The organism is Streptomyces carminius (assembly GCF_002794255.1).
In the GTDB taxonomy this organism is placed as follows: domain Bacteria; phylum Actinomycetota; class Actinomycetes; order Streptomycetales; family Streptomycetaceae; genus Streptomyces; species Streptomyces carminius.
Genome location: NZ_PGGW01000058.1, coordinates 219,373 through 274,058, shown reverse-complemented (window position 1 = coordinate 274,058; position 54,686 = coordinate 219,373). Strand labels below are relative to the sequence as shown.

Here is a 54,686-nt window from a genome sequence, read left to right as displayed (position 1 = left end):
TTGTTCCCGCAACGACGACCGGCCCACAGAACGGCCGGGAGGTCAAGCGCTCGTAGCTTAACGGATAGAGCATCTGACTACGGATCAGAAGGTTGCAGGTTCGAATCCTGCCGAGCGCGCAGCAGCTCAGAGCCCCTGTCGGGAGACCGGCAGGGGCTCTTGCGTGTGCTCCAGCAGCCTGTTCGCGTCTACCGGAGGTCGGAGGCGGCGGCCTCCTCGGCGGAGGTGTCCGGGAACGAGTGGTGTTCGTGCGCCACGGTCCAGCGGTCCCCCTCCTTGCGCAGCCCGAGGGTGAGCCGGAGGCGGTTCTCCGGCCGTCCGGCCAGGTCCTGCGGGGTTCCGCAGCGGAGCAGGGCGTGGGCGAAGGCGACGTCATCGCCGGCGGTGACGTCGAGGGAGTCGATCTCGAAGAGGGCGCCCTGGGCCTGCCAGGCGAAGAAGGGCGGCCAGCTCTCGCGGTAGGCGTCGATTCCGCGGACGCCCCGGTACGGCGGCGGTACGTCGAACATCACGATGTCGTCGGCGTGGTCCGCCAGGACCGCCGCCAGGTCGCCCCGGTGTACCGCCGCGGCCCATCGCTCGACCAAGGCGCGGATCTGTGCTTCGTCATCGGACATGGCCCGGCTCCCCGTCGTCTCGGCGGCACCGTCGCGCGGCGCCGCTTCCCTGGACGAACCTCCGTACAGGCAGACTCCCGCCGGAGCCGGAACTCATCGCCGGCGGGGCAGGGCCGGGCTCACCCCCGGGCCTCCCCGGCCGGCCGCCGGCCCCGTGCCGTGCGGAGGGCGTGGCGGAGGGCGCGGCCGTCGCCGAAGAGGGGCAGTAGGAACGCGGCGTGCGCGAGGTACCACCAGGCCAGGGACCGGTCCAGGTCCGGGAGCCAGAGGAGGGCGCCGACCGCGACGCAGGAGAGGGGCCCGGCGAGGGCCACCCCTGCCGTCTGGCGTGCCGTCATGGTGCCCTCGGGGACCACCGACGTACGCCACGCCGTGCGCTCGAGCGCGATACGGGTCACCGTGCGGACGCGTCTGAGGGCGACCACGTGTGCCGACTCGTGCAGGGCGAACGAGGCCACCAGCCCCAGGGCCGCCGCTTCGAAGACCCCCCACGCCATCTCGGCCGGCACCCGGTCGCCCGACCGGGCGAACCAGGCCAGGGCCGCCGCCAGGAACAGGCCCAGGAACACCAGCAGGGGCCATACCTGGGCAGCCACCGCCGCCACGACCGTGCGGATCCGGAGGCCGTCCCGGCCGTGGCCCCCCGGGTCAGTTGCGGGACATCTCCTCGATGAGCTGCTCACGACGCTGCTTCAATCCCCGGTAGATGAACTGGACCATGGTCAGGACGGCGGCGAACACGAGGAACATGACGATCAGCGCCGTCGGGTTCGCCACGCCCATGGTGACGCCGAGAGCCCCGTCGCTCTTCTCCTCCGTCTCGAAGAACAGCGAGCCGAACAGGGCCTCCCGGTGGACGGCCTTGTCATCGTCCGTGGAGAACATGAGGTACAGCAGTGTCGTCACGGCGACCGCCAGAGTCAGCACGGCGGCCCCGGCGACGGACCTCACGACCGGTAGTGCCTTTCTCATTCCTTCTCCTCGACTCGCTTGTCTGGATTCCCTGCACCGCGTACAGGACGAACAGGGCGGACGCTCCGGCCAGGCACGCCGCCATCACCCAGGGCGGGAGCCTGAGCATTCCCAGCCCGATCGCCGACAGGGCCAGCACGACGGCGACCGCGGAGAGCCCCAGGAACACGGAGAACGGGTTGTCCTTCTCCGCCGGGAACACGATGCCGATGCACGTGGTCATGACGGCTCCGCCGAGGCAGCCCAGCAGGGCCGGTCCGCTGTGGAAGAAGAGCCGCGGGTCGACGGAGAAGACGATGCCGAGCCCGGGCACGGCGAACACGGCGAGCAGGACGAGCTGCGCCCGGAGCAGGCGCCCGTAGACCCGCCAGGCGGGGACCGAGGCCCCGGGCAGCGTCCGCAGCGGCTGGGTGGCGGTGAACTGGTACAGGCCGCCCACGGACAGGAGGGTGAGGCTCCACATCGGGTTCGCCGTGGGGCGCAGCAGCAGCCAGCCGAACAGGGCGACGGCCATCACCGCACCCGCCACGGTCTGCGAACCGCGCAGCAGGCACCAGTCGTACGGGCCCAGCACGCCGCGCAGCCGTCCGCCCGCCCGGATGTTCAGGTAGCGGGACTGCCGGATGTGCCGGTTCGGGGCGAGGGCGAGCGTGAGGGCCGTGAGCGCCGCCGCGGCGAGCAGCGCGGCGGCGAGGGCCGCGGCGGCCCCGTACCGCTGCCACGCCCAGGACACCGAGGTGACCCACACGTGGTGGGTCCGCTCGTCCAGGTACGCCTGGCTGAGGTCCTGGATCATCGGTTTCATCAGGGTGGAGTAGAGCGCCAGCAGCGCGAACAGGACCAGGACGGACAGGACGCCGGAGATCCGCCCGAGCCCCGCCAGGTTCCACAGCCGGGTCAGCGCCTGGTAGAGGACGCTCAGGGCGAGGTAGGTCAGGACGGCGGGCAGGACGACGGAGGCCGTGACGTACGGGACGGCGCCCGGTCCGAGCAGGAGCACCGCGCTGACCATGAGGGCGATCAGGCCCGCGCAGGCCACGACGCCCGTCATCACCGCCTCGTACAGCAGGAAGGCCGTCGAGCGTTCCCGGTTGGTGACCGGCAGCTGGTGACTCAGCAGGAGCATTCCCTCCGCGTTGATGAAGAGCACCTTCACCAGCAGGAACGCGATCTGCACCCACAGGACGAGGGAGACCGTCGAGGTGTCGAACAGCAGACGCCACACGGCCGTGTCGCCGGCCAGCGGTCTGAGGAAGAAGTAGGCGGAGGCGCACATGGCGCCCAGCAGCAGGACGGCCGCCGACACCACGAACACCCGTACCGGGGCGGAGCGCAGGACTCCCACCCGCAGCACCCGGCGCCGGAAGAAGACGAGGAGCATCCGGGCCAGGACGGCGGAGTGGCGCAGCCGTGGGGTCATCGCTCGTCCGATCCGAGGTGGTCGAACACCATGGTGGCCACCGAGCCGTGCTCGGCGATCAGCTCGTGCGTGGGCTCGTCGGACACGACGTGGCCCAGGTCGAGGAAGACGACGCGGTCGGCCAGCCGTTCCAGGACGGCGAAGTCGTGCGTGCACAGCAGGATGGACCGGCCTTCGTCGCGGAGGCGCCGGAACTCCCGTTCGCTGAGGTGGAGCGCTTCGAGGTCGATGCCGTTGAGGGTCTCGTCGATCACGGTCAGGGGGCGGCGCATGACGAGTGCGGAGACGAGCTGGGTCTTCTTGCGCATGCCGTGCGAGTAGTCCTCGATGAGGTGGTCGTACCGCCCCTCCATCGAGAACCTGCGGAACAGTTCGAGGGCCGCACAGTGGTCCGTCCCGGTCCGGAACAGGTCCCCCAGCAGGGAGAGGTACTCGCGGGCGGTGAGGAACTCCGGCAGGTAGTCGTTGCTGGACAGGTACATGCCCTGGGCCTTCGCCTCGGGGGAGGCGTGCTCGTGGCCGCCGACGCGGAGGGAGCCGGACTGGAGGCGCACCAGGTCGAAGATGTTCTTGATCAGTGTGGACTTGCCGGAGCCGTTGGGGCCGACGAGACCGACGATCGTCCCCTCCTCGACCGAGAGGGACACGTCCGCGAGGACGTTGACGGTGCCGTCGTAGGAGTAGCTGACGTTCCTGATGTCCAGAAGGGTCACGGTCACCTCGTTCCTTCGCCGAGTCCGTCGTGCGGGGGTGCCCGGCCGGCCCGGGATGTCCGTCGGGGCCGGGCCGGCCGGGCACCGTACCGGAACGCCGGTCGGTCATCCGGTGGCGTGCGCTACCTGCACTCGAAGTAGACCCGCAGACCGAAGTCCCGGTACTCCCAGCTGCCGGTGAAGGTCTTGCCCTGGTTGACCACGCACCAGACGGCCATTCCCGCGAGCAGGGTGGCACCCAGGGCGAGGATGACCGCGACGAACACCAGGAACCAGGCGTCGTAGCGGACGAGTCCTCGGTCGATCCTCGTCCTGGCCGCCTCGACGGCGCGTGAGGTGATCCGGTGCGTGTGCGCGGCGGTCTCCGGTGCCAGGGTGGATACGGACATGTTCTTCTCCTTTCGGGACGGTTTCACTCGCCCGAAGGTGTCATGCCCCTGCCAAGCAGACCAGTGTCCGCGAGGCCACTGTTCGCCCACAGCTCACGCTTCCGGCAGGTCGCTATGACGGCCGCTTCCGCTCGCGAGGAGATCTCCAGCTTGAGGAAGATGCCGGCGATGTGCTTCTTGACCGTTCGTTCCGTTATGCAGCAGCTGTCGGCTATGGCGGTACTGGGCAGGCAGTCGCCCAGTGCGACGAGGACCTCGCGTTCACGCGTGGTCAGCAGGGAGAGATCCGCCTCGCGCACCCAGCTCGGTACGTCGAGCGGTTCGCAGCAGTGCCTTGTCCTGTCGTGCTCGGTTCTTCCGTCTGGTGGAATTCTCACTTTCCTTCCCCCGTGACGACGGTGTCTTCCGGTCGGTGACCGATCGCGCTCCGGCGGGCGGCCGGGGAGCCACTGGCCACCCGAGCACCATAAGGGCGGCGTGGACCGACGGGGCAAGGGGCCGTGAGGGAGGTTGGCGCTGTTTGGTCCCCCGGTGGCAGTCGGGCGGAAGCGGCGGAAGAGCCGCAAACCCTTCTCAACCTGTGCGGGTCGTGAGGAAGCGGAACGCTCACAAGTGGCGCCGTACACAGATGGCCGGTGGCGGAAACACACCGGCATGCCGCCGGGCTGAACGGGTACCCGGGCGGTCGGCATGAACACCGTCGACCGGGCACGCGGTCGCCCGGACGCCGGTCCGGGGCCGCGGCGGAGTGGGAGGCCCCGCGGGGCGGGTAACGGCGGAGGACCGTCCGGGGAGGCGGGAGTGGCCCGCCGGGCGGAGAACGGGCCGCTGAGCAGGTGTTTTGTCATACTGCGACGTTGCGATGTTTCCCGTGAAACATCGCGCGCCGACGGCCGGGCGGGACGCTCCGCGGTTCTCCCGGGCAGGGAAGGTCCCCGGCGCAGGGATGCGTCCGGGGACCTTCGAGGGGAGCCCGGGGGTCAGACCCGGGCGTTCGCCGTGGAGTTCCCCGTCGTGCCCTCCGCGGGATCCTGCGGGGTGTCGAGCTGGGTCCGCAGCGGGACCTCCTTGACCAGGGCCACCAGCACCAGGGCGATCAGGGCGATCGGCGCGGCGTAGAGGTAGATGTCGGCGACACCGTGGCCGTACGCGCTCTCGACGACCGCGCGGACCGGCCCCGGGAGGGTGGCCAGGTCCGGGATGGCGCTGCCGTTGCCGCCGGTCGCCTCGCCGGAGGAGGAGCCGCCCAGCCCGGCCATGCCCTCGTTCACATAGTCGGTGATGCGGTGGGCGAGCACCGCGCCCAGTACCGAGACGCCGACCGCGCCGCCCAGCGAGCGGAAGAAGGCGAGCACGGAGCTGGCCGCGCCCAGATCGCTCAGGGCGACCTGGTTCTGGGTCGCCAGGACGAGGTTCTGCATCATCATGCCGACGCCGATGCCCAGCAGCGCCATGTGGACGGCCAGCTGCCAGTACGGGGTGTCGTGCCGCATCGTGCCCAGCAGCCCCAGTCCGGCCGTCAGCAGGATCCCGCCGGCGACCAGCCAGACCTTCCAGCGGCCGGTGCGGGTGATGATCTGCCCGGAGACGGTGGTGGAGAGGAACAGGCCGGCGATCATCGGGATCGTCAGCACGCCGGACATGGTCGGCGACTCACCGCGGGCGAGCTGGAAGTACTGGCTGAGGAAGACGGTCGCGCCGAACATCGCGATGCCGACGAAGAGCGAGGCCAGCGCGGTGAGCGTGATCGTGCGGTTGCGGAACAGCCGCAGCGGGACGATCGGCTCGGCGGCGCGCGTCTCGGTGACGACGAAGGCGAAGCCGAGGACGACGGAGACGCCGACCATCGTGTACGTCTGCCAGGACAGCCAGTCGTAGTTGTTGCCCGCGAGCGTCACCCATATCAGCAGCAGCGAGACCGCGGCGGTGATGAAGAAGGCGCCGAGCCAGTCGACCTTCACGTCCTGACGGCGGATCACCGGCAGGTGCAGCGTCCGCTGCAGGACGAACAGCGCGAGGACGGCGAAGGGCACGCCCACGTAGAAGCACCAGCGCCAGCCGAGCCAGGAGGTGTCGGTGATCACACCGCCCAGCAGCGGGCCGCCGACCGTGCCGACGGCGAAGGTCGCGCCGAGGTAGCCGCTGTACCGGCCGCGCTCCCGCGGGGGGATCATCGCGGCGATGATGATCTGGGACAGCGCCGCCAGTCCGCCCGCGCCCAGTCCCTGTACCGCCCGGAAGGCGATCAGGGTGCCGGCGTCCTGGGCCAGACCCGCGCCCGCGGAGGCCAGGACGAAGATGACCAGGGCGAGCTGCACCAGCAGCTTCTTGCTGAAGAGGTCGGCGAGCTTGCCCCACAGGGGGGTGGAGGCGGTCATGGTCAGCAGGGTCGCCGTCACCACCCAGGTGTACGCGCTCTGCCCGCCGCCCAGGTCGGCGATGATCCGGGGCAGGGCGTTGGAGACGACCGTCGAGGACAGGATCGAGACGAACATGCCGAGCAGCAGCCCGGACAGCGCCTCCATGATCTGGCGGTGCGTCATGGGCACCGCTCCGGTGTCCCGCTCGGCGGGGCCGGGGCTTCCCGGCCCTTCCTTCGAGGGTGTGGACGTGGCCATGCGCTCCTTGTTCCTGTTCTCTTCCGGCCCCGGGACGTCATGGCGTCCCGGGGCCGTATGTGTGGGGTGCCCGGCGGGGCCGGGCCTCAGGGGCGGGGCTCGGGGACGCGGGACTCGGACCGGGCATCGGACCGGGCATCGGGGAGGGGTGTGGTGCGGTGCGTGCCCCGGGCGCCGCGCCTGCCGCAGTCGCCGAAGCTCTCGTGCAGCCGGGCCAGCAGTTCGGTGAGGCGGCCGACGTCCTCCTCGGGCCAGTCGGCGAGCGCCTCGGCGAGTACACCGGTGGCCCGCCGGTGTGCCTCGCGCAGCAGCAGCAGGCCGTCCTCGGTCAGCCGCAGCAGCCGGACCCGGCCGTCGAGGGGGTCGGGCCGCCGGTCGATCCAGCCCCGGTCGACGGCGTACGCGACCTGGCGGCTGGTGACGGACATGTCGATGCCGAGCAGATCGGTGAGCCTGCTCATCCGCATCTCGCCGTGCCTGCCCAGCAGTGTCAGCACGGCGGCCGACGCGGGCGGGCACTCGTCCGGCAGGGAGCGGGCCAGCTCGCGCCGGACGGCTCCGGTGAGGCCGATCTGCCGGGCCAGCTCCTCGTACGGAGCGGCGTACGGATCGGATGCGGTCATCCGGTGTCTCCCTCGGGCCCGAAGATTGTTGCCTTGAGCAACTTTATGTTCGTTTGCTTGTCTCAAGCAAACGAAATCGGGCGGGCGAGGGCAAAAAGTTCCCCAAGCTCTGACGTACGGCCCGTCGGGGACGGAGAGAGGGCGGACGGAGGTGCCCGGCGGGGGCCGGTGAGGAGAGAAGGGATGACCTGTTCCCCGGGTGTTCGCTAGGGTCCTGGTCATGGCTCACAACCCCCAAGCACCGCAGGGTCCGCAGGGCGGCCACGACCCCGCCGGCAGCACCCAGATGTTCCGCGCCTTCGTCGACGAGGACGGGCCGCGTCCGCCCGCGGCGACTCCCTCCTCCGGCCCCCGGATCGGCCTGATCGCCGGGATCGTGGTGGCCGTCCTGGTGATCGCCGGGGTGGTCTGGTTCGCCCTCTCCTGATCCGGCCGGCGCGTACGGGCCCCCGCGGCGCGCCCACACCGGCCACGACATCCACGACCACGACATCCACGACCACGGCGTCCGGACACGGGACAGCCGCCGCGGCGGTGTACCGCCCGGCGGCTGTCTCCGGAATCGCCCTCCCGCGGCGCCCGGCGGGCGCCGCCCCGTGCTCACTCCTCCGCGATCAGGCCCTCCCGCAGCTGCGCGAGCGTACGGGTCAGCAGCCGGGAGACGTGCATCTGTGAGATGCCGACCTGCTCGCCGATCTGCGACTGGGTCAGGTTCCCGAAGAACCTCAGCATGATGATCTGCCGCTCGCGCGGCGGGAGCTTGGCGAGCAGCGGCTTGAGCGACTCGCGGTACTCCACCCCCTCCAGCGCGCTGTCCTCGTAGCCGAGCCGGTCCGCGAGGGAGCCCTCGCCGCCCTCCTCCTCGGGGGCGGGGGAGTCCAGGGAGCTGGCCGTGTAGGCGTTGCCCACGGCCAGCCCGTCCACCACGTCCTCCTCGGACACGCCCAGCGCGCCCGCCAGCTCGGCGACCGTCGGGGAGCGGTCGAGCTTCTGGGACAGCTCGTCGCTGGTCTTGGTGAGCGCCAGCCGCAGCTCCTGCAGACGTCTGGGGACGCGCACCGACCAGGAGGTGTCGCGGAAGAAGCGCTTGATCTCGCCGACGACCGTGGGCATCGCGAACGTGGGGAACTCCACGCCGCGCTCGCAGTCGAAGCGGTCGATGGCCTTGATCAGGCCGATGGTGCCGACCTGGACGATGTCCTCCATGGGCTCGTTGCGGCTGCGGAAGCGGGCCGCCGCGTAGCGCACCAGCGGGAGGTTCAGTTCGATGAGGGTGTCGCGGACATAGGCTCGCTCCGGGCTGTCGGCGTCGAGCGTGGCGAGCCGCTGGAACAGGGAGCGGGACAGGGTCCGGGTGTCGATGGCGTCGCAGTCTGCGGGAACGTACGGAGCGTCGTCGGCTGTGTCGGTCGGCTGCTCGGCGAGCACCTTCGCGCTGCCCAGTTCTACGGACATGCCACCCCCTTGGGTCGCGGACGGATCGCGGCGGCACCCTCGGCGTGAGGGAGGCACCTACCGGTCAATACCGGCGGCGCCGCCGCGGCAAACGCAGTTCCAGCAGAATGTCACAAGTCAGCAACACGACGTAGGTCCATGTCGATAAAACTGCACAGTTGACGGGGATTCCGCCTGAACGAGTGTCATCTGCGGGGCAGGGGGAGGGGCAGAGGCAGGGGTCACGCGTCGATGGGATTCGCGGCCCGCAGCCGGGCGAAGCTCCGGGACAGCAGCCGGGAGACGTGCATCTGGGAGACCCCCAGCTCCGCGCTGATCTGGGACTGCGTCAGGTTGCGGTAGTAGCGCAGCAGCAGGATGTGCTGTTCGCGCTCGGGGAGCTGGACCAGCAGGTGCCGCACCAGGTCGCGGTGCTCGACGCCGTCCAGCGCCGGGTCCTCGTAGCCGAGCCGGTCGATGAGTCCGGGCAGGCCGTCGTCCCGCTCCTGGGCGGCCTCCAGGGAGGTGGCGCGGTAGGCGCGGCCGGCCTCCAGGCAGGCCAGGACCTCCTCCTCGCCGATCCGCAGCCGCTCGGCGATCTCGGCGGTGGTGGGGGAGCGGCCGTGCAGCACGGTCAGGTCCTCGGTGGCGCCGCTGACCTGCACCCACAGTTCGTGCAGCCGCCGCGGTACGTGCACGGTGCGGACGTTGTCGCGGAAGTAGCGCCGGATCTCGCCGATGATCGTGGGCATCGCGAAGGTGGGGAACTGCACGCCGCGTCCGGGGTCGAAGCGGTCGATCGCGTTGATCAGGCCGATGGTGCCGACCTGGACGACGTCCTCCATGGGTTCGTTGCGGCTGCGGAAGCGGGCGGCGACGTAGCGGACGAGCGGGATGTTGGCCTCGATCAGGGCGCCGCGCACCCGCTCGTGCTCGGCGGTGCCGCGCTCCAGGCCGGAGAGCCGCTCGAAGAGGGCCTGGGTCAGGGCCCGGGTCTCCGCGCTGCGACGGCCGGGGGTCCCCCGGGCGGGGGCCTCACCCCCGGTAGAGGGCTGGGGAAGGGTCCGCGTGGCCGCCACCGTTCGTCCAACCCCTTCATGGTCCTGACAGGTCCGGCAAAGCGGTCATAGCATCACAAGTTATATGCGCCATGCGCAAGCATCGTATGGCCACGTGTTGTTACGGACAGGCGCACGGCGGATCCCGGCGGGAGCGCCCGGGCCGGGGCGGGCGCCGCGGAAGAGCACGGTGAGCCGCGGGAGCGGGGCGGGCGCTCCGTACGGACGGTCGGGCTCAGTTCACCAGTTCGGTCATGAAGGAGCCGACGCCCTTCGCGGCACCGGATATGCCCTCGAAGCCGATCCCGACGAGCTCGGCGGAACGCTCGGGCGAGGTGATGATCGAGTAGAGGACGAAGACGAGGAGGAGGTACAGCGCGACCTTCTTGACGTCCACGTAGCCCCGCCTCTCCCCGTATGCCACCGAGCACTCCGCACCAGGCCGCACGGGACCCGTCCGTGCGGTCGCGAGAGTCTATCCGGCACCGGCGCGGCGGTCCCAGACAGTCGCGGAGGACGTTCCACCACGGTGGGGCGGTGCTGTGCGGGGTGCGCCGGAGCGGGGGCCGGAAGACGGCGAAGGCTCCCCCCGAGCCGGGGGGAGCCTCCGTCCACCTGCGGTAGCGGTGGGATTTGAACCCACGGTGGAGTTGCCCCCACACTCGCTTTCGAGGCGAGCTCCTTCGGCCGCTCGGACACGCTACCGGGAGAGAGCTTAGCCCACGGGCGGGCGTGTGCCGAAATCGGTATCCGGGCGGGCGCCGGGCCGGGACGGGGGCTCCCGGCCCGGGCCGCGGAAGAAGTCCGTCAGCAGCCTTCCGCACTCCTCGGCCAGCACCCCGGGGACCACCTCGGGCCGGTGGTTGAGCCGACGGTCCCGCACGACGTCCCACAGGGAGCCGGCGGCGCCCGCCTTGTCGTCCACCGCTCCGTAGACCACCCGCTCCAGCCGGGCCAGCACGATCGCGCCCGCGCACATCGTGCACGGTTCCAGGGTCACCACCAGCGTGCAGCCGGACAGCCGCCACTCGCCGACCGCGCGGGCCGCCGCCCGGATCGCGACGACCTCCGCGTGCGCCGTCGGGTCGCCGGTGGCCTCGCGCTCGTTGCGGCCGCGGCCCAGGACCGCGCCGTCCGGGGCCAGGACGACCGCGCCGACGGGGACGTCGCCGGTCCGGAGGGCCAGGGCGGCCTCCCCGACGGCATGCCGCATCGCCGGACGCCACGGATCCCGCACCGGGTCGGCCGGACCGCGCGAACGGCTCGGATCACTCGGATCACTCGGGCCGCTCGAATCACGCGGAAGGCTCGGATCGCTCATGCGGAACAGTGTCCCGCCCGGGACCCGCCCGACCCGCCCGCGGGGCCGGCGGGCGGGTCGGGCGGGTCCCGGGCGGGACGGGCGGACCGCCGCTACCGCACGGCCTCCAGGGTCTCCGTGCAGCCGAGCGCGTCGGCGATCTCGCTCAGCGCGTCCTGCGAGGTCAGCGACAGCAGCGCCTTCTCGTCCACGCCGAAGTCGGCCAGCAGGCCGGCGTCGCCCACCGGTCCCGCCGGTACGGCCCCGGCCGCGGGCGTGCCGTCCTCGTCGTCCGCCACGCCCTCCTCGTCCGGCTCCGGCTCGCCGTCCTCCGTGCCGTCGAGGTCCACGAGGCGGTCGAGGTCCTCCTCCCCGTCCGGTTCCCGGCCGAGGAGTTCGTCGGTGAGCAGGATCTCCCCGTAGGAGCTGCGGGTGGCCGCGGCGGCGTCCGAGACGAAGACGCGGGGATCCTCCTCGCCCTCCACCCGGACGACGCCGAACCAGGCGCCCTCCTGTTCGATGCAGACCAGGACCGGCTCGTCGTCCTCCGAGGCCTCCCGGGCCAGGTCGGCGAGGTCGGCGAGCGTCTCGACCTCGTCGAGTTCCGTGTCGCTCGCTTCCCACCCGTCTTCGGTGCGCGCGAGCAGTGCGGCGAAATACACCGTGACTCTCCCACTGGTTTCAGGTGCCCGAGTGCTGACGGGACCGCGCCCCGCCCACTCGGAATCGTGGCAGAAACCGGCGCCCGGCGAGAGGTCTTCGGCCGTGGGTCGGGTGGGTGTTGCGGCGGACTACCAGCGAAATGTCCGCATCCGCATCGCCTGTCGCATCCGCGCGGCGCGGGCGCGCCGTGGCTGGACCCGTTCGCGCAGTGCCTTCGCCTCGTTCAGCTCGCGCAGGAAGACGGCCCGGCGACGGCGCCGTTCCGCGTCGCTCTCGGCGCCCCGGGCGCTCCGGGCCTCCCGGGAGGCCGCCGTGCCCGCGAGATCCGCGGGGACGTCGGGTACGGCGGCCTCCGCCGGGCCGCCGCGCCGTTCCCGGGATTCCGGGCGCCTGCGGCGCTCGCCCCGGAACTGCTCCTGGCGCTGTCCCTGGCGCTGTGTCTGGCGCTGCTCCTGACGTATGAGGGCCCGGCGTTCCCCGGGCAGGTCCTCGCGTCGCTCGTTCGGCTCGTGCATACGGCCACACCTCCGGTCGTACCTGTTCACTGTCCCCCGAAAAGACGCGGGTACGCCAGTACGGGCCGGGATCGGTGCCCGGCGGTGGCCGGGCTACTGTCGTGGGTATGCGGATTCATGTCGTCGACCACCCGCTGGTGGCGCACAAACTCACCACGCTGCGCGACCGGCGCACCGACTCCCCGACCTTCCGGCGGCTCGCCGACGAGCTGGTGACCCTGCTCGCCTACGAGGCGACCCGGGACGTGCGCACCGAGCCGGTGGACCTCACCACCCCGGTGACGGCGACGACGGGCGTAAGGCTGTCCCACCCGCGTCCGCTGGTGGTGCCGATCCTGCGGGCCGGACTGGGCATGCTGGACGGGATGACCCGGCTGCTGCCGACCGCCGAGGTCGGCTTCCTCGGCATGATCCGCGACGAGGAGACCCTCCAGGCGTCCACGTACGCCACCCGGATGCCCGAGGACCTCTCCGGGCGCCAGACGTACGTCCTGGACCCGATGCTGGCCACCGGCGGCACGCTGGTGGCGGCGATCCGGGAGCTGATCGGGCGCGGTGCCGACGACGTCACGGCGATCTGCCTGCTGGCGGCGCCCGAGGGCGTGGCGCTGATGGAGCGCGAGCTGGCGGGCGCGCCGGTGACGGTGGTGACCGCCGCGGTGGACGAGCGGCTCAACGAGCACGGCTACATCGTCCCGGGCCTGGGGGACGCGGGCGACCGCATGTACGGGACGGCGGGTTAGCCCGGCGGCCGGACCGGCGGGGGCAGCGGGGCCGGGGAGGGCCAAGGGCTCGGGTTCTCAGGGGTTCCAGGGGTCCCGGGGGTCCCGGGGGCCCGGCGGTGCGGTCAGCAGGACGGTGAGGGCGAGGGGGACGGACTGGCGAGGGCCGTCAGGGCCTTCCGGGCGGCCGGCTCCGCCGCCAGGGCGCGGAAGGCGTCGCCCAGGACCAGGTCGACCTCGCCGCCCTTGCGGTCGACCGGCCTGACCACGGCGCCGGGGAGCTGGGTGAGCAGGACGTCGAACGCGCCGGTCCGGTACGCCGCCGGCGCGCCCATGAGCAGCCCGGTCTCCTTGACCTTCTTGTCGAGGGAGGCGGGCGCGTTGGCCACCTCGCCGACCTTGAAGCCGCGCTTGCGCAGCTCGTCGGCGGTCTTCTTGGCCAGGCCGGCGCGGGTGGTGGCGTTGTAGACGTTGACGGTGACGGCCGCCGGCCTCGGCGGCGCGCCGGTGCGGGTGGGCGTCGGGGTGGGCCGCGCGGTCCTTCCGGCGCCCTTGGCGTTCCCCTTCTCACCGGCCGTCCCTGCCGTCCCGGTGCCCGGGGTGGTCGGGGTGGTCGGGGTCGCCGTACCGCCCGGCACGCAGCCCTGTCCGGCCGCGGCGGTGCGGACCGTGTGACGGCCGTCCGTGAAGACGTCGACGAGCTGGACCGTCCCCCAGGAGAGCACCCCGACGGCGGTGACGGCCGCGGTGGTGGCGACGACGATCCTGCCGCGCCTGCGCGGACGGCGCATGCGCGGGTAGCGGTTACCCGTGACGCGGTACCTGCCGCCCATGCCAGGGGGTGTGAGCATGCTCATGGGCGCAGCGTAGTGCGGGTACGCCGCAATGCCTACCAGATGATCAATGCTATCGGCGCGGTCGGCCCCGAAAGGGGCAACGGCGGGCGCCCGGGTGAGCCGTGCGGCGGGCGTCCCGGTGCGGCGGGTGGGCCGGCGGCCGTCAGTCCAGCTCGAGCACGCGGGCGTGGAGCACCTGTCGCTGCTGGAGGGCCGCCCGTACGGCCCGGTGCAGACCGTCCTCCAGATAGAGGTCGCCGTTCCACTTCACGACGTGCGCGAACAGATCGCCGTAGAACGTGGAGTCCTCGGCGAGCAGGGTCTCCAGGTCGAGCTGGCCCTTGGTGGTGACGAGCTGGTCCAGGCGCACCGGGCGCGGGGCGACGTCCGCCCACTGACGGGTGCTCTCCCGGCCGTGGTCCGGGTACGGCCGCCCGTTTCCGATTCGCTTGAAGATCACACGGAAAGCCTACCGGTAGGGCGGCGCCGGGCGCAGCCTTCCGCCGCGCCCGGCGCCACCGTACCGGAATATGACCCACCGACGGGTGGGCCGCCGATCAGCCGGTCAGCCGGTGACCTCGTGGCTGTGGTCGTGCAGACCGCCGCCGCTGCCCGCCGTGCCCGTGGTGGGCTCCGACGGCACCTCGGCGCGCAGCGAGTCCGTGTCCCAGGCATAGGTGCCGACCGCGTCGGCGATCACGTCGACGTTGATGTCCAGCGCCTTCCTGTTCACGTTGCCCAGGTCGTCGCACTCCTGGTGGTAGCACTTGTCGTACGCGACCCCGGGCTCACCGCCCCACAGGGCGGCCTCCTCCTCGCTCTTGATGCCCTCGGCGCCGGTGAAGGTGCCGCCGGAGGGGATGCCGACCTCGATGAACGGGCCGTAGTCGGACCGGCCGCTGAAGTCGGTGCCGCGCGGCTCGTGGCCCCGCGACCGCAGGAAGTCGTTGATCGCGTACTCCAGCTGGGCCGAGCCCTCGGGGCCGGGACCCGCGCCGACGGCGTCGGAGTCGTCGCCGTCGTAGACGAACAGGCCGTAGTTCGGCGAGGCGATCATGTCGAAGTTGAGGTAGAGGGCGATCTTCTCGCGCTCGGCCTCGGACAGGTTCGCCACGTAGTGCTCGGCACCCTGCAGGCCGACCTCCTCGGCGGACCACAGCGCGAAGCGCACCTTGTTGGGGTGACCCCGGTGCTTGCCGTGCTTGCCGTGTTTTCCGGGCTTCCCCTTCTCGGCCCTGGCCAGCTGGAGGGCGACCTCCAGGATGCCCGCCGAGCCGGAGGCGTTGTCGTTGATGCCGGGGCCGTCGGCGACGGAGTCCAGGTGGGCGCCGAGCATCACCACGTTGTCCGGGTCGCCGCCGCGGGTCTCGGCGATGACGTTGGGCGTGCTGCGGGTCTCCTGGAACTCCCGGATCTCCAGGTTGACCCGCACCTCGCCCGCGGCGGCCGCGGCGGCCAGCGCCTCGCCCTCCTCCTGGGTGGTGCCGCCGGTGGGGACGCGGCCGGCCGAGGCGTCGCCGAGGGTGCCGTTGAGCTCGCCCTCGGCGTTGTTGTAGATCACCGCGCCGACCGCGCCCGCGTCGGCGGCGGCGGCCTGCTTCTCGGCGAAGGTGCACCCGCCGCGCCGGATCAGCGCGATCCTCCCGGTGTAGTCGCCGGACGCGTAGTCCCCCGGCTCGCAGCCGGTGGTCCCGTCGTCGTCCACCGGCACCACGGCCAGGGCCGCCTCGATGCCGCCCTCGGGGGTGCTCGGGGTGTACGTCATCAGCTTGACCGGCACCTCGCGCTCGTCGGGCGCGAGGACGGTCAGCCGCTCCGCGAGCGTCTCGCGGTAGACGAAGTCGAAGTTCTGGTACGTGACCTCGTAGCCGGCCGCCTTGAGCAGGGTGCCCGCGTACCGCGCGGACCACAGGTGGCCGTCGGTGCCCGCCGCGCGGTTGCCGTCGTTGTGCTCGGCTATCGCCTGGAACGCCTTCAGGTGCCGCATGGCGCCGTCGCCGTCGGCCATCCTGACCAGCTTCCGCGCCAGCTTCTCGCCCTGCCCCGCCGGGGCGGGCCGGGCCGCCGCGGGGCCGGCGGACGCGGCTATCAGCAGGGGGGCGGTGAGGGCCGCGGCGGAGACGGCCGCGACGATCCTGCGCTTTCTGCCTCTGTGGAGAGGTACGTGCACGGGAGGTTCCTTCCGGTGCGGTACAGCGGGGACGGAGTTGTTCGGCGTGGGGGATTGCGTGTCCGGGTTACGGACACGGTGCAAGGGAAGGTAGCGACCGAACGGCGCCGTGGGAATGCGTGGCGCGCAAGTCGACCGCTTTGGCCGAAGTGCCCTGTCCGTGACGGAAGTTCAAACCGCCCGTTCTTGTGAGCCGGGGATCACCCGGATGCCCCCGGTGGTGTTCTCCGGACTGCCTCTCGGGTCCGCCCTCCGGGCTTCCGGGCTTCCGGGCTTCCGGGCTTCCGGGCTTCCGGGCTTCCGGGGTCCCCGGGGTCCCCGGGGACCCCGGGGCCGGTCAGGGGTTTCCGGCCCGGTCCGCTCCGCCCCGGCCGGTGCCGTCCGGCTCCGGCGGGAACCACCGGTCGAGCAGCGCGTTGCGGAAGACACCCGCCGGGTCCCGGCGGCGCAGCAGCGCGCGGAAGTCCGCCCAGTGCCCGTAGGAGGCGGCCAGCGTCTCCGGTGCCATGCCGGACAGCTTCCCCCAGTGGGGACGGACGCCGAACGGGGCGAGCGCCTCCTCGATCCGGCGCAGCACGGGCTCGACGGCGGCGGTGTCGGGGATCCAGGTGAAGTGGAAGGCGACGCTGTCGCGGCCGTGGGCGGGGCTGAGCCAGTGCGGGTCGGCGGCGACGGTGCGGATCTCGGACACCTGCAGCACGGGCGCCAGCAGACCCCCGAGCTCCCGCAGCGCGGCGACGGCCCCGGCGGCCCGGGCGGCGGGCACGAAGTACTCCGACTGCAGCTCGTCACCGACGCTGGGCACGAAACCGGCGCGGAAGTGCGGCAGCCGCTCGTCCCACGGCCCGGCCACGCCCCCCTGCTCGGTGGCGTTCTCCACCGGCATTCCCTCGATCGGGTGACGGGGGCCGTCCGCGGGCCGGGCGCCGGTCCAGGCCAGGTCGGGGCGCGGACCGCCGGCCCGGTGCTTGACCCACACGCGCGGCGGGCCCGCCCAGTCGGTGAAGACGCTGACGCTGTACGCGGCGCCCAGTATCCGTCCGGCGTGCTCGGTGAGCACCGGCCAGGGCAGCCCCTCGTACACGTACTGCTCGATCTCGTAGGCCTCGACCGCCTCCACGGTGAGGGCGGTGACCACCCCCAGGGCACCGAGCGAGACCACGCTCCCGAAGAACTCGTCGGAGGGTTCGGTGGCGGCGCCGCCCGGACCGCCCGTACCGGCGCCGCCGCGGGTGACGGTGACCGTCGCCCCGTCCGCCGTGAGCAGCTCCACGGACCGTACGGCCGCCGCCAGCGTGCCCCCGGTGTGCCCCGAGCCGTGCGTGCCGGTGGCGTACGCCCCGGCCAGGGTGAAGTGCGGGGTGGACGGCAGGTTCGGCAGCGCCAGCCCGTGCCGCCGCAGCACCGGGCACAGTTCGCCGAACCGCACCGCGCCGCCGACCCGGACGGTGCGGCTCGCGGTGTCCACCTCGGCGGTGCGGGCGGCGGGCAGCGCGTCCAGGGCGATCAGGGCGCCGGTGGTGTCGGCGATCCGGTTGAAGGAGTGGCCCGAGCCCAGCACCTTCAGCCGGCCGCCCGCCGCGGCCGCGTCCGTCACCAGGTCCCGGAGCCGGCCGGGCGACGCCGGGCGGTGCAGGGTCCGGGTGGTGAACTCGACGTTCCCCGCCCAGTTCGTCAGCGTCGCGGCCATCGTGCTCTCCCTGTGCTCCCGTGCCCCGTACCCCGTGCTCCGGGCACTGCGGCGCCCGGCCGTGCGAGCGTACGACATGCGTACGAACCGTTCCGCGGTGCGTGCCGGCCGCGGCCGGAGGGCAGACGGGACCGGAGGAGCGGGTGGGAAGACCGGCTGGGAAGCCTGGTGGAGAGGGGGTCGCCGGAGTGGCGGACAGGGCACTGGTGCTCGGCAGCGGCGGGTTCGCCGGCGGGGCGTGGCAGGCCGGGGTGCTGGCCGGGCTGGCCGGGGCGGGGGTGGACCTCGCCGGTGCCGATGTGGTGATCGGCACGTCGGCGGGGGCGGTGGTCGGCGCCGGGCTGGTGGCCGGGAGGCTTCCGGAGGAACTCGCGGAGACGGAGTCCGGCCCGGACGGGCCCGCCTTCGCGCCGCACGTCACCCCCGGACTGGCCCTGCGGTTCCTGTGGGCCCAGTTCGGCGGCCCCCGCACCCCGCGGGCGGTGGCACGGCGGCTGGGGCGGATGGCGCTGGCCGCCCGTACCGTGCCGGAGGCCGAGACGGTGGCGGCCGTCGCCGGGCTGCTGCCGGTACGGGACTGGCCCGACGGGCGGCTGCACGTCACCGCCGTGGACGCGGACACCGGCGAGCTGGGCGTCTTCCGCTCCGGCGGCGGGGCCGACCTGCCGCGGGCGGTCACCGCGAGCTGCACCCTGGCGGGGCTGTGGCCGCCGGTCGCCCTGGGCGGACGGCGGTGGATCGACGGCGGCGTGTGGTCCGCCGCCAACGCCCATCTGGCCCGGGGACACGACCGGGTCGTGGTGCTCGCCCCGCTGACCCGGGCGTTCGGGCCGGGCGCCACCGCCGGGCGGCAGGCCGACCGGCTGCGGGTGTCCGGGGCGCGGGTCGCGCTGGTCACCCCGGAGGCCGCCGTCCGCCGCGCGCTGGTCCGCAATCCTCTCGACCCGGCCCGCCGGGCGGCCTGCGCACGGGCGGGACGCGCCCAGGCCGCCGCGTGCGCGCGGGCCGTGGCCGAGGTGTGGCAGGAGGGCTGAGCGGGCCGGCCCGTTACGCCGCCGCCTTCTCCTTCTTCTGCTGCCCGTCGCTCTCCCAGGGCTTGAGCAGCACCTTGGTCCAGCCGTCCTCCCGCCGGTCGAAGCGCTGGTAGGCGTCCGGGGCCTCGTCCAGCGGGACACGGTGGGAGACCACGAAGGAGGGATTGGCCCGGCCGGAGACGATCATGTCGCGCAGCTGGCGGTTGTACGCCTTGACGTTCGCCTGGCCGGTGCCCATGCGCAGGCCCTTCTCGAAGAACCTGCCGATCCGGAACAGCAGCTCACCCTTCTGCGCGCTCTCGCTGGGGCCGCCCGGGTCCTCGGGGACGTACAGCCCGACCACACCGAGCATGCCGGTGGGGCGCACGGACTCGACCAGGTTGTTGAGCACGATCGCGGGCTGCTCCTCGCCCTCGGCCACCGTGGCCTGGTAGCCGACGGCGTCGATGCCCTTGTCGGTGCCCTCGCCGCCGGTCTGCTCCTTGATCTGCTCGACGGCGTCGACCTCGCTGTAGTCGATCGGCGTGGCGCCGATCCGTCCGGCCAGCCGCAGCCGGTCCGGCTGGCGGTCGACGACGAAGACGCGGGAGGCGCCGCGCAGGACCGCGGAGTAGGCGGCCATCAGGCCCACCGGCCCGGCGCCGTACACGCACACCGTCTCACCGGGGGAGACCCGGGCCAGCTCGGCGGCGTGGTAGCCGGTGGGGAAGATGTCGGCGAGCAGGGCGAAGTCGTCCTCGTGCTCGTCGCCCGGGGGCAGCTTCAGGCAGTTGAAGTCGGCGAACGGCACCCGCAGGTACTCCGCCTGCCCGCCGCGGTAGGGGCCCATCGACACGTAGCCGTAGGCGCCGCCCGCGAAGCCCTCGTTGACGGTCAGGCAGAAGCCGGTGTTGCCGGCCAGGCAGTTCCGGCAGAAGCCGCAGGCCACGTTGAACGGCAGGACGACCCGGTCGCCCTTTTGTATCGAGGCGACGCCGGGGCCGGTCTCCACCACGACACCCATGTTCTCGTGGCCGAACACGATGCCCGACTCCGCGCCGGTGCGCCCCTCGTACATGTGCAGGTCGGAACCGCAGATCGCGGACGTGGTGACCTTGATGACCACATCGGTGGGGTCCTCGATCCGGGGGTCGGAGACCTCCTCCACGGCCACGGTGTACGGCTCCTTGTAGACGACGGCCTTCACGGGTGCCTCCTCGCTCTGTGCGGTGCGGTTGCCGGTTGCCGGTTGCCTCGGCGCGGGGCCCGTTGTGCGGTTTTTCAGTCGCAATGCGCACATAGGAACCGGGATGTTCACGAGTGTCCGTACGGCGGTCGGGTGAAACATCCCGGCGGGCGGTACGGAAGGCGCCGCTCCGGCGCACTCCGAAGCGCGCTGGGAGCGCATCAGCGGTGCACGACCACTGACGAACCGGGACAGAACCACTAATCTGGTGTGTGCCGCCTCGTGATCAGGAGTGATGTCCGTGTACTCGGTGCCGCCCCGACGCGTCCTGGTGGCGACCGACCTCTCGGCCGAGGCGGGCAGGGCGGTGGAGCGCGCGGCCTCCCTCGCCGCCGACTGCGGCGCGGATCTGCACGTGGTGTACGCCGTACCGCCGGACACGGCTCCGGAGCTGCTGGAGTTCGCCCGCTCCGAGCTGCGCTCCCACCTCCAGCGCCACACCCGGGAGGCGCCCGGCGGCACGGCCGTCACCGAGGTGCGCTCCGGCCACACGGCCCCGGTGATCCTGGACGAGGTGGCGGCGGCGGACGCGGACCTGCTGGTCGTGGGGGCCCGCGGAGCGGACGGACGGGCCGGCGTACCGGTCGGCGGCACCCCGTGGAACCTGGTGCGGGCGAGCGGGATCCCGATGCTGCTCGTCAGACAGCCGCCCGCCACCGCGTACCGCACGGTCCTGCTCGCCGTGGACGACACGGAGCCCTCCCGCGCCGCGGCCCGGCTCGGCACCGCACTGTTCCCCGGCGCCGATCACCTCCTGGCGCGCTCCTGCCCCGTCCCCGGCGAGAACCTGCTCCTCCAGCAGGGAGTGGACGAGGACGGGCTGCGGCAACTGCGGCAGGCGGTCACCGAACAGGCCCGCCCCGAGGTCGAGCGGCTGGCGGACGAGCTGGACCCGAGGCCGGTGCGCGTCCTGATCGTGCCGGGGCGCCCGCAGGACACCGTCGCGGAACTGGCCGGGACGCAAGGGGCCCAGCTGGTGGTGGTCGGCACCGGGACGCAGTCCGGCCTGGGGTACGTCCTCCTCGGCAGCGTCGCCCGGCACGTGATGGCCTGGGCGCCGTGCGACGTGCTGGTGGTCCCCGGGGTCAGGGGATGACCACCGCGGCGCCGGACCACTGAGGGCCGGCACCGCGGCGCCGACGGGACGAGGGCCGGGAGCGGCCGGAACCGGCCGGGAGTGAACGGAGGACGAGGCCATGGACCCGCACGACTTCACCCTCGTCGCCGCCGTGCTCGGCGTCTCCGCCCTGCTGGGGATGGTCGCGGTCCAGTTGCGGCAGCCGCTGATCGTCGCCTTCATCGGGGTGGGCATCCTGGTCGGCCCCACGGGCACCGGCTGGGTGGCGGCCGACGGCACCGTCGAACTGCTCGCCCGGCTGGGCATCGCGGTGCTGCTGTTCCTGGTGGGACTCCGGCTCGACCTGCACCTGGTGCGCACCACCGGCCCCGTGGCGCTGGCCACCGGACTCGGCCAGGTGCTGTTCACCTCGGTGTTCGGCTTCCTGATCGCCCTGGGGCTGGGCATGGACGCCGTGACGGCGCTCTACGTCGCGGTCGCGCTCACCTTCTCCTCCACGATCATCATCGTGAAGCTGCTGTCCGACAAGCGCGAGCTGGAGCAGCTCCACGGCCGCATCGCGGTGGGCTTCCTGATCGTCCAGGACATCGTCGTGGTGCTGGTGATGATCGCGTTGACCGCGTTCGGGCAGCGCACCGGGGACACCGGCGGCGGCATGGCCCTGGAGGTGGCGCTGGTCCTCGCCAAGGGGCTGGGGCTGCTGGCCGGGATCGCCCTGCTGATGCGCTACGTCCTGCCGCCGCTGCTGCACCACATCGCCCGCTCCCAGGAGCTGCTGGTGCTCTTCGGCGTGGCCTACGCCGTGTCGGTCGCCGCGCTGAGCGAGTGGCTGGGCTTCAGCTCGGAGGTCGGGGCCTTCCTGGCCGGGGTCTCCCTGGCGAGCACCCCCTACCGGGACGCGCTGGGTGCCCGGCTGGTCAGTCTGCGCGACTTCCTGCTGCTGTTCTTCTTCCTCGAACTGGGCGCCCGGCTGGAGTTCGACGAGGCCGGCTCACAGCTCGTCGAGGCGCTGGTCTTCTCGGTGTTCGTGCTGGTCGGGAACCCGCTGATCGTCGTGCTGATCATGGTCGCCATGCGGTATCCGCCGCGGGTGGGCTTCCTGGCCGGGCTCACGGTCGCCCAGATCTCGGAGTTCTCCCTGATCCTCGCCGCCCTCGGCTACAGCCTCGGGCACATCGGCGCCGGGGCCGTCAGCCTGATCACCGTCGTCGGACTGATCACCATCGGCGGCTCCACCTATCTGATCCTCTACTCCCACCAGCTCTACCGGCGCCTGGAACGCTGGCTGACCAGGCTCGACCGGACCGGCGGCCGCCAGGTGGGGGTCGGTGGGGAGGAGCCGGAGGCCGACGTCATCCTCTACGGACTGGGCCGCTTCGGCGGCCCTCTGGCCGACCGGCTCGGCGACGCCGGGCACCGTCTCCTGGCGGTGGACTTCGACCCGCACCGGGTGAGGCGGAACCACCGGGAGGGTGTGACGGCGGTCTTCGGCAGCGCCGAGGACGCGCACTTCCTGGAGCACCTGCCGCTGACCCGGGCCCGCTGCGTGATCAGCACCATCCCCCTGCCGGACACCAACCGGGCCCTGCTGCACGGGCTGCGGCACCACGGCTACCGGGGGTACGTCGCCCTCACCGCCCACACCCCGCGCGCCGCCGAGCAACTGCGCGTGGCCGGGGCGGACCTGGTCATCGAGCCCTTCGACGCGGCGGCGTCGGAGGTGACGGAGTCGGTGGAGGAACTGCTGCGGAGATGAGGGGGCGGCGGGGACGGCGGCGGAGCCGTCCACGGCTCCCGGTCCGTCCCGCGTGCGGTACGGCGGGGGTGTACCTTGCGACACCCCCGCTCCGGTGCGTACGCCCAGTGTGGCCGCCCGCGACCGTCCGTAGCGTTCTTGGTGCGGCGCAGGGAGCGCCGGAGAGCGGGAGGAACGACCATGTGGAATCGGAGTCGCAAGGGTGGGGGGCCGGCGTCCGCCGCCGGGGCGGGCGAGGCGCTGCGGCTGGTGGGGATCACCCGGACCTACGGGGCCGTCGGCGCCGGCGGCGGGGTGCGGGCGCTGGACGACGTGTCGCTGAGCCTGCGGGCCGGGAGCTTCACCGCCGTCATGGGCCCCTCCGGTTCGGGGAAGTCCACCCTGCTGCAGTGCGCGGCCGGGCTCGACCGCCCGGACCGCGGGCTGGTCGTGGTGGACGGCGCGGAGATGACGGGCCGCGGCGAGGCCGAGCTGACGCGCTTCCGCCGCACCCGGATCGGCTTCGTCTTCCAGCAGTACAACCTGCTGCCCACCCTCACCGTCGAGCAGAACACCGTCCTGCCGCTGAAGCTCGCCGGACGGCGCGTGGACCGGGGGCGGGCGCGGGAGATCCTCGGCCGGGTCGGCCTCGGGGACCGCCTGGGCCATCTGCCCGACGAGCTCTCCGGCGGCCAGCGCCAGCGGGTCGCCATCGCCCGGGCACTGGTCACCGAGCCCGCCGTGATCTTCGCGGACGAGCCGACCGGCGCGCTGGACTCCCGCAGCGCGCGGGACGTCCTGGCGCTGCTGCGGGACACCGCCCACACACACGGCCGGACGGTGGTGATGGTGACGCACGACCCCGTGGCCGCCTCGTACGCCGACTCGGTGCGGTTCCTCGCCGACGGCCGGCTGGCCGGTGAGCTGGTGCGGCCCACCGTGGACACCGTCGCCGAGCGGCTGGCCCACCTGGGCGACGACAGCCATGCTGCCGGTGCCGTCGCCTCCGCCCACGACGCGCCGCTGGGGGTGTGAGCGATGTTCGCACTGGCCGTACGCTCCGTCCGGAAACGCCCCGGACGCTTCTTCGCCACCCTGCTGGCCACCTCCCTGGGTGCCGCGCTCACCATGACCTTCGGTTCGCTGCGGGACACGGCGGACGCCGCCGGCGGCGCCGCCGCCACCGGCGCGGAGACGCTCGGCACCGTCGGGACCATGGTCGGCGGCTACGGAGCGCTGCTGGTGTTCTTCTCCGTCGCCTCCACCCTGACCGTGAACGTCCGGCAGCGCGCCGCCGAGCTCGCACTGCTGCGCAGCATCGGGGCCACCCCGGGGCAGATCCGGCGGATGGTCGTCGGCGAGGCGGCCGTGCTCGCCCTCGCGGGGGTGCTGGTGGCCGTGGTGCCCGCGGTGTTCGGCGGCCGGCTGCTGCTGGAGATGTTCAAGGACAGCGGGCAGGTCGCCCAGGGCGTGGACCACGCACTGGGGCCCGTGGCGCTGCTCTCGGGCATCGGTGTCACCCTGCTGGCCTCGGTGGGCGCCGCGTTCCTCGCGGTGCGCCGGGCGACCAGGGAGGCCGCCGGGAAGCGCGGGCGCTCCGGCCGGGTCCGGACCGTCGTGGGCTGCCTCATTGTCGCGGCCGGTACGGCGGGAGTGCTCGCCACCTTCGGGATGGACGCCGAGGAGCCCGCGCTGATGGCGGCCCCGGGATACGGCGCGATCGTGCTGGCCGTCGGCTTCGCGCTGCTCTCCCCGGTGCTGCTGCGCGGTCTGCTGGCCATGGCGGGCAGGCCGGTCGCGGCGCTCGCCGGCGTGAGCGGACAACTGGCCGTGCACAACATGCGCAAGGGCGCCGAGCGGCTGTCCGGAGTGCTGATGCCGATGACCATCTTCGTCGGGCTGGCGACGGCGACGCTCTACATGCGGGCCATCCAGAACGACGTGCTGACGCCGTCCGGCGTCACCGTGACGGCCGAGGACGAGAACATGGAGACGCTGAACACGATGTTGGTCGGCATCATCGTGGTCTTCGCCTGCCTCATGCTGGTCAACAGCCTGTACGCGGCCACCACCCACCGCCGTTCCGAGTTCGGCCGGCAGCGGCTGGCGGGGGCCACCCCCGGACAGGTGATGGGAATGGTCGGTGTGGAGACGCTGGTGCTGACGGTGACCGGGGTCTTCCTCGGCACGGCCGCGGGGCTCGCCGGGGTCACGGCCTTCAACTCCGTCCTCACCGACTCGACTCTGCCCACCGCGCAGGGCCCGGGAATCTGGCTGGTCATCGTGGCGGTCGCCGCGGTGGCCACGCTGGTCACCGGCCTGAGCACGGCCCGCCGGACGCTGGGCGTCCCGGCGGTGCGGGCGGCGGCGGTGGCCGCCTGAGCCCCGCCCGTGTCCACGCACCCGCACCGCCGCGGCCGGCCGTTCCGTACGGCCGGCCGCGGCGTTTCCGGCGTTTCCGGCGTTTCCCCGGCTCCGCCGTCGGCACGCCGTCGGCCCGCTGTCGGTGACCTGTCAGCGGCGGCCGCCCCGCGCCCGTTCGGGGAGTGCGCGGAGTTCCTCGTCGAGTTCGGGAGCGGGGATGTCGTGACCGGTGTTGAAACCCTTGAGGATCGCGGGGCCTCCCCGTTTCGCGGCCCGGTGGGCGTAGCAGACCTCCACCCGGCCGCACTGCGCGCAGAAACCGGTGGACGCGAAGGGAGAGAGCGGTACCGGTCCGTCCGGCGTGTGCAGGTACAGCATGTCGTCGCCGACGGGCTCGCCCAGGGTGAACGTCCGGCGCTCGAAGTCGGGATGGTCGCCCATCACATGACCGGCCTCCACGTCGTAGGTGCGGGTACGCGGCCGGTACGCGCAGCGGACGGTGAGCAGCCAGGGGAGGTCCGCCAGGAACCGGGCCCGCTCCAGGGCGCCTTCCAGGTGGGGCAGTTGCCCGGCCACCCGCGCGGCGGCCTCCTGCCGGCTGCGCGGCCGGTCGCCGTGGGCGGACCGGTTGCGCTCGTCGCGCAGGGCGTCGAGACGCCCGACGATCCCCGGGGCGCCGGGCCGGTCCGCCAGGGCGTCCCGCAGTCCGGACACCGTTTCGAGGGGGTCTGGGGGCAGGGCCCCCAGACCGTCCAGCCAGGTTGTCCAGGTGCCGAAGGTGGTGCCCGCGCCGGTGTAGGCGCCGCGCAGCGTGGCGAGCCGGCGGACCACCGGATCGTCCTCCGGACCGCCCCGGCCGGCGCACTCGCGGTTGAGGAGCGCCGCCACCGTCACGCTGGCCGTCGCGGCGAGGATCTCGGCGGCCCCGAGCAGCGCCTCGTACCGGTCCCGGTCGGTGTGCGCCTGCTGGAGCGCCCGTACGGCCCGGGCGACGGGGTGCGGCAGCGAGGTCCGGGCGTGCGCCAGCACGGAGGAGGCGGTCGGGTCCGGGCCGGGGCGGGGAGCCGCCGGAGGACGGTGACCGGCGGGCGGCCGCGGCCACGGCTCACGGGCGTGCGGAACGGACGGCCGCGGCGGATCCGGCGGACGCGACGGCGGCGGGACGGGCGTGGACGGCGCGGCGGACGGTCCCGGCCGCCGCGCCCGGCGCGATCGCCACCGCCGGAAGAGCAACCGCAGCCAGGCGGGCAGCACACCGAAGAGGGCGGTCATGACGAGGATGGCCAGCAGGGTGTCCAGCCACACGGGCAGCGGACTGGGCGGATCGGGCTCCTCGGCGGTCGGGATGGAGACGGCGGACACGGCTCCCCAGAACACGGTCAGCCAGAACAGCCAGTCCCGGTGGACGGGCGCGTCGTACAGCCGCAGGACGGCGTTGGGGCGTTTGGGGAGAGGCGGCGGAGGACCGGAGGAGGACGTGGAGTCACCATGCACACACTCATGGTGCCCGATGCGTGGGCGCGGGCCGACGCCCCGTCAGATGGCCTTCACTCCCTCCCCACAGACCGCTCGGGCCGCTCGGGCCGCTCCGGCCGCAGGAACGGGCGGTCGGCCGGGGAGACCCGGCCGAGGGGGCCGGCGGCGCGCAGGACGACGTCGAGGACCGCGTCGGGCGGTGCCGCGTAACTGTGGGAGAACCACGGCATGTTCGCCTCCACCACCGCCCAGCGCCCGCGGCCGGTGCCGGGCTCGCGCAGCAGGCCGACATCGACGGTGACCGCGCTGGGCAGCAGGTCCCCGGCCGCCGCCAGGAGCCGCCCGGCGAACCGGCGCACCTGCCGCTCGTACCGCTCCCCGGCCAGCGGCGCGACGTCGAGCACACCGTGGACGGCGTAGCGGCTCCCGGCGGCCACCGCACGGTCCAAGAGGAACAGCCGGTACTCGGCGGCGAAGTGCACCACCTCGCCGACCAGCACCGGGGTGTCCGGCCCGAGGCGCTCCCCGGTGCGGGGCAGCCGCGAGCCGTCGGCGTACACCGCGGCCGGGAAGGACTTGTCGCCGGGCGGCTTGACGAAGGCGGGGCGGGGCAGTGTCCACGCCCGGGCCAGGGTGGTCAGTTCGATCCGCCGGGCGGTGAACTCCCGGGGCAGCCGGACGAGCCAGTCGTCCGGCGGCTCCAGCAGCCCCAGACCGGCCGGGCCGGCGACCCGGTCGGCCGTCAGCGGCCCGCCGTACCAGTGCACCGGCCGCCCGGTGAGCGCGGCGAGCGTGTGCGGGCCGGTGAGGGTGTACGTCTCCAGGCCGCGGCGGGCCGCGGCCCGGGCCAGGAGGAGGGCGGTACTGGTCCGCTGCGCCGCGACGAGCAGGACCGGTCTCATCCGCCGTTCCCGTCCCGCTCCGGCGCGGCGTCCGCGCCCGCCTTCCCGCGGCGGCCGCCCCGCGGTCCGCCGGCCGCCGTCCCCGCCGCGGCCGGGAGGAAGTGGTCGAGCAGGTCGTGCACCTCCCGCACCAGCGGGCGCGGCAGCCGGAAGCGGGTCAGCCCGATCGCGCGGGCGCGGACCGGCGCGGCGCGCTCGACGAGGCGGCGGCTGTCGGCCGAGCCCTCGGAGCGGCCGTGGACCCGGAACAGGACGAGGCCCATCTGATGGAGCCACAGCAACTGCGGCGGGTGGTCGGCGAGTTCGGGGCCGTACCGGGTGTCCGTGCCGGCCAGGACCCGGCGGTGGAGGCCGACCGCGGCCAGGCGGGGGACCTCGGACTCGGCGGAGAACGGACTGAGCGGGCTCTCCGGGCCGGCGGTGTTCTTGAAGAACTGGGCGGCGAACCCGTGGTACGGACCGGCGATGTCCAGGCGGGCCGGCAGGGCCCCGCGAATGCGTGCCGCGAGGTCCCGCTCGCCGTCCAGGGCCATGGCGGCCGCCGCGTGGTGCTCGGCGGTGATGCGGTCGTAGAGGCCCTGGATCAGGGTCCGGGTCTGCTCGCTCTTCGGCTTCCCCCGGCCCCCGTCCCCGGTGCCGGTGCCGGTTCCGCGTACGGCCTTCGGCGCTGCGTCGTCCACGGGGGCGAGCCTAGCCGGGGGCGGGACAGGAGCCCCCGCAGGACGGCGGCCCGTCCGGGCCGGTACGGGACCAGCCCTGTGCCGGGTCGTACCGCCGGCCGTCGGCGGTGGAGCACGAGCGGCCGCCACACTCCTGCTGCCGCCGGTGCGTCTCGCGGTACTTCGCCGCCGCGAGCACCGTGCCCCGGGCCGGCCGGGCGCCGACGGGGGTGCCCAGCCGGTGGGCCGACGGCCGGTATCCGTCCAGTGCCCACAGGCAGATGGTCCAGGCGGCCGGTCCCCGGTAGACCTGTCCGGCGTCGCCGACGACGGTGATCTCCTCCAGGGTGCGGTCGTGATCCAGGTCCGGCAGTCGCCGACGGGCCTCGTCCGAGCCGGCCGGCACCAGGTCGAGCGGCACGAGCTGCCGCCGGCCGGTGAGCCAGTCCCGCAGGTGGGTGCAGAGCGGGCACCGCGCGTCGTGGAGCACCGTCAGCCGGCGGACCGGGACGCGTGCGGCGTCCCGGCCCCCGGCGGCGGCCCCGTAGGGGGTCGGGGTCGCGGTCACCGGGTCACGCACCCGGGGCCGGGGCGGTGCCGCCCGTCGCCGTCCAGCCCCGCGGCGGCACCGGTGGCACCTGGTCCCGCTCCAGCACCCCGCGCCTGCGGATCCCGCTGAGCACCCAGACGTTGGCCAGGTGCATCGCGCCGAGCACCAGGAGCACCACGCCGAGCTGCTTCGACAGCGCCTCGAACACGCCCCCGGTGGTGTCCACCGGGTCCCCGACCCGCGGGTACAGCGCGACGAAGCCGGGGTTGACCGGGTAGAGCCCGACGACGGACAGATGGTTGACGGCGTCCGCGAGCTTCTCGTTCCCGCCCAGCACGTCCGCGAGGAAGACCAGTCCGTTCCTGCTGAGCGTGCGTGCCACCCAGACGGTCAGTCCGATGCCGACGAGCAGGCAGACGACATACGTGAGCACAGTGAGGTCCATGTCCCCACCCTTCTGGAACGCTTCTTGAACGTGTTCAAAAAGCCGGCGCCATGGGCTGTGGACCTTTTTCGAACGCGTTCAAGCGGTGTCGGGGGTGAACCGCACCGGCCCGCTGCGGAGTCGGGGAGCGGGCACCGATAATGCGCTGGTGAGCACACCTGCCCTCCCTCTGCCGCCGGAGTTGGTACCGGCCGGGGTCCGTCCCTGGCGGTCGGCGGACACCGGGCGCTGGCTGGCCGCGGCCCCGGCCCGCTGGGCGCACCCCCTGTGGTCCTTCCTCGCGCTGCTGGCCGCCGCCATGTGGTGCACGGCGGCGGCGCCCCCGCCGCCGTGCACCACGGCCGAGCCCTGCGGCGCCGACTGGTGGGGCCTGGCGTTCACGGCCGCCGTCCCGCTGACCCTGTACTGGGTCTGGCGGCAGCCGCGGTGGGCCCTCGCCGGACTCGGCGCGATCCTCGTCGGCACCGCGGCGGAGGAAGGCCTCGCCGGCCTGCTGGATCCGCCGGGGCTCGCGCTGTCGGCCGCCGCCGCCTGGACGGCGACGGCGCTGCTCCACCGGCTGGCCGCCGCGGAACGGCGGCGCCGGTACGCCGAGCGGGCCGCGGGCCCCGCCGGCCACCCGCTGCCGGCCGCGGCCCGCACCTTCCGGCGCGGCCGGTTCTCCTTCGGGCTCGCCGCGCCGCTGCTGGCGGTGGCCGGGTTCGGTCTCTGGCAGGCGGAGGAGGGGATCGGCGCGTACGAGAGGTGGGCGGCCGGCGCCGAGCGGATCACCGCCACGGTCACCGGGGCGGACGGGGACGGCGAGGATGACGGGGCCGACGGGGGCGCCTCCGTCCTGACGGCCGGTGCCGGGAACCGCACCTACCGCGTGGAGACCGGCCACCCCGAGGACTATCCGCCCGGCACAGCCGTGGAGCTCCTGTCCGGCGGCGGCCGGCTGCTCCTGGCCTCGGAGCCGTACGACATCCTCGGCTGGGAGCTGCTGGTGCTGGCGGCCGGTGTGCCGGGGGTGGCGTTCGCGGCCAACGGGGCGGTGGGGCGCCGGCGTTCGGTACGGCTGCGCCGGGGGCGGGTGCCGGTGCTGCGGGTACTCGTCCGCGAGGGGCAGGAGGACGCGAGGACCTGGGTGTACGCGGCGGACGACCTCACCGCCGCCACGCCCGTGCTGCACTTCCACTCCCTGCACTCCTTCGAGGACGAGGACGGTGGCGAGGACGGCGAAGGAAGCGGGGACGACGCGGGCGGCGGAGACGGGGTGAACCTCACCGCCGAGGACCTGGCGGAGGCGAAGCGCGAACTCGGCCGGGAACTGCGGGAGATCGCCGACGCGTGCCGCGGCACCGGCACCGGCTCCGCGCCACCGCTGCGCGAGGCGCTGCTGTTCGGCGCCCCGTACCCGGGTGCCGAAGTCGCCCTTCTCACCGCGGACGGCGGCGAGCCGGCCGTGGAGTGCAGCGTCACCCCCGTGAAACCGGCCGGTCCCGGCCTCCGCGACCTCCTGGGCGCCGGCTCCCGGCCCCGGCCCCGCAAGCGCGCGAACGCCCGCCGCCCGGTGGAGGAGGCCGCCGCCGCCATGGCACCGGCGGACGGCCCGCGGTCCTGGTCGGCGGACTCCGGCTCCCGGGCCGTCGGGCTGTTCCTGCTGGTGCTGGAGGGCGGCTTCACCTGGGCCGTCCTGGGCGACGGTTCCTCCTGGGTCTCCTGGCAGACGCTGGTGCTGGTGCTGGGGCTGCGCTGGCTGATCGGCTCGGTCTCCACCGCGTTCGGCTGGCGGGTCACGGCGGACCGCGGGGGTCTGTGGGTGACCGGCGCCTGGCGGGTGCGCCGTGTCCCGTGGGAGCGGCTCGGCGGTGCCGAGCACACCGCGGACCGGCTCCGCCTCCGGCTGTCCGGCGACGAGGTGCTGGACCTCTCGCCCGTGGGCGTGGGCCTGCTCGGACGGCGGGCCGGAGGCCGTACGTCCGCCGCCCGGGCGGCGGAGGAGATACGCGTCCTGCTGTACCGGCCGGGGCTGCGTCCGGCCGGGGACGCCGCCCCGGCCGAGCAGGGCATGCCGCTCGGCCCGGTCGTGGTCGTCCTGTCCGCGCTGTGGACGGCCGCCGTCCTGCTCCTGCTGTGACGAGCGCCGTCGGGGCCGTCCGTGCCGTCGGGGCCGTCCGGCCACCGCTCAGCCGCCGCCCCGCCGCCGGAGCAGTACGGCCGCGGCGGCCGGCAGCGCCGGCGCCGCCGCGTCGATCCGCGCCACCCGCGCCGTCGCGCCGCCCAGCCCCGGCGTGGTGTACGCGGCCCCGGTCAGGCCCTGCCGCCGCCCGGCTCGCCGACGGCCCCGGCGGTGCGCTCCGGGAGACGGCGCCCCCCGCCGGGAGCCCCGCTCTCCTCGGCGAGCTGCGCGCCGAACATGGTTCCGAACATGGCGCCGACCAGTTCCGCGATCCGTAGCTGCACCGGTGTCACGTCCGAGGGGAGGCGCCTGGCCTCGTCCAGGCCCGGCCAGTGCGCCCGGCCCGTCTCCCGGTCGACCTCGACCGGGGGTTCGTGGCCGTCGTGCCCGACGCCGGCCGCGCGCCCGGCCTCCTCCATGGTCTGGTAGTGGGCGAAGTACCGGGCGGCGAGTTCCTCGACCGCCGGGTCCTCCGGGTCCGTGAGCGCCTCCGCGGCCCGGTCCAGGCGGTCCTGCTCGGCGCGCAGCTTCTCGTCGGTGGCGAGGAGGCCGAAGTCGGCGGCCCGGAGCGCGGCCTGCTCGGGGCCGAGGATCCGCTCCGTGACCAGCAGTTCGTCGAGCTGCTCCGGCTTCAGCGGACCCGCGCCGAGCCGTTCGAGCATCTCCCCCACGGCGGGGGAGAGCAGCCCGACGCCGCTGTCGGCGCTGCGCAGGCGGCGGAGCACCTCGCGCTGTGCGCGGACGGCCGCCTCCTTCTCCGCGAGACCCTGGTCGAGGGCTTCGAGTACCGCCTGCCGGGGCCGGTGGCCGTCCGCCGTGAGCACGGTCCGGACGTCGTCCAGGCTCAGCCCGGTCTCCGTCATGCGCCGGATCCACAGCAGGCGCACGATGTCCTCGTAGCCGTACCGGCGCCGGTCGTCGGTGCCGCGCCCGGGCTCCGGCAGCAGGCCGATCTGGTGGTAGTGCCTGATGGCCCGGGGTGTGGTGCCGGCCAGGGAGGCGGCCTCCCCGATCTTGACGCTGCGGCGGGGCACGGGGGGATCGAAGGTCATCGGGACACTGCCTTTCGTTCGCTGCCCCCACGACAGCACATGCCGTTACGTCATCTGCAAGACGGCGGCGGGCACCGGGGGCACGGCCCGGCGCCTCCCTCCGGGGCCGTGCCCCCGGCCCGGCACCGCCCGGGCACTCCGGGGCGTGCCGGACGACCGCCCCACTGCCCCGTGGACTCACCGGGAAAACGGGAGCAGCGGCAGGTCAGGCGCCCCGGACGGGGCCGCTCAGCGGAACCAGACGTCCCAGGTGTCGCCGTTCGGCCGGCAGTGGAACTGGGTGTACCCCGTCTCGTTGTACTTGAGGTAGTCCAGCGCGTCCTCGTAGCAGCTGAGGTACGTCCGGTACCCGCCGCCGACCGGGCGCCAGTCGGAGGCTGCGGCGGCGGACGCCGAGCCCACCGTCAGCGGAAGGGCGACCGCTGTGGCGCAGACGGCGAGACCGGCGGCGATACGGGAGCGCCATGACTTCATGCATCTCTCCTTCGGACGGAGCCGGGCCGGATTGGCCACCGGCTTCACGTGCCTTGCGGCGGAAGGTAGGACGGCGGCTCCACGGCGAGGGTTCACGGCGTACGGGGAGATCCGGTGAAGGCGGGGAGCGGAGGGCGGTACGCACGGAGGCCCGGGGCGTGCCCTCCCTCCGTCCGTCCGGCGTCCAGCGTCCGGCGTCCGGCGGGGACCGCGTGCGTTCCGGCGCGCGCGTCCCCTCGCTTCAGGGGCCCGGGAGGAGGGCGGCCGTATGAGGCCGTGGCGCGACGAAGGCCCCGACCGTGACCGGTAGGGGCCCCGCGTCTGCCCTGGTGGGCGACGGCGGAGGATACGAGACTCGAACCCGTGAGGGGTTGCCCCCGACACGCCTTCCAAGTCTTCGCCCGGGGGTCCGGATGTGGTCGTGGGACGGACTGAACAGCGGCGTCCGGACGCGGCTGAACGTAGGTGAACGAGACCAGAACTGAGAGCACAAGGCGACGGGCGGGCGGCTCGCGTCGTTCGGCGGATGCTGCGCCCAGGCCCAATTCCTACTTGTTTGATAATGGCGGTCCCATGAGCGAGATCCCTTACAGCGTCGGCGAAGGGCCGGCCACCAGGGTCAGCCTCTTCCTCCCCGAGGGGACGGCGGAGGCGATCCGCCGGAGGGTCGGCAAGTGTGAGTTCTCCGCATTCATCACCGAAGCGGTGGAGCGCGAGCTGCGCGGTCAGATCCTGGACGAGTACCTGGCCGACTACGAGCGCCGTCAGGGGGCGATCTCCGGGCACGAGCAGGAGCGGGCACGCCGGGTCTTCGACGAGGTGTTCGCGGAGAAGGGGCGGTGGCCCGCCGCAAGCTGAGCCACGAAGGCACCCTCGTTCTCGACTGCGAGGGCCTGTCGAGGTCGTCAGTGATCACGAGCCCGTCGTCGCCCTCGTCGCCGAAGCCCGCAAGCGGGGCATGGAGGTGGGCATCAGCGCACTCACCATCATCGAAGCGGTGCATCGCCGGACCGATAAGGCGCGGTTCGCCCGGGTCCTGTCCGGCGTGCGGATCGTGCACATCGGTGACGAGGAGACCAAGGCCGCCTCGGCCATGCTGATCAATGCCGGACTTCATGGTCACAAGTACGCCATCGACGCCGCTGTGGCCGAGATGGCGCTGCGGCAGCGCCGCCCGGTCGTCATGCTCACCTCGGACATCGACGACATGACGAAGCTCTGCGGCGACAGGGTGCGCCTCGTCGCCGTGTAGCCGATGCCCAAGACCCGAACACCGGGGACGTGAGGGGTTCGGGCGCAGCGCTGTCGGGGCCGCCGAGTACGGTGACCACCGGCTTCCGGCAACAGACGCTTCTACCCCGACAGTCACGGATGCGTGGGCGTACGTCAGGCCTGGTTGTAGAGGGTCGCCAGGTCGATCAGCCGGATGTCCGGGCCGGTTGCCGCTGCGGCATGCGCCTTGTCGTTGAATCCGGCTCCGCTGAAGCACATGAGCTGTGTGTTCGTGGTGTCGTAGCGGCCTGCCAGAGTGATGAGGTCGCGGATGTGCCGGAGACGTTCGATGTGGGCGGCGCCCATGGTGTCGTTCCACTTGGCCTCTCCGATGGCCAGGAGTGGGGGCTTGGCGCCGTCCGCGATTCCGATGACCGCCACGTCGACCTCATTGCCGGTACGGGCCCTGGGGTCGTGAACGACACCGTGTCCGACGCGGGCCGTACGCGTCCTGATCTGCGGCGAAGGGCTATGGACGGTCCAGTTCCCATGACGCCGAACGGAGACGAACGCAACCAGGACTGCCACCGCGGGCGCTACTTGCCACCCTCCGGGCCGTACCACTGGAGGGGCTGCCCGGTCACGGCGGCGATGCACTCGAAGTCGTGGTCGCGGTGCAAGAGGGTGAGGCCTTGCAGTTCCGCCGTCGCGGCCACCACGAGATCCACCGCGCCGGCACTGCGGTGCCTGCCCCGCTTGGTGAGGGCCTCCTGAACCTGCCAGGCGCGGTCGTAGGCGCGGTCATCGACAGGGGCCCAGCCGAAGATCAGCCGGATGTCCTCGATACCGCGCGCCCGGTCGGCGGTGGACCGCGCACTGTAGAAGAACTCCAGCTCCGTGATCGGGCAGGTGGCGATGAGTCCGGTGGCTGCCGCCTGATCCCAGCCGTACTGCTCCGCGTCTCCCCGCAGGAAGCGCGCCAGGGCGCTGGTGTCGATCAGAAACTGCGCCGCGTTCACCGCCGGTAATTCCTCTTGTCTTCGAACAGCTCCAGGTCGAAGGCGCCCTGATCGGCGGCGGCCCGGAGCCGGGTCAGGGCCAGCGCGCGGCGCCGGTTCTCCAGCACCTCGCGCAGCGCTGTGTTGACCGTTTCCTTCTTGGTGCTCGTCCCCAGGGCTTTCGCGACATCGGCGACCAGCTCGTCGTCCAGGTCGATGACAGTCCGACTCACGCGTACCTCCTGATATCAAATATGGGGAGAAGTATATCTCAGCTTATGCATGGGGTGAGGGGGCAGGCGGTCCCGTCTGCCTCCTGGACCACATGTCCCGAGTCACCTTGTCGCTGGGGCCGCGGGGACGCGATGCGGTGGACCTTATGCCTCGGCCTCTGCCGCCGGGGCTCGCCCGACGATGAAGGAGAGCTCACCGCGGTATGTCGCGCCCAGTGCGCTGACGACCTCCACCGTCGACCCCGGCCCGTGCTTCATGCGGCTCACCTGCCCATACTCCCAGTGACCAGACGGGTGGAAGTGAAGGCCGGCGGCGGGTCGCCGGTCTCGCTGGAGCGCCTTGTCGCTCGCCCATCCCTGCAACTCGGGGGAGTTCAGTGAAGGCATCGGCAGGCCGACGCACGTCCTGCCACTGCCTTGGTGATCTGCCGAAGGAGGCCGACTGCAACCAGAACTGCAACCACAGCACGACGAAGGTCCCGGCCGCTGGGCGGTCGGGACCTTCGTTTCGGCTGGTCAGCCGTGGCGGAGGATACGAGATTCGAACTCGTGAGGGGTTGCCCCAACACGCTTTCCAACTGTTCGCCCGGGCGTCCGGCGGCGGTCGTATGTGTCCTGACCTGCGGCGGAGCATTCGTATCGGCTCCGTCTGTACGGGGCTGGACGGAGGTGAATGGGACCATGACTGAGACCAGCCCGTCCCCGGCTGCCGGTGGTCGCTGCGAGAGGATCGGGCCGGTCAGGTGAGTGATGAATCCTGGCCTTGGAGAGCTTGCTCCGCGATGGCGGCGATGCGTCCGGCCTGCTCTCGTAGCCGGGCAAGCTCAGCAGCCTGCTGCGGTCCTGCCACGGTCTCGGACAGGGTGGCGATGACGGTTTCCTGGTGATCGCCGGTGCCCAGCACCTGGGCGGTACGCCGGGGCGGAATGGCATCCACGCTGACCAAGCGGCTCGAATCCGGCGCTGATGGAGTGGTGGGCTCGGGAGTCGGCCGGGCCCCGTGGCGGGGTGCGGACAGTGCCGGAGCAGGCGTGGGTCCGGTCGTCGGCGGGGATTCGGGCGCAGCGCTGTCGGGGCTGTCGAGTACGGTGACCACCGGCTTCCGGCAACAGACGCTTCTACCCCGACAGTCACGGATGCGTGGGCGTACGTCAGGCCTGGTTGTAGAGGGTCGCCAGGTCGATCAGCCGGATGTCCGGGCCGGTTGCCGCTGCGGCATGCGCCTTGTCGTTGAATCCGGCTCCGCTGAAGCACATGAGCTGTGTGTTCGTGGTGTCGTAGCGGCCTGCCAGAGTGATGAGGTCGCGGATGTGCCGGAGACGTTCGATGTGGGCGGCGCCCATGGTGTCGTTCCACTTGGCCTCTCCGATGGCCAGGAGTGGGGGCTTGGCGCCGTCCGCGATTCCGATGACCGCCACGTCGACCTCATTGCCGGTACGGGCCTTGGGGTCGTGAACGACACCGTGTCCGACGCGGGCGGGCAGACCGCCCAAGAACTCGGGGTCGGCGTGATGCAGCGCCCAGTCGCGGCAGACCTGTTCGAAATGGGGCCCGAGGACGTTGCTGACGAAGCGGCGACGGCTGGCCTGCCAGACCCGTCCCGCGCTGCCGGGGCGTTCGAGCTGGTCCCAGACCGGTCGCATGATCGCGTGGTAAAAGCCGATCAGCGGTTCGGCGATCCGGTAGGTGGGCCGGTTGTCGCGGAAGGCATCCGCGTCCCGGTGCAGCAGACCCGCGTCTTCGAGGACGTTGATGGGGTGGGCGATGTCGGTGGCCTTGCGTTCCAGGTAACCGGCCATGCCCCCGCGTGTGGCGTTGCCGTCGGCGACGGCGGCCAGGACGGACAGGTACAGGGCGGTGTCGCGAAGGTCGGGCTCTTCGGCCAGCAGATAGCGGGCCTCGCGGAAGAGGGGGGTTTCGGGGTTGAGGACGGTGCGGACGACCCAGTCGTCGAAGTCGTCCGGTCCGGCGGGCGTGTCGCCGCGTGCGAATTCGCGCCGATAGGCCGGGGTGCCGCCCACGATCGCGTTCACCTTCATGGCCAGGTGGAGGTCGGTGATGCCCCAGAACTCGGCGGCGAGGCGGTGGTCCAGGGGGCGGACGACCAACTCCAGCCCCGCCCGTCCGCGCAGTGGGGCATTACCTGAGAGCAGCCTGCCCATGAAGGACAGCGCCGAGCCGCACAGCAACAGCCGGGTACGGGAGCCGGTGCGCTGGTCACGCAGGGGCCGCAGCGCCTCCTGGATGATCGAGGGCAGCTCGGGGTTGGCCTTGGCGAGGTACGGAAACTCGTCGATCACCACGGGGACGGGCCGCTTGGCGCCGAGCGCGAGCAGTGCGTCGACGGCCTCTGCCCAGTCGGCGAAGTGGAACGGGCTGGCAGGACGGACGTGGGCGGTCAGCGCCGCGCTGATCCGCCGTAGCGACTCGGCATCGGCGGCCTCGGTCGCACCGAAATAGAACCCTCCGGCGGCACGGCAGGCGGCATCCAGCAGGAACGTCTTGCCCTGGCGGCGACGCCCGGAGACCACACCCAGAGTCGCGCCGGGCTGCGGGTCGGTGATGAACCGGCTCAGTGCCGACCACTCGTAGTCCCGGTCGAACATCTCGGCAGGCTTGTCCACGAGCAGCTCCAGAGAGATAGAAGTACGCTTCCATGAAAGATACTCCTACCTTCTGGCGTGCCTCGCGGCGTGCGCCCGTCGGTCCCGGCGTTTGCCGCTCCCCAAGGGAGGCATGGCGTATCACAAGAAATGTCGCAGATGCCCCAAATGAATGAAACCAGAACTGAGACCAGGGAACGACGAAGGTCCCGGCCGCTGGGCGGTCGGGACCTTCGTTTCGGCTGGTCGGCCGTGGCGGAGGATACGAGATTCGAACTCGTGAGGGGTTGCCCCCAACACGCTTTCCAAGCGTGCGCCCTAGGCCTCTAGGCGAATCCTCCGCCGCAAACAATACAAGACACGGGGGAGTGGTTGCGAACCCGCGGCTCCCGGCCACGCTCCGGCGTCCGTGACCCCACCCGTGTACGGGCCGTCCCCGGCATCCGGTAGGCTGGGCGCAGCCCCTCACGTGGCGCTATCTCGCTGAACTCCCCCAGGGCCGGAAGGCAGCAAGGGTAAGCGGGCTCTGGCGGGTGCGTGGGGGGCGCTGACGTTTCCGGCAGCGGGCGCGCGGGAGCCGGGGGCTTCGCGGCGGCACGGATGTCGGCGGGGGCCGATATCGTCGGAGACGTGTCGTCCCTCGCGCTGTACCGCCGCTACCGCCCCGAGACCTTCGCCGAGGTCATCGGGCAGGAGCATGTCACCGACCCCCTCCAGCAGGCTCTCCGCAACAACCGGGTCAACCACGCGTACCTCTTCAGCGGGCCGCGCGGCTGCGGCAAGACGACCAGCGCGCGCATCCTCGCCCGCTGCCTGAACTGCGAGAAGGGCCCGACGCCGGATCCGTGCGGCGAGTGTCGGTCGTGCCTGGACCTCGCCCGCAACGGGCCGGGCTCGATCGACGTCATCGAGATCGACGCCGCGTCGCACGGCGGTGTGGACGACGCCCGTGACCTGCGGGAGAAGGCGTTCTTCGGGCCCGCCTCCAGCCGGTACAAGATCTACATCATCGACGAGGCGCACATGGTCACCCCGCAGGGCTTCAACGCCCTGCTGAAGGTGGTCGAGGAGCCGCCGGAGCACCTGAAGTTCATCTTCGCGACCACCGAGCCGGAGAAGGTCATCGGCACGATCCGGTCGCGCACCCACCACTACCCGTTCCGGCTGGTCCCGCCGGGCACCCTGCGCGACTACCTGTCGGAGGTGTGCGGGCGCGAGGCCATCCCCGTGGCGGACGGCGTGCTGCCCCTGGTCGTACGGGCCGGGGCCGGTTCCGTGCGTGACTCGATGTCCGTGATGGACCAGCTGCTGGCGGGCGCCGGCGCGGACGGCGTGACGTACGCCATGGCCACCTCGCTGCTGGGTTACACCGACGGCGCCCTGCTCGACGACGTGGTGGACGCCTTCGCGGCGGGCGACGGGGCGGCGGCCTTCGAGGTGGTCGAGCGGGTGATCGAGGGCGGGCACGACCCGCGGCGCTTCGTCGCCGACCTGCTGGAGCGGCTGCGCGACCTGCTGATCCTGGCGGCCGTGCCGGACGCCGCGGAGAAGGGGCTGATCGACGCACCGGCCGACGTGGTGGAGCGGATGGCGGCCCAGGCGTCGGTGCTCGGGCCGGCCGAGCTGAGCCGGGCGGCGGACATCGTCAACGAGGGGCTGACGGCCATGCGCGGCGCCACCGCGCCGCGGCTGCAGCTGGAACTGATCTGCGCTCGGGTGCTGCTGCCCGCGGCGTACGGGGACGAGCGCTCGCTCCAGGCCCGGCTGGACCGGCTGGAGCGGGGTGCCGTTCTGTCGGGCGGGCTGTCGGGTGGGTCCGCCGGTCAGCCGGGCGGTCCGCCGCCGGCCCCGGTCCCCGGCCCGGTCGCCGCGCCTGCGGCTGTTCCCGGTCCGGTGGCGCCGCCGGCCGCCCCGGCGGAACAGCGGCCGCAGCAGCCCTCGCAGCAGCCTCCGCAGCAGAGCCGCCCGCCGGAGGACGGCGGACGGCGTCCCGGTGCCTGGCCGGCGGCGGCACCCGCCGGTCCGGAGGGCGGTACGGACGGCGGACGGCGTCCCGGCGCCTGGCCGGCGGCCGCGCCCGCCGGGGCCGGACGGCAGCAGACCGGCCCGGTCGCCGCGCCTGCGGCTGTTCCCGGTCCGGTGGCGCCGCCGGCCGCCCCGGCGGAACAGCGGCCGCAGCAGCCCTCCTCGGCCGCGGCGGGCGGCGCGCCCGGGCAGGGCGCCGAGCAGGTGCGGCGGATGTGGCCCGACGTGCTGGAGGCCGTCAAGAGCAGGCGCCGGTTCACCTGGATCCTGCTGAGCCAGAACGCCCAGATCGCCGGGTTCGACGGGACGACGCTCCAGCTCGGTTTCTCCAGCCCGGGTGCCCGCGACAGCTTCGTCAACAGCGGCAGTGAGGAGGTGCTGCGCGGCGCGCTGGCCGACGCGTTCGGCGTCCAGTGGAAGGTCGAGGCCGTCGTCGACCCCTCCGGCGGTACGGCCGCCCCGGCGTCGCCGTCGTCCTCGGCGTTCTCCTCGGCGTCGTCCTCGGCGTTCTCGGCGTCGTCCTCGGCGTCGTCCTCGGCCGGGGGCCGGCCCGCCGCCCCGCAGTCCGGTGCCTCCTTCCGGTCGCCGGGGGCGGCGCCCACGGCGCAGGCTCCGGCGGCCCGGCCCCCGGCCCCCGCCCCGGCCGCGTCGCACGACCGTCCGGACCGGCCGCCGCGGGCGCCGTCCCCGGCGGCCCCCGCCGACGCGCGTTCCGACACCGGGCCGCCGCCCCCCGTTCCCGTGGCGCCGGAGGACGACACGCCCGCCGACGACGACCCGGATCTGGACGATTCGGCCCTGTCCGGCCACGAGCTGATCGTGCGGGAGCTGGGGGCGACGGTCCTGGAGGAGCTCCACCACGAGTGATCCGCGGGCGGTTCCCGGAGGGATCGGGGCCGTCCGTGGCTGTCTGTGGCCGTGCAGGGCCGGACGGGTGACCGTCACCCGTCCGGCCGGAGGGAAAAGGACGGCAACGACCACCGCCGTGGCGAGGCCAAGACCGGTGGTGAACGCGTACGCTCAGGGAATACGGAGTGCGCCGCCGTACACCGGCCGGCGTACCCGTGCGCATCCCGTCGTCGACGAGCCAGGAGCTGATCCGTGATCCCCGGTGGTGGCCAGCCCGATATGCAGCAGCTGCTCCAGCAGGCCCAGAAGATGCAGCAGGACCTCGCGGCGGCCCAGCAGGAGCTCGCCGAGACGACCGTCGAGGGCTCGGCGGGCGGCGGCCTGGTGAAGGCGACGGTCACCGGGGCCGGTGAGCTCCAGGGACTCGTCATCGACCCCGGGGCGGTGGACCCGGAGGACACCGAGACCCTCGCCGACCTGGTCCTGGCCGCCGTGCGCGACGGCAACGCCGCCGCGCAGGAACTCCAGCAGCAGAAACTCGGTCCCCTCGCCCAGGGACTGGGCGGCATGCCGGGCATGCCGTTCTGAAAAGCGGTAAGGAGCGTACGGTCAGGGCGGGGACCGCGCGGAGGAGAACGAGGTCCCGGTGACGGGCCGGGAGCGGAAAGAGTGGAGTAGGCGGCCGTGTACGAAGGCGTGGTTCAGGACCTCATCGACGAGTTGGGCAGGCTGCCCGGCGTCGGTCCCAAGAGCGCGCAGCGGATCGCCTTCCACATCCTGCAGGCCGAGCCGGCGGACGTCCGCCGGCTCGCCCACGCGCTGACCGAGGTGAAGGAGAAAGTCCGGTTCTGCGAGGTCTGCGGGAACGTCGCGGAGGCCGAGCGGTGCAGGGTTTGTCAGGACCCGCGCCGCGACGCCTCGGTCATCTGCGTCGTGGAGGAGCCCAAGGACGTCGTCGCGATCGAGCGGACGCGCGAGTTCCGTGGGCTCTACCACGTGCTCGGCGGCGCGATCAGCCCGATCGAGGGTGTGGGACCGGACGATCTGCGGATACGGGAACTGCTGGCCAGGCTCGCCGACGGCGCCGTCACCGAGCTGATCCTGGCCACGGACCCCAACCTCGAAGGGGAGGCGACGGCCACCTACCTGGCGCGCATGGTGTCCCCCATGGGACTGCGTGTGACCAGGCTGGCCAGCGGCCTTCCCGTCGGAGGAGATCTGGAGTACGCCGACGAGGTCACGCTGGGACGTGCCTTCGAGGGGAGAAGACTGCTCGATGTCTGAAACCATGCGGGAAACCCCGGCAACGCCACAGACGCGGAGCCCCGACCGGAGCCCGGACGACTTCGCGGTGCAGATCGCGGACCAGATCGAGAGCTTCATCGTCGCCGTCACCGAGGTGGCCAAGGGCGACGAGCCGGACAGCGCCGTCCCCTTCCTGCTGCTGGAGGTCTCCCAGCTGATGCTGGCGGGCGGGCGGCTCGGCGCGCACGAGGACATCGTCCCGGACGAGCGGTACGAGCCGGACACCGGTCCCGAGCCGGACGTCGACGAGCTGCGCATGCGGCTCGCCCGGCTGCTGGACCCGGTGGACGTCTACTCGGAGGTCTTCGACCCGTACGCGCGCAGCGCCCCCGTCCCCTGCCGTATCTCCGACGACATCGCCGACGTCCTCACGGACCTGCGGCACGGCATGGCCCACTACCGCGCGGGGCGGGTCAGCGAGGCGCTGTGGTGGTGGCAGTTCTCGTACCTGTCCAACTGGGGGCCCACCGCCTCGGCGTCCCTGCGCGCCCTCCAGTCGCTGGTCGCCCATGTCCGGCTGGACACCCCGATGGACGAGCTGGACGGCCTGGACACCGACAGCGACGCCGAGGACCTCCGGCTGGAGGAGGAGGCGGGCGCGGTGATGGCCGCGGAGATCGCCGCCCCGCTGGGGATCAAGCCGAACGGCGACTGAGCACGTCCGGTGGCGGGCGTGGCGGGTTTCGCCGTGAGGGGCCCCGCGCCGTGGCCCGTCGCGGCCCGTCGTGACCGGGTTTCCGGGTTTCCGCCGGGCCCGGGCGGCGCGCCCCGGAGGGCGTACGGTGCCCGCCGCCCGGGTGCCGGGTGCCTCGTCCGCCGGGGCGGCTCCACCGGACTGGTCCGGGCCAGGCTGTTCCGGTTCGCCGTGACGCCGGGGTTCCGGGCACGGGGCGGGCGGGTGGGGCCCACCGGCTCGCTCCCCGCCTCCGCCCGGTACGCGCTTTCGGCATGGGTGGGGACCGCGTCGGCACCCATGGCGCCGCGGGGTTCTCCGGTGGAATCCGGGTCAGGAAACCGCGGGGGGAGAGGAAAGGATCGAGTCCACTTCCTGCTGGTGAATGACCGGCCCCTGCTTGATCGGCACCGCGACCGCCCAGGCGGCGTCGAAGTAGGAGCGGAACACCTTGGCCACTTCCGTGTTCCTGACCGAGCAGAGGGGTGAGTCATTGGCGGAGGCGAAGAAGATGACCTCGGTGTCGTCGATGATGACGAACTGCAGGCGGGGAATCTCGGAGTCGTTCCGGTAGTAACGACACGAGTATCCCTTCTTCTTCTCCCGCAGTCGGCGGCGGAGTTTCTCGACTCGCCGCGGATCGCTGAACACGAAGATCTCCCGGTAGGGGATGCGGTCCGAGGTGGAGGCGATGCACTTGTCCATGTAGGTGTGCGACAACTGTCTCCCGCTGGCGGAGAATCCGGCACTGATGTTCTTCTTCCAGGAGAGGTCGCACACGCTTTTCTGCGCCTCCAGGAGTCTCTTCCCCAGGTAGTTCTCGATCTCGACGGAGTCCTCGAACACCCGGATCTCGGGTACGCGTGCCTCCCGCTCGATCTTCCTGAGCAGGCCGAGGGCCGTCGTCTGGAAGTCCTCGGACGACATGTGGGATATGCCGATGTGCAGGCCGATGCCGGCTATCAGCACGAGAGTGACTGCCGGTACTCCTCGCCAGTTGTCGGGCAGCAGGCCGAAGAGGTCCCCCACGCTGACGGCGGCCGCCGTCAGCGTGACAACGAACAGGACCACTATGTTGATCTGCTTTACGATCGTGCGCATACGGACTCCTCCACGTTCCTGGCGCCCTACAGATTCTGTGCGAACCAGGACACGAACGACTCGGCCATGCGGTCCCAGGCTCCTTCCTCCGCGTAGGAGTGACCGACGCCGTCCAGCACTCTCAGCTGAGCGACTTCCCTCCTCATCACCGTCTGCAGGAGCCGGCTCTGCCGGACCGGGACTGTGGAATCGGCCGAGCCATGAGTGATCAGGGTGGGGACGCTGATTTCCGCGGCGCCGGCGTAGGCGTTGTTGAGCAGAGCGCTCCTGAGCACTGAGAGATCGTAGTCGAGGCTGGCCGAGTAACCCTCTTCGATCCAGGTGCCGAGGTCCTCGTCACCGCATTCGTTGACATACGCGTCGGCCAGGTGCAGCGCCGGTGACTTGAGTCCGAGGGCGCGTGCCCGGTTGACGATGTCCGGGCAGAGGAGAGCCACCGTGCCGCCGAAACTCGAACCGAAGACACCGATACGGCCACTGTCGACACCGTCCTGCCGCGCGAAGACGGAGAAGGCCGCACGGAAGTTCACGACCGCCTTGTCGACGGTCAGGTTCCGTCTTTCCCCCTCGCTGCGTCCGAGTCCCTCGAAGTCGAACACGAACGAGGCGATGCCGCGCTCGGCGAGTAGCGGGGGAAGGTTGACCCAACTGAGGCTCCTGGTGCCTTTGGGGCCGTCACCGGAGAGCATGATGACGGCGGGGTGGCGACGGGCCGACCGCTCGGCGGGGAGCATGATCCGGCCGAACAGACTGGTTTTCCCTCCTGCTCCCGTGAAGTGGAGGTCGCGCACGGAAAAACTCATGTCAAGCCTTCCTCTCGTCGAGGCCGAAGGGTTCGACGGGAACACTGTTCACCATTTCCCTCGTCGCCGGTCTTCCGGTGTTCAGGATTGCGTCCACGCAGGACAGGCCTCTCTGGAATCCGGCGCGGCGCCGACGAGTCTGGTAGTAGACCGGATGGTGTTCCAGGAAGTTCTGCCTGACAACCGATATCCCTGCCGAGTGAATGAGGCCCATGTCGTGCACCTCCTCGCTCTTTCCGCTGCCCAGCAGCAACTGGTCCGCGCCGAGCTCCCGGCATATGTGAATCAACCGTCCGGTCGCGTCGGCGGGAGCGGACAGCTCACTCGACCGGACGATCTCCGGAACCCGGATGTCGAGGAGTTCCAGGATCCGGACAACCAGGTCGATGTTGATGTCGGACACTCTTCGCTGCGGCCGTACGATGTCGCGGAGAATTTCGGAGAGCGCACCGAAGCTCTCCTCGAAGTGGCGCGCGCGTGCATAGGAGTGCATGAGAGTGCGTATGATCCGCTCGGCGCAGTCGATCTTCAGTACCACTTCGTTGCACGGCCTCGCGAAGTTCTCTCCGACCGGCAGGCCGAGCCACCGAATGTTCCCCTGCATGTCCGTGATGCGAGTTCGTTCGTAGTAGTGGCGCTTGCGGAACTGGACATCGTCCAGCAGGACGAATATCTGCACGTGGACCAGTTTGTTCAAGTAACCCAGCCATGGCAGAAAGTACGGTTGATGGGCTGCGACGCGAACGAGCGGGGACTTACCGGAATTCTGATTCCTGGGCAAGATCCCTCCAGGGCGTGAAGCACGCTCCTGGCGGCGCACGCACCCCGGGAGCGTGATGGGGCGTCATGTTATCGCTGTGTGAACCGGTGCGCTAGCTCACCCAAGAGCCCTGAGGGGGAAGTTCCTCCGGTTTGTCGAGAGGCGCAGGTCTACCTGTGGTGCCAAGAGGAAGTGATCAGTAGAAAACACCGAAGCGGATGCTTTTCGGCCGGTTATTCATACCGCCTGAACGGAAAGTTCCGTTCAGCTCCGGAGGCGTGGCTCATATGAGTAACGGCTCGAACATCTGTCGCGCTCATCGGTGAACAGGGGAATGTGGGGACGAGTCGGGAGGATTTCCGGCCGGGACCGGCTCCGGTGGCCCTGGACCCCAGGGCCGTGCACACCTTGGCCGAGTTGCCGCTCGTGTCCGCGGCCGAGGTCGTTCGATGATTGCACCGTGGCGGGGTCCGGCCGTCACCGCTGCCGTCTGCCCGGGCCGCCCGCCCGGACGCGCCGGTCCGGCGGGAGACGAGGCTTCCGCGGCGGGTGGGCGGGGCGGCCGTCACGAGAACGAGCAGTGAGCGGAAGCTCTTCTTCCCGCGCTGGGAACAGGGAGGCATCTTGTCTCTGGACGCTCTCGGCCCGCTGGACCCCGGTTCACCGCGTCGTCTGGAACGGGCCGTGGTGACCGGAGCGTCGGGCTTCATAGGCGGACATGTCGTGGCGGCGCTGCTGGCCCGGGGAACACGTGTCACGGGGATCGATCTCCGGCCTCCCGGCGGAGTTCCGGGAAGTCCGGACACTCCCGGGCGAACAGGCGGAGGTGGTTACTCGTTCGTCAGCGGGGACATCGCGTCAGACGACGTCCTGGAGCACGTCCGGCACGCGGACGCCGTGATCCACCTGGCCGGCAGGGCCGGTGTCCGCCCGTCCTGGGGCGGCGGGTTCGGTGTCTACCTGAGGGACAACGTCCTGGCCACCCAGCGTCTGCTCGAAGCATGCGTGCTCGGCCGGGTGTGCCGCTTCGTGTACGCCTCGTCGTCCTCCGTCTACGGCACGGCGGGGACTCCCGTCCCGGAGTCGGCGGTTCCGAACCCGGTATCTCCCTACGGCGCCTCCAAACTGGCCGGGGAAGGACTGTGCTCCGCGTACGGCTGTCTCCCCGGGAGCGGGACAGGCGTCGTCGTGCTTCGCTACTTCACGGTCTACGGGCCCGGGCAGCGGCCTGACATGGCGATCTCCCGGCTGATCGGCTCCGCCCTCACCGGCCGGGAGTTCAACCTGCTGGGAGACGGGAAGCAAGAACGCGACTTCACCTATGTGAGTGACATCGTGGACGCGACTCTCCGGGCGGCGGCCCTCGACCTCCGGGACGGCTCCTGCCTGCCGGAGGTCTTCAACGTGGGGACCGGAGTGCGTACGCGGATGCGTGACCTGATCGGGTTGGTCGAGGAGAGCACCGGTCGCCGTATCCGTCTGCGGTCGTCCCCGCCCGCCGCCGGGGACATGGGTTCCACCTGTGCCGACACCCGGCGCGCCGCGGCGGTGCTCGGCCACCGTTCCGCCGTCCCCCTGCGTCTGGGCATCACCCGTCAGCTCTCCGCGATGCGGGGGAGCCGCTGACTCCTTCCCCCGGAGGGGAGCAGGGGCCGGGGCGGCCGGGCGGAAAAATCTCCGGGAAATTTCCGGCGGGGCTGTCGATCCGGCCGTCTCCCGTTCGACGCACGGGTGAGAGGCGGGGAACGGCCCCGCCCGCCGGCCAGCAGAGGAGTCACCGTGCCGCGCTTCATGACCCTGATCCGTGTCGACGAGAACAACATCCCCGAGGAAGCCTTCGGCCCCGAGTTCGAGCAGCGCATGAACGCCCTGTTCGAGGAGATCACCAAGGCCGGGGTCATGCTGGACACCGCCGGTCTCACCCCGACCTCCCAGGGCACCCGGATGACCTGGTCCGGTGGGAAGGTCGGCTGCACCGACGGGCCCTTCACCGAGACCAAGGAGGTCGTCGGCGGCTACTCCATCATCCAGGCGAAGGACAAGGCCGAGGCGATGGAGTGGACCAGGCGCTTCCTGGAGATCCACCCGGTGGGCGTGACCCTCACCGCCGAGGTCCGCGAGATCGACGCGGACGGCCCGGAAGGGCCGGGCGGCGAGGGCGGTCAGGGCGGCCGGGACGCCGCCAAGGCGCCCTGCTCCTGACGCGCCCGCCCCGGCGCCGTTTGCCCCGCCGTCGCACGGCTGCTCTGATGGGTGGCCGTGACGGCAGGCAACACGGCCGGGACGGCCGCAGCAGTCGAGACGGTCGAGACGGTCTTCAGGATCGAGTCCGCGCGGATCATCGCCGGTGTCGCCCGTGTCGTGCGGGACGTCGGCATCGCCGAGGAACTCGCGCAGGACGCTCTGGTCGCCGCGCTGGAGCAGTGGCCGGAGTCGGGCGTCCCGGGGAACCCGGGCGCCTGGCTCATGGCCACCGCCCGGCGCCGCGCGATCGACCTGGTGCGCCGCCGGGAGACGTACGCGCGCAAGCTGGCGGAGGTCGGGCGGACGCTGGAGGACGCGGCCCCGCCCCCGCCCGAGCCCGCCGGGCCCGGCGACATCGACGACGACCTGCTGCGGCTGATCTTCACCGCCTGCCACCCCGTGCTGTCCGCCGAGGCCCGGGCCGCGCTGACCCTGCGGCTGCTGGGCGGGCTGACCACCCAGGAGATCGCCCGCGCCTTCCTGGCCCCGGAGCCCACCGTCGCCCAGCGGATCGTGCGCGCCAAGCGGAAACTCGCCGAGGCCCGGGTCTCCTTCGAGGTGCCGTACGGCGCCGAGCGGGACGGGCGGCTGTCGTCGGTCCTGGAGGTCATCTACCTGATCTTCAACGAGGGCTACTCCGCGACCGCCGGAGAAGACCTGTGCCGCCCGGGGCTGTGCGAGGACGCGCTGCGCCTGGCCCGCGTCCTGGCGGGCCTGATGCCCGGCGAGCCGGAGGTCCACGGCCTCGCCGCGCTGCTCGAGCTCCAGGCGTCCCGGATCCCGGCCCGTACCGGCCCCGGCGGTGAGCCGGTGCTGCTGGCCGACCAGGACCGCACCAGGTGGAACCGCATGCTGATCCTGCGCGGTCTGGAGGCGCTGCGGCGCTCGGGTCCCGGGCCGCACGGCCCGTACGCCCTCCAGGCCGCGATCGCCGCCTGCCACGCGCGGGCGGTGCGGTACGAGGAGACGGACTGGGCGATGATCGCGGCGCTCTACGGCCGGCTGGCGGCCCTGATCCCCTCCCCGGTGGTGGAGCTGAACCGGGCGGTCGCCGTCTCGATGGCCGAGGGCCCGGCGGCCGGACTGGAACTGGTGGACACGCTGGCCGGTGAGCCCGCCCTGACCGGCTACCACCTGCTGCCGAGCGTGCGCGGCGACCTGCTGACGCGGCTGGGGCGGGGCGCGGAGGCGCGGGCCGAGTTCGAACGGGCGGCGTCCCTGACGCGCAACGCGCGGGAGCGGGAGCTGCTGCTGGCGAAGGCCCGACGCGCGTTCACCTGATCGGGTGAACCCTAGGGAGCCCGGGCGACCCCGGGCGGGTCCGCGCGAACCCGGTTCCCCCCGGAGCTCAAGGGCCGGGATCCGGGCCCCGGGATTCGAGCGCTGCTCTGAAGGAATGGGTGGGTCGGTAGAACCCACCCACCCTCCCCGCACGGTGCTCACCTGTACGTATGACTTTCGGTCCGCGGGAGGAAACGGAGCGTCGCGGCGCGGTGGCGTGCCGCCATACGCAAACGGCCCCCGGCGGTGCTAGCAACACCGGCCGGGGGCCTGACCAACACGATCGAACAGGACTCGATCCATGGCTTCCCCCGACTGTAGCGTCACTTCGCCCGCAGACAAGCACCCCATGGCGTCACCCGGTTACGGAAAGCGCTCGGTGCCCGGCCAACTGCCGCGCGGCGCACACGACTTCGATCACCTGCCGCGGCGCGAGGCGTCCATCGCCGGCTATCTCGACCGGCTGCCCGAGGGAGCCGACATCTCGGTGAAGACGCTGGCCAGGGTCCTGCCGGACTACGGCCAGTACGCCCTGTCCACGGCGCTGCGGCGGCTGTCGGAGGCCGGGCACCTGCGGCGCGGCCGGGAGCACGTCCGCGGCACCGGCAGCCCCCGCTGGGTCACCCGGACGTACTTCTCCCGGACGGCGCGCGACGACACCTGGTGGGTGGCGTATCTGACGGGGGAGCGCCCGGAGTGCGGCCCCGCGCCTGCGGCGTCGGCGGACGGCGGCTCCGCGCCGGAGCCCGAAGGCGGCCCCGGGCCCGTACGGCCGCCGCTCTCCCGGGCGTACGGGGTGCTGGCCGGGCTGGGGCGCGCCGAGCCGCGGCTGGCGCTGTCGGCCGCCGAGTGCGGGGCGCTGGCGCCGCTGGCCGGGCACTGGCTGGCGCGCGACGCCGACGAGCGGCGGCTCGTCCACGCCCTGACGGCCGGGCTGCCGCCCGAGGTGCACCACCCGGCCGCCCTCGTCCGCCGCCGCCTGACGGACAAGCTCCCGCCCGAGCCTTCGCCCGTACCCGGGCAGGGGCCCGGGTCCGCCGCCGTCCCGGCCGGGCTGCGGCTGGCGGAGTGCACGACGTGCGGTGTCCCGGGCCGCCCCGATGCGCTGCCCGGCGGTCTGTGCCGGGGCTGCCGCGGTGTGCCCCCGCCCCGCGCGGCGGGCCCGGCACCCGCCGAGACCCGGGAGCGCGTCGACCGCCTGCGCGCCGCCGCGCGCGGAAGTGATCGGAGCTTTGTATGACCGTGCAGATCGAGAGGGCCGGGACCGGGGCACCATGGAGTCGAGGAGGCGACGCCATGACCCCTGGAACCGCTGACCGGCCGCAGATGCTCGTCGAGGAGTTCGAGCAGCTCGCCCGCACGGCGCCGGAAACCGTGCGGCTGGAGTTCGTCAACGGAAAGCTGGAGGTCAAGCCGGTGCCGGACGGTGATCACGGGGCAATCGTCATGTGGCTCCTCAAGCAGTGCATGCAGCAGCGCCCCGAGCTGGCTCTGTACCCGGAGCAGGGACTCAGGGTCGAGAAGTACCGCGGCGGCCGGGTCCGGCCGGACGACTCCCTCGCACCCGAGGACCACTTCGTCGGTCAGGGCGAGTGGGCCGAGCCCGACGGCGTGCTGATGACGGTCGAAGTCACGTCGTACGACGCGGACACCGACCGGCGTGACCGGGTGGAGAGGCGCGACGGGTACGCGGCGGCGGGCATCCCCGTGTACCTCCTGGTCGACCGCGACGACCACAGCCTCACCGTGCACTCCGAGCCGGAGGGCGGCACGTACCGCACCCGGACGACCCGGCCGTACGGCGCGGTCGTCGAGCTTCCCGCCCCGGTCGGGATCACGCTGAAGACGGAGCGGCTCAAGGACTACGCCCGCTGAGCCCCGCTGAGCCCCACTGAGCCCCGCCGGGATCCGCCCCCGCTCCGCCCTTGACTTCGAGAGCGCTCCAATCCGTAGCGTCACGGCATGACCACTCCACAGCCACAGCCACAGCGCAGGATCGGATCGGGTTTCGGGGCGACGAGCACGGCGGAGGAGGTGCTGGCCGGGATCGACCTCACCGGGAGGCTCGCGGTCGTCACCGGCGGCTACTCGGGCATCGGACTGGCCACGACACGGGCGCTGGCCCGCGCGGGCGCCCGGGTGGTGGTGCCCGCCCGGCGGCCGGAGGCCGCGCGGGAGGCCGTCGCCGGGATCGCGGGCGCGGCGGTGGAGGTCGAGGTCGAGGTCGAGGAGCTGGACCTGGCCGACCTCGACAGCGTCCGCGCCTTCGCGGAGCGTTTCCTCGCCTCCGGGCGCGGCATCGACATCATGATCAACAGCGCCGGGATCATGGCCTGCCCGGAGACCCGGGTCGGGCCGGACGGCTGGGAGGCCCAGTTCGCGGTCAACCACCTCGGCCACCACGCCCTCGTCAACCGGCTGTGGCCCGCGCTCTCCCGGGCGGGCGGGAGCGGCGGGGCCGCCGGGGCGCGGGTGATCGCGGTCTCCTCCACCGGCCACCAGGGCTCGGACATCCGCTGGGACGACCCGCACTTCGAGCGCGGCTACGACAAGTGGCAGGCGTACGGGCAGGCGAAGACGGCGAACGTGCTGTTCGCCGTGCACCTCGACGCGCTCGGCCGGGAGTCCGGCGTACGGGCCTTCTCCGTGCACCCCGGCGTCATCGCCACCGAGCTGGGGCGCCATCTGACGGACGGGGAGATGGTCGCCATGGGGTTCATGAAGGAGGACGGCACCTGGGCGGACTTCTTCCGCACCCCCGAGCAGGGCGCGGCGACCCAGGTGTGGGCGGCCACCTCGCCGCGGCTGGCCGGTACGGGCGGCGCCTACTGCCAGGACTGCGACATCGCCGAGTACGCCGAGCCCGGTGCGGAGGGGTACACCGAGGGGGTGCGGGAGTACGCCGTCGACCCGGCGGGCGCGGCACGGCTGTGGGCGCTGTCGGCGGAGCTGACGGGGGTGGACGCCTTCGCCCGCTGACCGCTGACCGCTGACCGCTGACCGGCGGGCGCGGCGGGTACGGCTGCGTGCGGGCGGTCTGCCGTGGCCGGTGCGGGTCCTGACCGCGCCCGTACCGGCCCCCGGACGGTGTGTCCGGGGGCCGGTACGGGCGTCGGCCGGGGCGGGCGGGGCCCGGGCCCGTCACAGCCGACCCGTCACGGCCGGAAGACCGCCCGCACGCAGCCGTCCTTCTTGTGCTTGAACATGTCGTAGCCCGCGGGGGCGTCGTCCAGGGACATGGGATGGGTGGCCAGGTGGGAGGTGCTGATCTCGCCCCCGGCGATACGGTCCAGCAGCATCGGGATGTAGCGCTGGCCGTGCATCTGGGCGCCGCGCAGGGTCAGCCCCTTGTTGACCACCATGCCCAGCGGGAACTTGTCGACCGCCCCGGCGAAGACGCCCAGCACGAAGACCGAGCCGCCCTTGCGGCAGGCGTGGATCGCCTGGCGCACGGCGGTGGGCCGGTCCGTCTGGAGCCGGAGCTGGTGCTTGACCTGGTCGTAGAGGTGGTCGGGGCCGGTGCCGTGGGCCTCCATGCCGACCGCCTCGATGCACACGTCCGGACCCCGCCCGCCGGTCCGCTCGCGCAGCTCGGCGGCGACGTCGGTGGTGGTGTAGTCGATGGTCTCGGCGCCGGTGTGCTCCTCGGCCATCGCCAGCCGCTCGGGGATCCGGTCGATGCAGACGACGCGCTCGGCGCCCTTGAGGACCGCCGCCCGCGCCGCCATCTGCCCGACCGCGCCGCAGCCCCACACCGCGACCACGTCGCCCGGTTTCACCCCGCCCAGATCGGCGCCCATCCAGCCGGTGGGCACCGAGTCGGAGGCGAACAGCGCGCTGGTGTCGTCGACGCCCTCGGGGACGGTGAACGCCCCGTGGTCGGCGAAGGGCACCCGCACGTACTCGGCGTGGCTGCCGCGGATGCCGCCCATGGCGTGCGAGTAGCCGAAGATCCCGGCGGTCTCGTAGCCGAAGAGGGCCTGGCCGATGCCCGGATTGGTGTTGCTGTTGTCGCACAGCGACCACAGGTCGTTCTCGCAGTACCAGCAGTTGCCGCAGCCGATGAACGAGCACACCACGACCCGGTCGCCGGTCTTGTGGCGGTGCACCCCGGGGCCGGTCTCCACCACCTCGCCGACGAACTCGTGCCCGATCACGTCGCCGGCCTGCATGGCCGGGATGTAGCCGCCGATCAGGTGCAGGTCGGAGCCGCAGGTGGTGCTCGCCAGCAGCTTCACGATCATGTCCTGGTCGTTGCGGATCTCCGGATCGGGGACCTGCTCGACGGACAGCTTGTTCACGCCCTCCCAGCAGACCGCCCTCACAGCACTCCCTCCCCGCCGGCGCGCCGGGTGGCCAGCCCGACGAGCCTGCTGCCCAGGGTCTCCTCCCGGGCGGTGGGCACGTCCGGGCGCAGTACCTCGCCCGTCTCCAGCAGCGCCTTGGCCTGCCGCAGCGCCTGCCGTACCGGTTGGCGCGGGTCCTCGCCCGCGAGCCGGGCGGGCAGCGAGTACTGGGCGGGCTGCGCCCTGACGGGCGTGCTCCCCTCGCGCAGCCGCGCCGCCAGCTCGGTGCCGCGGCCGCCGGGGGCGGGCCGTACGGCGACCTCCAGATCGTCGCCGAACTCGTCCAGCGGGCGGGGCGGCCGGCCGCCGTCGGGCAGCACCGCCTGGGGCGGGCGGTTGACGGTGACGACCAGCCACCGCTCGCCCCGCCGGACGTCCGCCGGCGGGGACGCGAGTTTGCGCAGGGCCACCGCGCCCGCCCCGGCACCGGCGAGGACCAGCGCTGTGCGCGCCGCGTGTTTCATGGGTTCTCCGCCTCTCGTCCGGCCGCACACGGGTGTACGTCTGCCGCGCATGCCGCCTTCCTGCTGTTTCAGGGGGGCCGGGGTACCCGTGTCCGGTGGCTCCATGCGCCCGCCGGACACGGCCGGTCGGAGCCTGGAGAGCGTTCTCTCACTCGTGCGGGTGACGGAGAACGGAAGCGGCTGGGTAGTGTGATGAAGTCGGCGAGGATCTGCCTCATGGGAGCAGTGATGAGTGTCGAGCCCGAGTACGCGTGGCCGCGACCGCCGGCGGGCGGATACACCGCCGACGATCTGGACCGGCTGCCCGATCTGCCCCCCCACACGGAGCTGATCGACGGGAGCCTCGTCTTCGTGAGTCCGCAGACCAAGTTCCACATGCGCGCCATGCGTGTGCTTGAGCACAATCTTCTCCTGGCCGCGCCGCCCGAACTGGAAGTCGTCCGTGAGATGACCGTAACCCTGGGGGAACGCGACCGCCCGGAGCCGGATGTCATGGTGACCAGGTCTGACGCGGACACCGGTCCCCGCCAGACCAGCTACCGCCCCGAGGACGTCGTCCTCGCCGTCGAGGTGGTGTCGGAGGACTCCCGGGCGCGGGACCGGGAGACCAAGCCGCGCAAGTACGCGGCGGCCGGCATTCCGCACTTCTGGCGGATGGAGGAGGACGGCGGGCGGCCGGTCGTCTACGTCTTCGAGCTGGAGCCCGCCACCCGCACCTACGCCGTGACCGGCATCCACCACGACCGGCTCAAGGTGACCGTGCCGTTCGAGCTGGACATCGACCTGACGGCGGTCGCCCGGCGCTGAGCCGCCCGCGGTCCCGGGGCGGGCACGGCGGGGGTCAGGCGCCGCCGCGCGACCGGTAGTCGGTCGCTCCGGTGTGGGTGGGCTCCT

58 protein-coding genes, 3 tRNA genes, 1 other RNA gene and 2 pseudogenes (1 of these 64 running past the window's edge) are annotated in these 54,686 nt (G+C 72.6%); 23 read left to right on the top strand and 41 right to left on the bottom strand.

Features of this window, described 5'->3' with window-relative positions; genetic code table 11:
- The first annotated feature begins 46 nt into the window (after positions 1 to 46).
- Positions 47 to 119 (top strand) — tRNA-Arg (locus CUT44_RS18485).
- A 69-nt stretch (positions 120 to 188) separates the two neighbouring features.
- On the opposite strand, the gene CUT44_RS18480 is transcribed toward CUT44_RS18485, so the two are convergent.
- The 9 genes from CUT44_RS18480 to CUT44_RS18440 form a co-directional block, all read right to left on the bottom strand.
- Entirely contained in the window at positions 189 to 617 is a 429-nt protein-coding gene (locus tag CUT44_RS18480) for a YybH family protein (protein WP_100202978.1), read from the bottom strand.
- A 119-nt stretch (positions 618 to 736) separates the two neighbouring features.
- The gene (locus CUT44_RS18475) at positions 737 to 1,213 is read right to left on the bottom strand and encodes a hypothetical protein (protein ID WP_146252255.1); all 477 of its coding nucleotides are present in this window, start codon (positions 1,211 to 1,213) and stop codon (positions 737 to 739) included.
- 52 nt (positions 1,214 to 1,265) lie between these two features.
- Positions 1,266 to 1,502, bottom strand: a complete 237-nt coding sequence (locus tag CUT44_RS18470) for a hypothetical protein (protein WP_146252254.1) — start codon at positions 1,500 to 1,502, stop codon at positions 1,266 to 1,268.
- Entirely contained in the window at positions 1,483 to 3,009 is a 1,527-nt protein-coding gene (locus tag CUT44_RS18465; protein ID WP_100202975.1) for a hypothetical protein, read from the bottom strand. The genes CUT44_RS18470 and CUT44_RS18465 overlap by 20 nt, the downstream gene beginning before the upstream one ends.
- Positions 3,006 to 3,728 (bottom strand): ABC transporter ATP-binding protein, encoded by a 723-nt coding sequence (locus tag CUT44_RS18460; protein ID WP_158239631.1) that lies wholly within the window; start codon positions 3,726 to 3,728, stop codon positions 3,006 to 3,008. The genes CUT44_RS18465 and CUT44_RS18460 overlap by 4 nt, the downstream gene beginning before the upstream one ends.
- 116 nt (positions 3,729 to 3,844) lie before the next feature.
- The gene (locus tag CUT44_RS18455; protein ID WP_199185747.1) at positions 3,845 to 4,111 is read right to left on the bottom strand and encodes a hypothetical protein; all 267 of its coding nucleotides are present in this window, start codon (positions 4,109 to 4,111) and stop codon (positions 3,845 to 3,847) included.
- Between the two features lie 23 nt (positions 4,112 to 4,134).
- The gene (locus CUT44_RS33170; protein WP_158239630.1) at positions 4,135 to 4,488 is read right to left on the bottom strand and encodes a helix-turn-helix domain-containing protein; all 354 of its coding nucleotides are present in this window, start codon (positions 4,486 to 4,488) and stop codon (positions 4,135 to 4,137) included.
- A 603-nt stretch (positions 4,489 to 5,091) separates the two neighbouring features.
- Complete coding sequence (locus CUT44_RS18445) at positions 5,092 to 6,729, bottom strand: MDR family MFS transporter (protein ID WP_100202972.1); 1,638 nt, start codon at positions 6,727 to 6,729, stop codon at positions 5,092 to 5,094.
- An 86-nt stretch (positions 6,730 to 6,815) separates the two neighbouring features.
- Entirely contained in the window at positions 6,816 to 7,352 is a 537-nt protein-coding gene (locus tag CUT44_RS18440; RefSeq protein ID WP_100202971.1) for a MarR family winged helix-turn-helix transcriptional regulator, read from the bottom strand.
- A 220-nt stretch (positions 7,353 to 7,572) separates the two neighbouring features.
- On the opposite strand from CUT44_RS18440, the gene CUT44_RS18435 reads away from it, so the two are divergent.
- Positions 7,573 to 7,779, top strand: a complete 207-nt coding sequence (locus tag CUT44_RS18435; protein WP_100202970.1) for a hypothetical protein — start codon at positions 7,573 to 7,575, stop codon at positions 7,777 to 7,779.
- 173 nt (positions 7,780 to 7,952) lie between these two features.
- On the opposite strand, the gene CUT44_RS18430 is transcribed toward CUT44_RS18435, so the two are convergent.
- The 7 genes from CUT44_RS18430 to CUT44_RS18400 form a co-directional block, all read right to left on the bottom strand.
- Positions 7,953 to 8,807, bottom strand: a complete 855-nt coding sequence (locus tag CUT44_RS18430; protein WP_100202969.1) for an RNA polymerase sigma factor SigF — start codon at positions 8,805 to 8,807, stop codon at positions 7,953 to 7,955.
- A gap of 221 nt (positions 8,808 to 9,028) precedes the next feature.
- Positions 9,029 to 9,865, bottom strand: a complete 837-nt coding sequence (locus tag CUT44_RS18425; protein WP_100202968.1) for an RNA polymerase sigma factor SigF — start codon at positions 9,863 to 9,865, stop codon at positions 9,029 to 9,031.
- A 214-nt stretch (positions 9,866 to 10,079) separates the two neighbouring features.
- Positions 10,080 to 10,268, bottom strand: a complete 189-nt coding sequence (locus CUT44_RS18420) for a hypothetical protein (RefSeq protein WP_100202967.1) — start codon at positions 10,266 to 10,268, stop codon at positions 10,080 to 10,082.
- A gap of 194 nt (positions 10,269 to 10,462) precedes the next feature.
- Positions 10,463 to 10,549, bottom strand: a tRNA-Ser gene (locus CUT44_RS18415).
- A 10-nt stretch (positions 10,550 to 10,559) separates the two neighbouring features.
- Positions 10,560 to 11,057: a tRNA adenosine(34) deaminase TadA gene (gene tadA, locus CUT44_RS18410; RefSeq protein WP_100202966.1), complete on the bottom strand. Its 498-nt coding sequence runs from the start codon at positions 11,055 to 11,057 to the stop codon at positions 10,560 to 10,562.
- 200 nt (positions 11,058 to 11,257) lie between these two features.
- Positions 11,258 to 11,806: a tRNA adenosine deaminase-associated protein gene (locus CUT44_RS18405; protein WP_100202965.1), complete on the bottom strand. Its 549-nt coding sequence runs from the start codon at positions 11,804 to 11,806 to the stop codon at positions 11,258 to 11,260.
- A 129-nt stretch (positions 11,807 to 11,935) separates the two neighbouring features.
- Positions 11,936 to 12,322, bottom strand: coding sequence for a hypothetical protein (locus CUT44_RS18400; RefSeq protein ID WP_100202964.1), 387 nt, complete (start codon positions 12,320 to 12,322; stop codon positions 11,936 to 11,938).
- A 107-nt stretch (positions 12,323 to 12,429) separates the two neighbouring features.
- Here CUT44_RS18400 and upp point away from each other — a divergent pair, with 107 nt between their 5' ends.
- Positions 12,430 to 13,065 (top strand): uracil phosphoribosyltransferase, encoded by a 636-nt coding sequence (upp, locus tag CUT44_RS18395; protein WP_100202963.1) that lies wholly within the window; start codon positions 12,430 to 12,432, stop codon positions 13,063 to 13,065.
- Positions 13,066 to 13,169: 104 nt separating this feature from the next.
- On the opposite strand, the gene CUT44_RS18390 is transcribed toward upp, so the two are convergent.
- The 4 genes from CUT44_RS18390 to CUT44_RS18375 all read right to left on the bottom strand — a co-directional run bounded on the left by CUT44_RS18390 (position 13,170) and on the right by CUT44_RS18375 (position 17,740).
- Positions 13,170 to 13,901 carry a LytR C-terminal domain-containing protein gene (locus CUT44_RS18390; protein ID WP_100202962.1) on the bottom strand — a complete coding sequence of 244 codons (732 nt, stop codon included), beginning with the start codon at positions 13,899 to 13,901 and terminating at the stop codon, positions 13,170 to 13,172.
- 142 nt (positions 13,902 to 14,043) lie between these two features.
- Positions 14,044 to 14,340 carry a type II toxin-antitoxin system VapB family antitoxin gene (locus CUT44_RS18385; protein ID WP_031508611.1) on the bottom strand — a complete coding sequence of 99 codons (297 nt, stop codon included), beginning with the start codon at positions 14,338 to 14,340 and terminating at the stop codon, positions 14,044 to 14,046.
- A gap of 105 nt (positions 14,341 to 14,445) precedes the next feature.
- Positions 14,446 to 16,050: a M28 family metallopeptidase gene (locus tag CUT44_RS18380; protein WP_100202961.1), complete on the bottom strand. Its 1,605-nt coding sequence runs from the start codon at positions 16,048 to 16,050 to the stop codon at positions 14,446 to 14,448.
- A 337-nt stretch (positions 16,051 to 16,387) separates the two neighbouring features.
- On the bottom strand, positions 16,388 to 17,740 hold the full coding sequence (locus tag CUT44_RS18375; RefSeq protein ID WP_100202960.1) for an FAD-binding protein: 1,353 nt from the start codon (positions 17,738 to 17,740) through the stop codon (positions 16,388 to 16,390).
- Between the two features lie 188 nt (positions 17,741 to 17,928).
- Here CUT44_RS18375 and CUT44_RS18370 point away from each other — a divergent pair, with 188 nt between their 5' ends.
- Positions 17,929 to 18,774 (top strand): patatin-like phospholipase family protein, encoded by an 846-nt coding sequence (locus tag CUT44_RS18370; protein WP_100202959.1) that lies wholly within the window; start codon positions 17,929 to 17,931, stop codon positions 18,772 to 18,774.
- A gap of 13 nt (positions 18,775 to 18,787) precedes the next feature.
- Here the strand turns inward: CUT44_RS18370 and CUT44_RS18365 are convergent, their stop codons facing one another.
- Positions 18,788 to 19,960 (bottom strand): glutathione-independent formaldehyde dehydrogenase, encoded by a 1,173-nt coding sequence (locus tag CUT44_RS18365; protein ID WP_100202958.1) that lies wholly within the window; start codon positions 19,958 to 19,960, stop codon positions 18,788 to 18,790.
- Positions 19,961 to 20,234: 274 nt separating this feature from the next.
- On the opposite strand from CUT44_RS18365, the gene CUT44_RS18360 reads away from it, so the two are divergent.
- From CUT44_RS18360 to CUT44_RS18345, 4 genes are all read left to right on the top strand, one after another.
- Positions 20,235 to 21,095 carry a universal stress protein gene (locus CUT44_RS18360; protein ID WP_199185746.1) on the top strand — a complete coding sequence of 287 codons (861 nt, stop codon included), beginning with the start codon at positions 20,235 to 20,237 and terminating at the stop codon, positions 21,093 to 21,095.
- Between the two features lie 100 nt (positions 21,096 to 21,195).
- Positions 21,196 to 22,833 (top strand): cation:proton antiporter, encoded by a 1,638-nt coding sequence (locus CUT44_RS18355; protein WP_100202957.1) that lies wholly within the window; start codon positions 21,196 to 21,198, stop codon positions 22,831 to 22,833.
- A 180-nt stretch (positions 22,834 to 23,013) separates the two neighbouring features.
- The gene (locus tag CUT44_RS18350) at positions 23,014 to 23,847 is read left to right on the top strand and encodes an ABC transporter ATP-binding protein (RefSeq protein ID WP_100202956.1); all 834 of its coding nucleotides are present in this window, start codon (positions 23,014 to 23,016) and stop codon (positions 23,845 to 23,847) included.
- Positions 23,848 to 23,850: 3 nt separating this feature from the next.
- A complete protein-coding gene (locus CUT44_RS18345; protein ID WP_100202955.1) occupies positions 23,851 to 25,194 on the top strand; it encodes an ABC transporter permease in 1,344 nt (447 codons plus the stop codon).
- A 132-nt stretch (positions 25,195 to 25,326) separates the two neighbouring features.
- Here CUT44_RS18345 and CUT44_RS33165 read toward each other — a convergent pair whose 3' ends face one another.
- Genes CUT44_RS33165 through CUT44_RS18315 form a run of 5 tightly spaced genes read right to left on the bottom strand, consistent with a single transcriptional unit; the run spans position 25,327 to position 29,208 of the window.
- Positions 25,327 to 26,670: a hypothetical protein gene (locus CUT44_RS33165; RefSeq protein ID WP_158239629.1), complete on the bottom strand. Its 1,344-nt coding sequence runs from the start codon at positions 26,668 to 26,670 to the stop codon at positions 25,327 to 25,329.
- A 53-nt stretch (positions 26,671 to 26,723) separates the two neighbouring features.
- Positions 26,724 to 27,554: an ATP-grasp domain-containing protein gene (locus CUT44_RS18330; protein ID WP_100202952.1), complete on the bottom strand. Its 831-nt coding sequence runs from the start codon at positions 27,552 to 27,554 to the stop codon at positions 26,724 to 26,726.
- Positions 27,551 to 28,234, bottom strand: coding sequence for a TetR family transcriptional regulator (locus CUT44_RS18325; RefSeq protein WP_100202951.1), 684 nt, complete (start codon positions 28,232 to 28,234; stop codon positions 27,551 to 27,553). The genes CUT44_RS18330 and CUT44_RS18325 overlap by 4 nt, the downstream gene beginning before the upstream one ends.
- Positions 28,235 to 28,244: 10 nt before the next feature.
- Positions 28,245 to 28,781 (bottom strand): thiol-disulfide oxidoreductase DCC family protein, encoded by a 537-nt coding sequence (locus CUT44_RS18320; protein WP_100203059.1) that lies wholly within the window; start codon positions 28,779 to 28,781, stop codon positions 28,245 to 28,247.
- A gap of 4 nt (positions 28,782 to 28,785) precedes the next feature.
- On the bottom strand, positions 28,786 to 29,208 hold the full coding sequence (locus CUT44_RS18315; RefSeq protein WP_100202950.1) for a hypothetical protein: 423 nt from the start codon (positions 29,206 to 29,208) through the stop codon (positions 28,786 to 28,788).
- A gap of 148 nt (positions 29,209 to 29,356) precedes the next feature.
- On the opposite strand from CUT44_RS18315, the gene CUT44_RS18310 reads away from it, so the two are divergent.
- A complete protein-coding gene (locus CUT44_RS18310) occupies positions 29,357 to 31,327 on the top strand; it encodes a hypothetical protein (protein WP_100202949.1) in 1,971 nt (656 codons plus the stop codon).
- A 173-nt stretch (positions 31,328 to 31,500) separates the two neighbouring features.
- On the opposite strand, the gene CUT44_RS18305 is transcribed toward CUT44_RS18310, so the two are convergent.
- Both CUT44_RS18305 and CUT44_RS18300 read right to left on the bottom strand, forming a co-directional pair.
- Positions 31,501 to 32,421 carry a MerR family transcriptional regulator gene (locus CUT44_RS18305; RefSeq protein WP_100202948.1) on the bottom strand — a complete coding sequence of 307 codons (921 nt, stop codon included), beginning with the start codon at positions 32,419 to 32,421 and terminating at the stop codon, positions 31,501 to 31,503.
- Positions 32,422 to 32,649: 228 nt separating this feature from the next.
- On the bottom strand, positions 32,650 to 32,895 hold the full coding sequence (locus tag CUT44_RS18300; RefSeq protein ID WP_100202947.1) for a hypothetical protein: 246 nt from the start codon (positions 32,893 to 32,895) through the stop codon (positions 32,650 to 32,652).
- Positions 32,896 to 33,468: 573 nt separating this feature from the next.
- Between CUT44_RS18300 and CUT44_RS18295 the strand changes: the two genes are divergently transcribed.
- Together CUT44_RS18295 and CUT44_RS18290 are read left to right on the top strand one after the other, a co-directional pair.
- Positions 33,469 to 33,753, top strand: a complete 285-nt coding sequence (locus CUT44_RS18295) for a hypothetical protein (RefSeq protein ID WP_100202946.1) — start codon at positions 33,469 to 33,471, stop codon at positions 33,751 to 33,753.
- Positions 33,735 to 34,147 (top strand): annotated as a pseudogene (locus CUT44_RS18290) (DNA-binding protein). Before CUT44_RS18295 ends, CUT44_RS18290 begins: the two are co-directional and overlap by 19 nt.
- Before the next feature lie 134 nt (positions 34,148 to 34,281).
- Here the strand turns inward: CUT44_RS18290 and CUT44_RS18285 are convergent.
- From CUT44_RS18285 to CUT44_RS18255, 7 genes are all read right to left on the bottom strand, one after another.
- The gene (locus CUT44_RS18285) at positions 34,282 to 34,548 is read right to left on the bottom strand and encodes a hypothetical protein (protein WP_233221481.1); all 267 of its coding nucleotides are present in this window, start codon (positions 34,546 to 34,548) and stop codon (positions 34,282 to 34,284) included.
- A gap of 155 nt (positions 34,549 to 34,703) precedes the next feature.
- Entirely contained in the window at positions 34,704 to 35,126 is a 423-nt protein-coding gene (locus tag CUT44_RS18280) for a PIN domain nuclease (RefSeq protein WP_100202945.1), read from the bottom strand.
- Complete coding sequence (locus CUT44_RS18275) at positions 35,123 to 35,338, bottom strand: type II toxin-antitoxin system VapB family antitoxin (RefSeq protein WP_100202944.1); 216 nt, start codon at positions 35,336 to 35,338, stop codon at positions 35,123 to 35,125. Before CUT44_RS18275 ends, CUT44_RS18280 begins: the two co-directional genes overlap by 4 nt.
- 144 nt (positions 35,339 to 35,482) lie before the next feature.
- A complete protein-coding gene (locus CUT44_RS34555) occupies positions 35,483 to 35,605 on the bottom strand; it encodes a hypothetical protein (protein WP_269846190.1) in 123 nt (40 codons plus the stop codon).
- Between the two features lie 472 nt (positions 35,606 to 36,077).
- Positions 36,078 to 36,284: a hypothetical protein gene (locus tag CUT44_RS18265; RefSeq protein WP_100202942.1), complete on the bottom strand. Its 207-nt coding sequence runs from the start codon at positions 36,282 to 36,284 to the stop codon at positions 36,078 to 36,080.
- Positions 36,285 to 36,489: 205 nt separating this feature from the next.
- A complete protein-coding gene (locus CUT44_RS18260; RefSeq protein WP_100202941.1) occupies positions 36,490 to 37,962 on the bottom strand; it encodes an AAA family ATPase in 1,473 nt (490 codons plus the stop codon).
- A gap of 232 nt (positions 37,963 to 38,194) precedes the next feature.
- Positions 38,195 to 38,282 (bottom strand) — tRNA-Ser (locus tag CUT44_RS18255).
- A gap of 115 nt (positions 38,283 to 38,397) precedes the next feature.
- Here CUT44_RS18255 and ffs point away from each other — a divergent pair.
- The 5 genes from ffs (at position 38,398) to CUT44_RS18230 (ending at position 42,775) form a co-directional block, all read left to right on the top strand.
- Positions 38,398 to 38,496: signal recognition particle sRNA small type (gene ffs / locus CUT44_RS18250), an RNA gene on the top strand.
- Positions 38,497 to 38,571: 75 nt separating this feature from the next.
- A complete protein-coding gene (locus CUT44_RS18245; RefSeq protein ID WP_199185745.1) occupies positions 38,572 to 40,833 on the top strand; it encodes a DNA polymerase III subunit gamma and tau in 2,262 nt (753 codons plus the stop codon).
- A 234-nt stretch (positions 40,834 to 41,067) separates the two neighbouring features.
- Complete coding sequence (locus CUT44_RS18240) at positions 41,068 to 41,403, top strand: YbaB/EbfC family nucleoid-associated protein (RefSeq protein WP_100202939.1); 336 nt, start codon at positions 41,068 to 41,070, stop codon at positions 41,401 to 41,403.
- A 96-nt stretch (positions 41,404 to 41,499) separates the two neighbouring features.
- Entirely contained in the window at positions 41,500 to 42,099 is a 600-nt protein-coding gene (recR, locus tag CUT44_RS18235; RefSeq protein ID WP_100202938.1) for a recombination mediator RecR, read from the top strand.
- On the top strand, positions 42,092 to 42,775 hold the full coding sequence (locus CUT44_RS18230; protein ID WP_233221480.1) for a DUF5063 domain-containing protein: 684 nt from the start codon (positions 42,092 to 42,094) through the stop codon (positions 42,773 to 42,775). Before recR ends, CUT44_RS18230 begins: the two co-directional genes overlap by 8 nt.
- Before the next feature lie 351 nt (positions 42,776 to 43,126).
- Here the strand turns inward: CUT44_RS18230 and CUT44_RS18225 are convergent, their stop codons facing one another.
- Genes CUT44_RS18225 through CUT44_RS18215 form a run of 3 tightly spaced genes read right to left on the bottom strand, consistent with a single transcriptional unit; the run spans position 43,127 to position 45,517 of the window.
- Entirely contained in the window at positions 43,127 to 43,894 is a 768-nt protein-coding gene (locus CUT44_RS18225; protein WP_100202936.1) for a hypothetical protein, read from the bottom strand.
- Positions 43,895 to 43,920: 26 nt separating this feature from the next.
- Positions 43,921 to 44,697: an alpha/beta hydrolase family protein gene (locus CUT44_RS18220; RefSeq protein WP_100202935.1), complete on the bottom strand. Its 777-nt coding sequence runs from the start codon at positions 44,695 to 44,697 to the stop codon at positions 43,921 to 43,923.
- 1 nt (position 44,698) lies between these two features.
- A complete protein-coding gene (locus CUT44_RS18215) occupies positions 44,699 to 45,517 on the bottom strand; it encodes a WbqC family protein (protein ID WP_269846189.1) in 819 nt (272 codons plus the stop codon).
- A 564-nt stretch (positions 45,518 to 46,081) separates the two neighbouring features.
- Between CUT44_RS18215 and CUT44_RS18210 the strand changes: the two genes are divergently transcribed.
- The 6 genes and pseudogenes from CUT44_RS18210 to CUT44_RS18185 all read left to right on the top strand — a co-directional run bounded on the left by CUT44_RS18210 (position 46,082) and on the right by CUT44_RS18185 (position 51,961).
- Positions 46,082 to 47,083 (top strand): NAD-dependent epimerase/dehydratase family protein, encoded by a 1,002-nt coding sequence (locus CUT44_RS18210; protein WP_199185744.1) that lies wholly within the window; start codon positions 46,082 to 46,084, stop codon positions 47,081 to 47,083.
- 153 nt (positions 47,084 to 47,236) lie between these two features.
- A pseudogene (locus CUT44_RS18205) lies at positions 47,237 to 47,581 on the top strand (YciI family protein); the annotation flags it as partial.
- 135 nt (positions 47,582 to 47,716) lie between these two features.
- Positions 47,717 to 48,982, top strand: a complete 1,266-nt coding sequence (locus CUT44_RS18200; protein ID WP_100203057.1) for an RNA polymerase sigma factor — start codon at positions 47,717 to 47,719, stop codon at positions 48,980 to 48,982.
- A 349-nt stretch (positions 48,983 to 49,331) separates the two neighbouring features.
- Complete coding sequence (locus tag CUT44_RS18195; RefSeq protein ID WP_233221478.1) at positions 49,332 to 50,222, top strand: hypothetical protein; 891 nt, start codon at positions 49,332 to 49,334, stop codon at positions 50,220 to 50,222.
- 56 nt (positions 50,223 to 50,278) lie between these two features.
- A complete protein-coding gene (locus tag CUT44_RS18190; protein WP_100202931.1) occupies positions 50,279 to 50,857 on the top strand; it encodes a Uma2 family endonuclease in 579 nt (192 codons plus the stop codon).
- An 87-nt stretch (positions 50,858 to 50,944) separates the two neighbouring features.
- Positions 50,945 to 51,961 carry an SDR family NAD(P)-dependent oxidoreductase gene (locus CUT44_RS18185; RefSeq protein ID WP_100202930.1) on the top strand — a complete coding sequence of 339 codons (1,017 nt, stop codon included), beginning with the start codon at positions 50,945 to 50,947 and terminating at the stop codon, positions 51,959 to 51,961.
- 176 nt (positions 51,962 to 52,137) lie between these two features.
- Here CUT44_RS18185 and CUT44_RS18180 read toward each other — a convergent pair whose 3' ends face one another.
- Together CUT44_RS18180 and CUT44_RS18175 are read right to left on the bottom strand one after the other, a co-directional pair.
- Positions 52,138 to 53,307, bottom strand: a complete 1,170-nt coding sequence (locus CUT44_RS18180) for a zinc-dependent alcohol dehydrogenase (RefSeq protein ID WP_100202929.1) — start codon at positions 53,305 to 53,307, stop codon at positions 52,138 to 52,140.
- On the bottom strand, positions 53,304 to 53,792 hold the full coding sequence (locus CUT44_RS18175; protein ID WP_100202928.1) for a hypothetical protein: 489 nt from the start codon (positions 53,790 to 53,792) through the stop codon (positions 53,304 to 53,306). The genes CUT44_RS18180 and CUT44_RS18175 overlap by 4 nt, the downstream gene beginning before the upstream one ends.
- 228 nt (positions 53,793 to 54,020) lie before the next feature.
- Between CUT44_RS18175 and CUT44_RS18170 the strand changes: the two genes are divergently transcribed.
- Positions 54,021 to 54,599 carry a Uma2 family endonuclease gene (locus CUT44_RS18170; RefSeq protein WP_100202927.1) on the top strand — a complete coding sequence of 193 codons (579 nt, stop codon included), beginning with the start codon at positions 54,021 to 54,023 and terminating at the stop codon, positions 54,597 to 54,599.
- Positions 54,600 to 54,633: 34 nt separating this feature from the next.
- Here CUT44_RS18170 and CUT44_RS18165 read toward each other — a convergent pair whose 3' ends face one another.
- Positions 54,634 to 54,686, bottom strand: the 3' portion of a protein-coding gene (locus CUT44_RS18165; protein WP_100202926.1) for a WGxxGxxG family protein. The gene runs 223 nt beyond the window's last position; the window shows 53 of its 276 coding nt (coding positions 224-276); its start codon lies beyond the right edge, outside the window; it ends in the stop codon at positions 54,634 to 54,636.

Bases quoted from the DNA above. Each gene is read 5' to 3' on its own strand.
- CUT44_RS18360 (WP_199185746.1), top strand. From the start codon at position 20,235: ATGTCCGTGTACTCGGTGCCGCCCCGACGCGTCCTGGTGGCGACCGAC.
- CUT44_RS18455 (WP_199185747.1), bottom strand. From the start codon at position 4,111: ATGTCCGTATCCACCCTGGCACCGGAGACCGCCGCGCACACGCACCGG.
- CUT44_RS18350 (WP_100202956.1), top strand. From the start codon at position 23,014: ATGTGGAATCGGAGTCGCAAGGGTGGGGGGCCGGCGTCCGCCGCCGGG.
- CUT44_RS18430 (WP_100202969.1), bottom strand. From the start codon at position 8,807: ATGTCCGTAGAACTGGGCAGCGCGAAGGTGCTCGCCGAGCAGCCGACC.
- CUT44_RS18175 (WP_100202928.1), bottom strand. From the start codon at position 53,792: ATGAAACACGCGGCGCGCACAGCGCTGGTCCTCGCCGGTGCCGGGGCG.
- CUT44_RS18190 (WP_100202931.1), top strand. From the start codon at position 50,279: ATGACCCCTGGAACCGCTGACCGGCCGCAGATGCTCGTCGAGGAGTTC.
- CUT44_RS18390 (WP_100202962.1), bottom strand. From the start codon at position 13,901: ATGAGCATGCTCACACCCCCTGGCATGGGCGGCAGGTACCGCGTCACG.
- CUT44_RS18400 (WP_100202964.1), bottom strand. From the start codon at position 12,322: ATGCACGAGCCGAACGAGCGACGCGAGGACCTGCCCGGGGAACGCCGG.
- CUT44_RS18375 (WP_100202960.1), bottom strand. From the start codon at position 17,740: ATGGCCGCGACGCTGACGAACTGGGCGGGGAACGTCGAGTTCACCACC.
- CUT44_RS18435 (WP_100202970.1), top strand. From the start codon at position 7,573: ATGGCTCACAACCCCCAAGCACCGCAGGGTCCGCAGGGCGGCCACGAC.
- CUT44_RS18300 (WP_100202947.1), bottom strand. From the start codon at position 32,895: ATGAAGTCATGGCGCTCCCGTATCGCCGCCGGTCTCGCCGTCTGCGCC.
- CUT44_RS18355 (WP_100202957.1), top strand. From the start codon at position 21,196: ATGGACCCGCACGACTTCACCCTCGTCGCCGCCGTGCTCGGCGTCTCC.
- CUT44_RS18225 (WP_100202936.1), bottom strand. From the start codon at position 43,894: ATGCGCACGATCGTAAAGCAGATCAACATAGTGGTCCTGTTCGTTGTC.
- CUT44_RS18440 (WP_100202971.1), bottom strand. From the start codon at position 7,352: ATGACCGCATCCGATCCGTACGCCGCTCCGTACGAGGAGCTGGCCCGG.
- CUT44_RS18330 (WP_100202952.1), bottom strand. From the start codon at position 27,554: ATGAGACCGGTCCTGCTCGTCGCGGCGCAGCGGACCAGTACCGCCCTC.
- CUT44_RS18315 (WP_100202950.1), bottom strand. From the start codon at position 29,208: ATGGACCTCACTGTGCTCACGTATGTCGTCTGCCTGCTCGTCGGCATC.
- CUT44_RS18185 (WP_100202930.1), top strand. From the start codon at position 50,945: ATGACCACTCCACAGCCACAGCCACAGCGCAGGATCGGATCGGGTTTC.
- CUT44_RS18170 (WP_100202927.1), top strand. From the start codon at position 54,021: ATGAGTGTCGAGCCCGAGTACGCGTGGCCGCGACCGCCGGCGGGCGGA.
- CUT44_RS18465 (WP_100202975.1), bottom strand. From the start codon at position 3,009: ATGACCCCACGGCTGCGCCACTCCGCCGTCCTGGCCCGGATGCTCCTC.
- CUT44_RS18305 (WP_100202948.1), bottom strand. From the start codon at position 32,421: ATGACCTTCGATCCCCCCGTGCCCCGCCGCAGCGTCAAGATCGGGGAG.
- tadA (WP_100202966.1), bottom strand. From the start codon at position 11,057: ATGCGGCATGCCGTCGGGGAGGCCGCCCTGGCCCTCCGGACCGGCGAC.
- upp (WP_100202963.1), top strand. From the start codon at position 12,430: ATGCGGATTCATGTCGTCGACCACCCGCTGGTGGCGCACAAACTCACC.
- CUT44_RS18445 (WP_100202972.1), bottom strand. From the start codon at position 6,729: ATGGCCACGTCCACACCCTCGAAGGAAGGGCCGGGAAGCCCCGGCCCC.
- CUT44_RS18220 (WP_100202935.1), bottom strand. From the start codon at position 44,697: ATGAGTTTTTCCGTGCGCGACCTCCACTTCACGGGAGCAGGAGGGAAA.
- CUT44_RS18345 (WP_100202955.1), top strand. From the start codon at position 23,851: ATGTTCGCACTGGCCGTACGCTCCGTCCGGAAACGCCCCGGACGCTTC.
- CUT44_RS18295 (WP_100202946.1), top strand. From the start codon at position 33,469: ATGAGCGAGATCCCTTACAGCGTCGGCGAAGGGCCGGCCACCAGGGTC.
- CUT44_RS18470 (WP_146252254.1), bottom strand. From the start codon at position 1,502: ATGTTCTCCACGGACGATGACAAGGCCGTCCACCGGGAGGCCCTGTTC.
- CUT44_RS18480 (WP_100202978.1), bottom strand. From the start codon at position 617: ATGTCCGATGACGAAGCACAGATCCGCGCCTTGGTCGAGCGATGGGCC.
- CUT44_RS18230 (WP_233221480.1), top strand. From the start codon at position 42,092: ATGTCTGAAACCATGCGGGAAACCCCGGCAACGCCACAGACGCGGAGC.
- CUT44_RS18195 (WP_233221478.1), top strand. From the start codon at position 49,332: ATGGCGTCACCCGGTTACGGAAAGCGCTCGGTGCCCGGCCAACTGCCG.